Annotated in this window: 51 protein-coding genes and 1 pseudogene (2 of these 52 cut by a window edge); 11 read left to right on the top strand and 41 right to left on the bottom strand. The window is 40.5% G+C overall.

The window, feature by feature from the left end; genetic code table 11:
• The 5 genes from ACINWC141_RS02345 to abaR all read right to left on the bottom strand — a co-directional run.
• Positions 1 to 1,866, bottom strand: the 5' portion of a protein-coding gene (locus ACINWC141_RS02345; protein WP_009387484.1) for a non-ribosomal peptide synthetase. The gene continues 2,094 nt to the left of window position 1, outside the view; only the first 1,866 of its 3,960 coding nucleotides appear in the window; its start codon is at positions 1,864 to 1,866; its stop codon lies off the left edge, out of view.
• Positions 1,863 to 2,123: an acyl carrier protein gene (locus tag ACINWC141_RS02340; protein ID WP_001030690.1), complete on the bottom strand. Its 261-nt coding sequence runs from the start codon at positions 2,121 to 2,123 to the stop codon at positions 1,863 to 1,865. The genes ACINWC141_RS02345 and ACINWC141_RS02340 overlap by 4 nt, the downstream gene beginning before the upstream one ends.
• Positions 2,120 to 3,895, bottom strand: a complete 1,776-nt coding sequence (locus ACINWC141_RS02335) for an acyl-CoA dehydrogenase family protein (RefSeq protein WP_081399993.1) — start codon at positions 3,893 to 3,895, stop codon at positions 2,120 to 2,122. Before ACINWC141_RS02335 ends, ACINWC141_RS02340 begins: the two co-directional genes overlap by 4 nt.
• Positions 3,896 to 3,945: 50 nt before the next feature.
• Entirely contained in the window at positions 3,946 to 5,835 is a 1,890-nt protein-coding gene (locus ACINWC141_RS02330) for a fatty acyl-AMP ligase (protein ID WP_009387397.1), read from the bottom strand.
• A 598-nt stretch (positions 5,836 to 6,433) separates the two neighbouring features.
• A complete protein-coding gene (gene abaR / locus ACINWC141_RS02325) occupies positions 6,434 to 7,150 on the bottom strand; it encodes a LuxR family transcriptional regulator AbaR (RefSeq protein ID WP_009387458.1) in 717 nt (238 codons plus the stop codon).
• A gap of 758 nt (positions 7,151 to 7,908) precedes the next feature.
• On the opposite strand from abaR, the gene ACINWC141_RS02320 reads away from it, so the two are divergent.
• Positions 7,909 to 8,325: a DUF4902 domain-containing protein gene (locus ACINWC141_RS02320; protein WP_081399987.1), complete on the top strand. Its 417-nt coding sequence runs from the start codon at positions 7,909 to 7,911 to the stop codon at positions 8,323 to 8,325.
• A 63-nt stretch (positions 8,326 to 8,388) separates the two neighbouring features.
• Positions 8,389 to 8,955, top strand: coding sequence for an acyl-homoserine-lactone synthase AbaI (gene abaI / locus ACINWC141_RS02315; protein ID WP_081399986.1), 567 nt, complete (start codon positions 8,389 to 8,391; stop codon positions 8,953 to 8,955).
• Between the two features lie 90 nt (positions 8,956 to 9,045).
• Here the strand turns inward: abaI and ACINWC141_RS02310 are convergent, their stop codons facing one another.
• From ACINWC141_RS02310 to ACINWC141_RS02280, 7 genes are all read right to left on the bottom strand, one after another.
• The gene (locus tag ACINWC141_RS02310; RefSeq protein ID WP_009387422.1) at positions 9,046 to 10,398 is read right to left on the bottom strand and encodes an MFS transporter; all 1,353 of its coding nucleotides are present in this window, start codon (positions 10,396 to 10,398) and stop codon (positions 9,046 to 9,048) included.
• Between the two features lie 120 nt (positions 10,399 to 10,518).
• Complete coding sequence (locus tag ACINWC141_RS02305; protein ID WP_009387443.1) at positions 10,519 to 11,544, bottom strand: enoyl-CoA hydratase/isomerase family protein; 1,026 nt, start codon at positions 11,542 to 11,544, stop codon at positions 10,519 to 10,521.
• A 12-nt stretch (positions 11,545 to 11,556) separates the two neighbouring features.
• Entirely contained in the window at positions 11,557 to 12,330 is a 774-nt protein-coding gene (locus tag ACINWC141_RS02300; RefSeq protein WP_009387396.1) for an enoyl-CoA hydratase, read from the bottom strand.
• Between the two features lie 21 nt (positions 12,331 to 12,351).
• Positions 12,352 to 13,479: an acyl-CoA dehydrogenase family protein gene (locus tag ACINWC141_RS02295; RefSeq protein ID WP_009387437.1), complete on the bottom strand. Its 1,128-nt coding sequence runs from the start codon at positions 13,477 to 13,479 to the stop codon at positions 12,352 to 12,354.
• Positions 13,480 to 13,490: 11 nt separating this feature from the next.
• Positions 13,491 to 15,140: an AMP-binding protein gene (locus tag ACINWC141_RS02290; protein ID WP_034677365.1), complete on the bottom strand. Its 1,650-nt coding sequence runs from the start codon at positions 15,138 to 15,140 to the stop codon at positions 13,491 to 13,493.
• Between the two features lie 76 nt (positions 15,141 to 15,216).
• Positions 15,217 to 16,107 (bottom strand): 3-hydroxyisobutyrate dehydrogenase, encoded by an 891-nt coding sequence (gene mmsB / locus ACINWC141_RS02285; RefSeq protein WP_009387469.1) that lies wholly within the window; start codon positions 16,105 to 16,107, stop codon positions 15,217 to 15,219.
• Positions 16,108 to 16,118: 11 nt separating this feature from the next.
• Positions 16,119 to 17,636: a CoA-acylating methylmalonate-semialdehyde dehydrogenase gene (locus tag ACINWC141_RS02280; RefSeq protein WP_009387407.1), complete on the bottom strand. Its 1,518-nt coding sequence runs from the start codon at positions 17,634 to 17,636 to the stop codon at positions 16,119 to 16,121.
• Between the two features lie 166 nt (positions 17,637 to 17,802).
• On the opposite strand from ACINWC141_RS02280, the gene ACINWC141_RS02275 reads away from it, so the two are divergent.
• Entirely contained in the window at positions 17,803 to 18,684 is an 882-nt protein-coding gene (locus tag ACINWC141_RS02275; protein ID WP_005071920.1) for a LysR family transcriptional regulator, read from the top strand.
• A gap of 57 nt (positions 18,685 to 18,741) precedes the next feature.
• On the opposite strand, the gene ACINWC141_RS02270 is transcribed toward ACINWC141_RS02275, so the two are convergent.
• The 5 genes from ACINWC141_RS02270 to ACINWC141_RS02250 all read right to left on the bottom strand — a co-directional run bounded on the left by ACINWC141_RS02270 (position 18,742) and on the right by ACINWC141_RS02250 (position 24,906).
• Positions 18,742 to 20,175: an amino acid permease gene (locus ACINWC141_RS02270; protein WP_009387486.1), complete on the bottom strand. Its 1,434-nt coding sequence runs from the start codon at positions 20,173 to 20,175 to the stop codon at positions 18,742 to 18,744.
• 370 nt (positions 20,176 to 20,545) lie between these two features.
• On the bottom strand, positions 20,546 to 21,985 hold the full coding sequence (locus tag ACINWC141_RS02265; RefSeq protein WP_009387676.1) for an amino acid permease: 1,440 nt from the start codon (positions 21,983 to 21,985) through the stop codon (positions 20,546 to 20,548).
• Positions 21,986 to 22,146: 161 nt separating this feature from the next.
• Positions 22,147 to 22,506, bottom strand: coding sequence for a RidA family protein (locus tag ACINWC141_RS02260; protein ID WP_009387647.1), 360 nt, complete (start codon positions 22,504 to 22,506; stop codon positions 22,147 to 22,149).
• A gap of 10 nt (positions 22,507 to 22,516) precedes the next feature.
• Complete coding sequence (gene alr, locus ACINWC141_RS02255) at positions 22,517 to 23,620, bottom strand: alanine racemase (RefSeq protein WP_009387404.1); 1,104 nt, start codon at positions 23,618 to 23,620, stop codon at positions 22,517 to 22,519.
• A 20-nt stretch (positions 23,621 to 23,640) separates the two neighbouring features.
• Entirely contained in the window at positions 23,641 to 24,906 is a 1,266-nt protein-coding gene (locus tag ACINWC141_RS02250) for a D-amino acid dehydrogenase (protein WP_009387654.1), read from the bottom strand.
• Between the two features lie 136 nt (positions 24,907 to 25,042).
• On the opposite strand from ACINWC141_RS02250, the gene ACINWC141_RS02245 reads away from it, so the two are divergent.
• The gene (locus tag ACINWC141_RS02245; protein ID WP_009387704.1) at positions 25,043 to 25,510 is read left to right on the top strand and encodes an Lrp/AsnC ligand binding domain-containing protein; all 468 of its coding nucleotides are present in this window, start codon (positions 25,043 to 25,045) and stop codon (positions 25,508 to 25,510) included.
• 40 nt (positions 25,511 to 25,550) lie between these two features.
• Here ACINWC141_RS02245 and ACINWC141_RS02240 read toward each other — a convergent pair whose 3' ends face one another.
• On the bottom strand, positions 25,551 to 26,696 hold the full coding sequence (locus tag ACINWC141_RS02240; protein ID WP_009387446.1) for an acetyltransferase domain-containing protein: 1,146 nt from the start codon (positions 26,694 to 26,696) through the stop codon (positions 25,551 to 25,553).
• A 75-nt stretch (positions 26,697 to 26,771) separates the two neighbouring features.
• Here ACINWC141_RS02240 and ACINWC141_RS02235 point away from each other — a divergent pair, with 75 nt between their 5' ends.
• Positions 26,772 to 28,862, top strand: a complete 2,091-nt coding sequence (locus ACINWC141_RS02235) for a TonB-dependent receptor (protein WP_009387633.1) — start codon at positions 26,772 to 26,774, stop codon at positions 28,860 to 28,862.
• Positions 28,863 to 28,905: 43 nt separating this feature from the next.
• Here the strand turns inward: ACINWC141_RS02235 and ACINWC141_RS02230 are convergent, their stop codons facing one another.
• The 5 genes from ACINWC141_RS02230 to ACINWC141_RS02210 form a co-directional block, all read right to left on the bottom strand.
• Complete coding sequence (locus tag ACINWC141_RS02230; protein WP_009387369.1) at positions 28,906 to 29,283, bottom strand: nuclear transport factor 2 family protein; 378 nt, start codon at positions 29,281 to 29,283, stop codon at positions 28,906 to 28,908.
• Between the two features lie 28 nt (positions 29,284 to 29,311).
• The gene (locus tag ACINWC141_RS02225; protein ID WP_005079563.1) at positions 29,312 to 29,689 is read right to left on the bottom strand and encodes a ribonuclease E inhibitor RraB; all 378 of its coding nucleotides are present in this window, start codon (positions 29,687 to 29,689) and stop codon (positions 29,312 to 29,314) included.
• Positions 29,690 to 29,816: 127 nt separating this feature from the next.
• Complete coding sequence (locus ACINWC141_RS02220; RefSeq protein WP_009387455.1) at positions 29,817 to 30,482, bottom strand: RluA family pseudouridine synthase; 666 nt, start codon at positions 30,480 to 30,482, stop codon at positions 29,817 to 29,819.
• Between the two features lie 111 nt (positions 30,483 to 30,593).
• Positions 30,594 to 31,295, bottom strand: coding sequence for a DUF1003 domain-containing protein (locus ACINWC141_RS02215; protein ID WP_009387361.1), 702 nt, complete (start codon positions 31,293 to 31,295; stop codon positions 30,594 to 30,596).
• 80 nt (positions 31,296 to 31,375) lie between these two features.
• Positions 31,376 to 31,879 carry a DUF2867 domain-containing protein gene (locus ACINWC141_RS02210; protein ID WP_009387624.1) on the bottom strand — a complete coding sequence of 168 codons (504 nt, stop codon included), beginning with the start codon at positions 31,877 to 31,879 and terminating at the stop codon, positions 31,376 to 31,378.
• A 610-nt stretch (positions 31,880 to 32,489) separates the two neighbouring features.
• On the opposite strand from ACINWC141_RS02210, the gene ACINWC141_RS02205 reads away from it, so the two are divergent.
• On the top strand, positions 32,490 to 33,191 hold the full coding sequence (locus tag ACINWC141_RS02205) for an SDR family NAD(P)-dependent oxidoreductase (RefSeq protein WP_009387348.1): 702 nt from the start codon (positions 32,490 to 32,492) through the stop codon (positions 33,189 to 33,191).
• A 137-nt stretch (positions 33,192 to 33,328) separates the two neighbouring features.
• Here ACINWC141_RS02205 and ACINWC141_RS02200 read toward each other — a convergent pair whose 3' ends face one another.
• Genes ACINWC141_RS02200 through ACINWC141_RS02190 form a run of 3 tightly spaced genes read right to left on the bottom strand, consistent with a single transcriptional unit; the run spans position 33,329 to position 37,426 of the window.
• Positions 33,329 to 33,772, bottom strand: a complete 444-nt coding sequence (locus ACINWC141_RS02200) for a hypothetical protein (RefSeq protein ID WP_005079571.1) — start codon at positions 33,770 to 33,772, stop codon at positions 33,329 to 33,331.
• Positions 33,769 to 34,662, bottom strand: a complete 894-nt coding sequence (locus ACINWC141_RS20445; protein WP_009387708.1) for a PGAP1-like domain protein — start codon at positions 34,660 to 34,662, stop codon at positions 33,769 to 33,771. Before ACINWC141_RS20445 ends, ACINWC141_RS02200 begins: the two co-directional genes overlap by 4 nt.
• Positions 34,652 to 37,426 (bottom strand): type VI secretion system Vgr family protein, encoded by a 2,775-nt coding sequence (locus ACINWC141_RS02190; RefSeq protein WP_034677357.1) that lies wholly within the window; start codon positions 37,424 to 37,426, stop codon positions 34,652 to 34,654. The genes ACINWC141_RS20445 and ACINWC141_RS02190 overlap by 11 nt, the downstream gene beginning before the upstream one ends.
• Positions 37,427 to 37,687: 261 nt before the next feature.
• On the opposite strand from ACINWC141_RS02190, the gene ACINWC141_RS02185 reads away from it, so the two are divergent.
• From ACINWC141_RS02185 to ACINWC141_RS02175, 3 genes are all read left to right on the top strand, one after another.
• The gene (locus ACINWC141_RS02185; RefSeq protein ID WP_009387702.1) at positions 37,688 to 38,380 is read left to right on the top strand and encodes a tetratricopeptide repeat protein; all 693 of its coding nucleotides are present in this window, start codon (positions 37,688 to 37,690) and stop codon (positions 38,378 to 38,380) included.
• A gap of 673 nt (positions 38,381 to 39,053) precedes the next feature.
• Positions 39,054 to 39,338 carry a hypothetical protein gene (locus ACINWC141_RS02180; protein ID WP_009387626.1) on the top strand — a complete coding sequence of 95 codons (285 nt, stop codon included), beginning with the start codon at positions 39,054 to 39,056 and terminating at the stop codon, positions 39,336 to 39,338.
• A gap of 221 nt (positions 39,339 to 39,559) precedes the next feature.
• The gene (locus ACINWC141_RS02175; protein WP_009387628.1) at positions 39,560 to 39,901 is read left to right on the top strand and encodes a hypothetical protein; all 342 of its coding nucleotides are present in this window, start codon (positions 39,560 to 39,562) and stop codon (positions 39,899 to 39,901) included.
• Positions 39,902 to 40,161: 260 nt separating this feature from the next.
• Here the strand turns inward: ACINWC141_RS02175 and ACINWC141_RS02170 are convergent, their stop codons facing one another.
• From ACINWC141_RS02170 to ACINWC141_RS02125, 11 genes are all read right to left on the bottom strand, one after another.
• On the bottom strand, positions 40,162 to 40,692 hold the full coding sequence (locus ACINWC141_RS02170) for a hypothetical protein (protein ID WP_009387639.1): 531 nt from the start codon (positions 40,690 to 40,692) through the stop codon (positions 40,162 to 40,164).
• Positions 40,693 to 40,703: 11 nt separating this feature from the next.
• A complete protein-coding gene (locus ACINWC141_RS02165) occupies positions 40,704 to 41,618 on the bottom strand; it encodes a hypothetical protein (protein WP_034677354.1) in 915 nt (304 codons plus the stop codon).
• A 422-nt stretch (positions 41,619 to 42,040) separates the two neighbouring features.
• Complete coding sequence (locus tag ACINWC141_RS02160; RefSeq protein WP_009387499.1) at positions 42,041 to 42,616, bottom strand: DUF4126 domain-containing protein; 576 nt, start codon at positions 42,614 to 42,616, stop codon at positions 42,041 to 42,043.
• 122 nt (positions 42,617 to 42,738) lie between these two features.
• On the bottom strand, positions 42,739 to 42,873 hold the full coding sequence (locus ACINWC141_RS20340; RefSeq protein ID WP_001983336.1) for a zinc ribbon-containing protein: 135 nt from the start codon (positions 42,871 to 42,873) through the stop codon (positions 42,739 to 42,741).
• Between the two features lie 372 nt (positions 42,874 to 43,245).
• On the bottom strand, positions 43,246 to 44,670 hold the full coding sequence (locus tag ACINWC141_RS02155) for a DUF8370 family protein (protein ID WP_009387673.1): 1,425 nt from the start codon (positions 44,668 to 44,670) through the stop codon (positions 43,246 to 43,248).
• Positions 44,671 to 44,797: 127 nt separating this feature from the next.
• Positions 44,798 to 45,250 carry a hypothetical protein gene (locus tag ACINWC141_RS02150; protein WP_034677351.1) on the bottom strand — a complete coding sequence of 151 codons (453 nt, stop codon included), beginning with the start codon at positions 45,248 to 45,250 and terminating at the stop codon, positions 44,798 to 44,800.
• A gap of 38 nt (positions 45,251 to 45,288) precedes the next feature.
• Positions 45,289 to 45,507 (bottom strand): hypothetical protein, encoded by a 219-nt coding sequence (locus ACINWC141_RS02145; RefSeq protein ID WP_034677348.1) that lies wholly within the window; start codon positions 45,505 to 45,507, stop codon positions 45,289 to 45,291.
• A 76-nt stretch (positions 45,508 to 45,583) separates the two neighbouring features.
• Positions 45,584 to 48,190 carry a Fe/S-dependent 2-methylisocitrate dehydratase AcnD gene (acnD, locus tag ACINWC141_RS02140; RefSeq protein ID WP_009387669.1) on the bottom strand — a complete coding sequence of 869 codons (2,607 nt, stop codon included), beginning with the start codon at positions 48,188 to 48,190 and terminating at the stop codon, positions 45,584 to 45,586.
• Complete coding sequence (gene prpC / locus ACINWC141_RS02135) at positions 48,190 to 49,347, bottom strand: bifunctional 2-methylcitrate synthase/citrate synthase (protein ID WP_009387398.1); 1,158 nt, start codon at positions 49,345 to 49,347, stop codon at positions 48,190 to 48,192. Before prpC ends, acnD begins: the two co-directional genes overlap by 1 nt.
• Before the next feature lie 268 nt (positions 49,348 to 49,615).
• Positions 49,616 to 50,500, bottom strand: coding sequence for a methylisocitrate lyase (gene prpB / locus ACINWC141_RS02130; protein WP_005071840.1), 885 nt, complete (start codon positions 50,498 to 50,500; stop codon positions 49,616 to 49,618).
• The gene (locus ACINWC141_RS02125) at positions 50,493 to 51,203 is read right to left on the bottom strand and encodes a GntR family transcriptional regulator (protein ID WP_001153627.1); all 711 of its coding nucleotides are present in this window, start codon (positions 51,201 to 51,203) and stop codon (positions 50,493 to 50,495) included. The genes prpB and ACINWC141_RS02125 overlap by 8 nt, the downstream gene beginning before the upstream one ends.
• Before the next feature lie 45 nt (positions 51,204 to 51,248).
• On the opposite strand from ACINWC141_RS02125, the pseudogene ACINWC141_RS19235 reads away from it, so the two are divergent.
• Positions 51,249 to 51,389, top strand: a pseudogene (locus ACINWC141_RS19235) (hypothetical protein).
• A 329-nt stretch (positions 51,390 to 51,718) separates the two neighbouring features.
• A complete protein-coding gene (locus ACINWC141_RS02120; protein WP_009387414.1) occupies positions 51,719 to 52,933 on the top strand; it encodes an amino acid aminotransferase in 1,215 nt (404 codons plus the stop codon).
• 48 nt (positions 52,934 to 52,981) lie between these two features.
• Here the strand turns inward: ACINWC141_RS02120 and dld are convergent, their stop codons facing one another.
• From dld to lldP, 4 genes are all read right to left on the bottom strand, one after another.
• Positions 52,982 to 54,688, bottom strand: coding sequence for a D-lactate dehydrogenase (gene dld, locus ACINWC141_RS02115; protein WP_009387671.1), 1,707 nt, complete (start codon positions 54,686 to 54,688; stop codon positions 52,982 to 52,984).
• Positions 54,689 to 54,979: 291 nt separating this feature from the next.
• Complete coding sequence (gene lldD / locus ACINWC141_RS02110) at positions 54,980 to 56,125, bottom strand: FMN-dependent L-lactate dehydrogenase LldD (RefSeq protein WP_009387705.1); 1,146 nt, start codon at positions 56,123 to 56,125, stop codon at positions 54,980 to 54,982.
• Positions 56,122 to 56,874 carry a transcriptional regulator LldR gene (lldR, locus tag ACINWC141_RS02105; RefSeq protein ID WP_009387351.1) on the bottom strand — a complete coding sequence of 251 codons (753 nt, stop codon included), beginning with the start codon at positions 56,872 to 56,874 and terminating at the stop codon, positions 56,122 to 56,124. The genes lldD and lldR overlap by 4 nt, the downstream gene beginning before the upstream one ends.
• 19 nt (positions 56,875 to 56,893) lie before the next feature.
• A protein-coding gene (gene lldP, locus ACINWC141_RS02100; protein ID WP_171061949.1) for an L-lactate permease crosses the window boundary here: on the bottom strand, positions 56,894 to 57,671 show its 3' end. 890 nt of this gene lie beyond the right edge of the window; only the last 778 of its 1,668 coding nucleotides appear in the window; the start codon falls outside the window, past its right edge; its stop codon occupies positions 56,894 to 56,896.

Below are 57,671 nucleotides of genomic sequence, written 5' to 3'. Positions count from 1 at the left end.
CACATAAGCAATGTCGCCAAAGGCAAGCGTATCGCGCACCTGTTCAAGTACCACAACACCAGCTTGATTGATATCTAAACGCGGCACAGAAACGTTAAGAGCATCCATTAACTCGGTTTGAGTCAAGATGACTTTAGGTTCGGCATCCTCAATGATGTTCTGTAGACGTTCAGTTGGGAAATTAGGATCCAATGGCACATAAGCTGCCCCTGCCGCCCAGATCCCGAGGATTGCTGCTGGCAATAACGCCGTGCGGTCTAACATTAGACCTACACGATCGCCACGTGTAATACCGTGTGCACGCAAATATTCAGCAATACCAGCAATATGTTGACCTAAGTCATGATAACTAATCGTATGATCGTTTGAGGTTAAAGCATGATTTTCACCACGCTCAACAATCTGCTTTAGAATCATTCCAAGTAGATCATGCTGAGCATAATCAGTCACCTTTCCACGGAGAGCCTCGAACTGAATGCCATCTTTATAATCAGGAGCGATATCTAGCTCAACAATCTTACGTTCAGGATGGGCCACCATCTCTGCGAGTACAGCTTGCAACAATTGCACCATATTCTCGGCAGACTGCGCAGAAAATAGATCAGTGTTGTATTTCAATACGCCAACGAGTTCACCTTGATATTCACCGCCCATTTCCAGCGTAATATCCAACTGTCCTTCTTGCTGGCGAACCGGAAAACTTCCTAACGTCAAATCTTGTCCAACCAAAGTGGCCGGAGTCTGGATTGGTAGGAGTAGTTCTTTAAACTCATCCATACCACCCAGACGTTCCCAGAACATTCCTATCTGAGCCAATGGATTAATACTGCCATCACGCTTTGGTGAGACAGCTTCAACTACTCTAGAAAAGGCAATTTTTTGATGTTTAAGGCTTTGTCTTAATTGTTCCTGAACCTGCTGCGTAAATTGACGTAAAGTCTGATCAGCATCGATGTCCATGTGAATAGCAATCGTGTTGACAAATTGCCCCAATGCATTACGTAAAGAACGTTCAAGTCGACCTGCTACGGGCGTAGCAATCACTAGATTATTTTCATTAGAAAGTTTGTGCAGCAGAACATAAAAGCCAGATAGCACAAGCCCGAACAATGTGATCTCATAATCTTTTGCTAAGTTTACAAGGCCAGATGACACTGACTCAGGCACACGGAAAACCAGTGAACTACCTTTATGATGCTGTACGGCTGGACGAGGATAATCAAGTGGAATGCTATGCACATGTGGTGCATGCTTCAGTGCATTTTTCCAGAAAATTAAGCTCTCATCAGTATCATCAATCACGCTGCTCTGCTGCTTATCGGCATACTGTGCAAATTCGATTCCGTTCACTGCATCCGACTCTGCAACGAGTCCAAAACGTTTGCTAACGTCTCGCAGCAATAGACCAATTGACCAAAAATCCATGAGCGCATGATGAATCACAAATGCGATCACATAATGATTTTGACCGCGTTCATAACAATGAATACGCCATAACGGTGGCTGAGTCAGGTCAAATGGCTGCTTGGTGTCCTGTTCAACCAATTGCGTCAAATCAGAAGCTTCAATATGACGAGCATCAGAAAAGATGATATTCGGATACACGCGATCCCAGATGAGTTGTTCAATCCCCCGATCATTGGCAGGCATACTTACACGTAGCAGCGGATAATCATGCATTACCGCTTCCAGCATCTCCATCGGCTTGTTGCCTAATGGTTGGTTAACCTTCACATCAAAGGCCACCACCATATTGTAGGCACTGCAAGTTGGCTCAAGACGTTGGATGTACCAAATACCAAGCTGTTCTGCAGAAATCGTATGACGAGACAGAACTTCTGGTTCTAGTCGTGCAAGGTTGTTCATGAAGCAACTCCTTGTTGCAACTCAGAAACAAGATATTCAGCCAACGCATTGATTGTTGGGTAATCCCATAATAGTGTTGGCTCAAGTTCTAATTTCGTCAGATCTTCTAAATCCCCAGACACAGACAAAGCAACAATCGAATCAAGACCATAACTGGTAAATTTTTGATCTGGATCAATCGTCTCAGGCTCTACGCGCATCTCTTTAGCGACTAGCGTACGAATGATTGCGCTCCAGTAAGCTTTATCTTTATTCATGGGGTAATCTCCTTTTTAACCGGTTTGGCATCACGCGGTGCCAGTGCAAAATCGATGACAGATAACATGTGATTGGTTGAAATTCGGTCCAGCAGATCTGCCAATGTGCTTTCACGTAGTGACGTCATAGGAGGAGCTGTCTGCCCTTCAGCAGCATTTAGGAAAATGATCAGCCATGCACCATCCTGTAAAGCAGGCCTTAAACCATGGCGGTTAAATACCCAGAAACCCAACACAGCAATACGAGCGAATAGCTCTGCATAACTACGCGCAAGACTAAAGCGCAACGTTTCAAACTCTTTGCTTTGCTCAGAATTTGAGAAGTAATCCTGAATTTTTTGATCCAACGAATGCTGCTCAACCAGAAGTTGGTTTGCTTGTTCACGTAGCGTGGTGAGTGTCTCAGCAGACAACCCTGCTGTGACATCGGCATCATTGAGCATTTCGATGATTGTCCCGAGTGATTCCATCACCAAGTCACCATCGCGGTTGAAAATCTCAAGCTCACGAAAATCAATAGCATCCGTCTTCACCTGTAAGTCATATAACTGGTGATAGCGTGCTTTCGCTTCGGCTTGATTAAGATAGTCAGCTTTTTTGCTACGACCTTTATTGGCAGATTTGAGCTGAAAACTCAGGCTGTCTAGACAGACGGTGCTACTACCGTCAAACACACTAACAATCAGATGGTCTCTGAATGCTTTCTGGTACATTCCATCCGCATATGCATTTCTTAAGAAAAAACGCGACCCAAGCACTGAAGAAGTGATCTTGGCAAGCGACTCTACATATTCAGGCACCAGTACCTTGACGATTGGTGACCATGTACTGAACTGATTGATACAAACGTGTAACCCTCGCGCACCAACAAGTGATAACACCTCCGCTGCTAAAAGGTAGGCATAAGCTGTAGCGAGTTGCTCACGTACCAACGGTATGCTTATTACTTTTTTGTTATATAACTCTCGTTCAATCGCAAACTCGGTTGCGATGCGTAGCATCGTATCGCCAGCACCTAGAGAGAAACTACTGCAATATGCACGTGTTACCTGTAGCGTCTTAAGTCCAAGTTCTAAGCCCTGACCTTCTTCACCGATCAAAGCATCTTTGTGAATTTCAGCGTTGTTAAAGCCAATACCGCTGATATCTAAACCACGCATACCTACTGTTGGAAGACGGTTCAGGCTATACGTTCCTTTAGAAGCCATATGACGCTTATCAAGCCAGAATGCGCTCAAACTACGTGGTCCACGATCGTTCGATGTTTTAGCGATCAGACTTAAAGAGTCTCCTAAAGTGGCGCGGTTGATTGACCATTTTTCGCCATTTAAGATGTATTTACTCTCGGCAGGCTGTGCTGTTACTTCACTAGATAATAGATCGGCACCATGCGCTTTCTCGCTATAAGCTAATGCTGGAGCAGCACCACTTAAAATTCGACTAGCAATATTTTGGCATTGATTCGCATTACCGCCGATCCACACAATCACAGACCAAGCATTCGTGCTATAAGTCGAATTGATGGTTAGATCTCGTCGTGCCAGCACGCGGTGTAGATATAACAACTCTTCACCAATTTCCATGCGACCTCCGAGCTCTGAAGGCACATAAAAACGGTTCATACCCACAGCATTCAGAAAATCAACAGCTCGCTGAGGGTATTGCTCTTTCTCATCGCGCTCGATAGCTGCGGACCAAGAAAAATCATTATTGGTATCATGTACGGAGCCTAAAATTTGCTCCAGACGAGCAGCAGATTGAAACTGCCGCAAATTGGACGTAAGTGACATGGATTTTCACTCAAAGATTTAAAAGATAAGGGTTAAAACAAAGCACTTTTGAGTCGATTAAAAATGAGCGCGCGTACTTCTCGTTCCTTGATCATTGAGTTGAGTAGGTTGGAGCTATAACGAATCAGCTGCCCCCGCTGCTCACGATCACGGATGACTTCTAAGCCGTTTTTGACATAGTTTCGAGCAATCATCGTTCTACGGTTTGGATGGGTTAAACAGACCAGTTGACCGCGTTCGATCTGCTCTTTAATTTTTCTTCTTCTAATTTTGCCGCTCGTGGTCTTATTTATTCGGCCTTGATGCAATAAATAGACACCGTCTACAGGCAATCCAATATCAGCCGCCACTTGTTCTTTAACCTGAGTTCTAATGGTTTCAAAATTAAGTGTCTTATCTAAGGACTTTTTCTTAATCTCAAGTACAACCGTAACCCCTTCAGAATCATCAAAATTTACTGCTGCAACACAGCCTTTACGAACAGCAGGATGTGCCGTTTCAACAGAGCACTCAATGTCTTGAGGGTAATAGTTTTTGCCACGAATGATAATCACATCCTTAAGGCGGCCGGTTATATAGAGGTCTCCGTTTTTGATAAAGCCCATATCACCCGTTCTTAAGTAGTGTACTTGGCTAGGTTGTCCCGCTTCATTAAGGATCGTGGCTTCAAAGGTTTCCTGATTAACTTCCGGCTTTTGCCAGTAACCTGCAGTGACACTCTCGCCTGCTAGCCAGATTTCACCGACTTCATGAGCCGCTACCTCTTTACGGGTATGAGGGTTAACGATACGGCAATCAATATGTTTCGAGATCTTGCCACAGCTCACTACTTGCACGGCTGTCTGATCTTGGCTGGTCTGTACCAAATGGGCATTTAACTGGTCACGATCAAGTGAAATTGCATTGAGTGGGCCAGTTACGCCACTGACTAAGAGCGTCACTTCTGCCAAGCCATAACATGGCAAGAAAGTATCTAGTCGGAGCTTCGATTGTGTATTGAACTTCTCCATGAAGCGTTGCATAACATGGGCCTTGATCGGCTCGGCACCATTAAACAGCACACGCACACGGCTTAAATCAAGCGCTGTAGCTTGCTCATCAGTGATGCGATGCAGACATAATTCATAGGCAAAGTTTGGTCCACCACTAATCGTGACGCCTTTTTCACTAATAAATTGTAGCCATTTAAGAGGTTTTCGAATGAAATCCAACGGCGACATGACATAACAAGTCAGCCCCATATATACGGTTTGCAAAACCGAGCCGATCAACCCCATATCGTGGTAAACAGGCAGCCACGTCAGGCCAACATCTTCTGGTTGTGTACCAAAAGCTTCGGCAATCATGACTTCATTGGCCATAATATTTTTATGAGTGACAATTACGCCTTTAGGCCAGCCTGTTGAGCCTGAGGTATATTGAAGGAAGCAGATATCTTTTTCAGTAATAAGCGGAAAATCCTTTTCCACCAAGTCACGCTGCAATTCGGCATCAACAGCATGTAATATCAAATTTTCATTTTGAGCTTTTAGTGTGATAAGACCTGCTAGCTCAAGAATCTTTTTTGTTGTGAGTACAATCTTAGGCTCACAGTCATTCATAATATTCAAAATATTAGAAAAACCATTACGGTTAAACGGTAAGCTGACTGGTACTGCAATAATTTTAGCTTTCAGACAGGCAAAGAACGATACGATAAAGTCCAACCCAGGTTCGAATAGCAATACGGCACGGTCACCACTGTCTACAATATTCATTAATATTTGGGCTTGATGTTGAACTCGCTCATTCAAATCTGCATATGTCAGAGATTGAATACCACCAGACTGGCGTCCCAAATACTCAAAAGCGATCTTATTTCCATTTAATTTTGCGTGGGATTCCAAAGTTGCAATGATATTATCCGTACACATTACAGCCATAACTTACTCCGATTAATTATAATTAACCTTTAAAATCTGCTAATTCAGAAACGACATTTTTTGCTAGGTTTCTTAATAAAGAATAAATATACTTTTTATTTAAAATATAAATTCACATTATATTTTATGTATGAGTGTTACTTATTACACCTGTAAGTGTTTACAGGTTAGTGATCTCTTATCGAAAATTAAGAAGCTAAATCCTTTATATGAATCATTTTTTGTTCAGTTATATATTTTTAATTTCTTATCATTATTTTAAATTAATGCCTCACCTATTCCTAATTTAGATACTCATAAGCCAAGTCTTTGAAGGTTTTTACTCTTAAACAGTTGCATCATTATTTTTTAACTCTAGAGTAAATATTTTCAAAAAATTTATAAAAAATAATATAAATTAAAAATTAAATTATTATATTTATATAGGTACACATAAAAAATAAATATTTAAGAATACAGCATGAAGATAAATAAAAAGTTTTATTTATTATATTTCTTTAAATTTAAAATATTTAATTAACTTAAATCAATTATATAAATCTTAAAATTATTTATTTCTTTTAATTTTAATATTAAATTTCTGTGTTATTTATACTCTCTACAAAAGCCCTAGCATTACAGCTCGAATAGCTGCTGAAATTTTATTATTTACATTTAACTTTTGCATGGAGTTACTGAGATGGAAATTTACGGTTCTTTCAGTTACCCCAAGAATCTGAGCTATTTCTGCTGACGTTTTGCCTTCGGCAGTCCAACGTAACGCCTCTTTTTCCCTGTTCGTTAAATAAAGATTGAATTTAGCAAACTCTACATCATTTACTATTTTAGCAATGCTGGAATGCACTGTTTGAGTTAACCAGTACATATTCGTATATTGTGCTTTTTGTTCTTTTTCTGATAACTGGTCGTTGGATCTTGCTAGTGTTAGCATTCCTCGGGTCCCAATAAAATCACGGCTTGACTGAGCCCAACCGACATTTAAACCATAAGAACGCGCTTCCTCCCAAAAATCTTTTTCGGTCTGTGTCTTTGCAGATTGACTCGACCAAACAAGAGGTTGAAGTGATACCATACAATGCTGCACGGTGGGATCTATCTTCACATATTGCCGTTCCACATAACGTTTCTGCCATGCTTCTGGATAATTATTCAGCATAATCGTTTTTGGTTCAGCAATAGATAAGGGTGATTGCATACCATAAGCGCAATAGTCAAATCCGAGCCTTGATGCGGTAGATTTAACGATCTCAAACAACTGGTATTCATTCTTTACCACCAAAAATGCTGATAATAAATCCTCTTGCCAACTTTCCATTTGCTCTCATTAGACTCCATTCACAGACTATTTTTTATTCGGTTGCATATTGTGAATCCAAGCAATCAAATTGAAGTGTAGGTCTAATCTTTTACCGTAATTTCAATAAAGTCCTTCAAAAATCTAAAAGATTCTGAAGTTGCTAAATATATTTTCGGCGCCTACTCTTCTATTAGAGCTCTCAATTAAAGACTTTGAATTCATCATCCAATTAACAACACTTTTAAGCCCGGAATAGTTGCAAATTATTCAGATAAACTAGATGTCTGAAAGCTTTCAAGGTTGTTATATTTCATGCGCAGATTATGCTTTAAAAATTAAAATTTACAGGATGCATTTTATTCCAAAATATATATTTTTTTAATTTATAAAGAGGTCGACTACTTAAACTTCATCGCATATTTTTATTAATTTAATTAAATAATATTGTCTATCAATTATTCGATATCTCTAATTTTCTTATTTTTTATATATAAAAACTAAAAATAATTATAATACTTTAAAAACCAATCAATTAAAGTAAAAATCCTCATACTTATAATTAGTATTTGAGTACAAGAAATATTGGTTAACTAATAATCTCCATCGAGGGAGTCTCTTTAAAAAATAATTTTTTACCCCACAACCTCTCTAATAAGAAGAGCTTAAAGATGTGCTAACACATTATAGTTAACCTGTTAAATATAACAGTATTTTATTGGCAAAACTTTATGTTATTTATTCATTAAATCTTAATTTAGGGTACTTAAGCAGGTAGCATGGTTAGCATACCCCCTCATTTCTCTATCTCAACAGATGGTTTTATTCGAATGAACAAAAACCAACTCATGAGTTATCCTCTTCAACACATCATCTCTATCGTTGAATCTAGACATACTGAAGCGTCTCAAATTTTCTATTATGGTTTTACCGAATGGGCAACCTCACAGACTCCAGCATTAAGTACCGGATGGGATTGGGAACTCATTGAGAATAATGGCATCACTACCGTAAAACGAGTGGGGTTACCTCGAAGCAATATCATGATTGTTGATGTATCTGGTATGGATATCGGATTTGATATTAATGAAACATTACTCGAGAAAAAAATAGATACTTTGTTCTGGGAACCATTTATTTATACCCAAATCAATACTTCATTAACCAAGTCTTCATTAAGTCAAACCTTCTCTTAGAAACCTGTAAATTCTTACAGTTACCACCTTTCCAGCTGTTCAGTAAAGTCACTTGAAAAATAAGTGGAAGCACTTTTAATGAATGTTATTGCTGGATTTCAAAACAATTTTTCAGAAGGCCTATATACCAAATTTAAAAGTTACCGCTACAAGGTATTTGTTGAATATTTAGGTTGGGAGTTGAACTGTCCTAATAATGAAGAGCTAGATCAATTTGATAAAATCGACACAGCGTATGTCGTTGCTCAAGATAGAGAATCTAACATTATTGGCTGCGCGAGACTTCTACCGACCATCCAGCCTTATTTACTGGGTGAAATATTCCCTCAATTAATGAATGGAATGCCTATTCCTTGCTCACCAGAAATCTGGGAATTATCAAGATTTTCAGCCGTAGATTTCTCGAACCCGCCGACCTCTGCTAATCAAGCAGTGTCATCCCCAGTCTCTATTGCTATTCTGCAAGAAGCGATCAACTTTGCAAGAAAACAAGGCGCAAAACAACTTATTACGACCTCACCTCTTGGGGTAGAGCGGTTATTACGTGCCGCGGGTTTTCGCGCCCGTCGTGCAGGACCGCCAATGGTCATCAATGGATATGCTATGTTTGCATGCTTGATTGAAGTTTAATTTCTTATTTGGGACTCATACCTATTTTTGGCATGAGTCCCAATTTTTATATAGTCAGGTAGCAATACGATTAAGAAACATTAATACCTATTAATCAATTTTGGTTTTTAAATTTAAATTCGACTTTTTATAATAAGTTTCATCCATTTTAGCACTCCAATCGCGCGGCATAAATGACGTCGATATAATTGCGACTACAGCCATACTTCCAATATAAAACATAATTAGATATGGATTACCCTGCCCGATACTCAACAATTTAGTAGCAATCATTGGTGCCAAACCACCACCTAATACGCCAGCTAACTGTACCGAAATCGAGATTCCACTATAACGAATTTCCGCTGGAAATTGACGTGCAAAAAGCTGAGCTTGCGGCGCATACATAATTGGGAACACAACGCCAATTGCTAAAACAATTGCGGTCCAGACTAACACCGGGTCTTTTGTGTTGAGCATGGTAAAAAATGGATAGCAGTAAAGCGCCAGTATGCATAGGCCAAACATAAACATATTGCGTTGGCCGACTTTATCCGACAAATGTCCGCATAAAGGTGTCATAAATAAAATGACGGCTGCGCCGCAAATGGTAGCAAATAAAATGTCTTGGCGTGGAATTCCAAGTTGTGCGGTGGTATAAGCCAATGTAAATGTTGAGGCAATATAGAACCATGCATTTTCGGCAGCGCGAGCCAAAATAATGGTGATGAGTTGCTTTGGATGATTTTTAAAAACCTGTAAAGCAGGAACTTTGACTTCCTCGGACTGTTGTTTTACTTTTTCGAAATCTGGCGACTCAGGCACTTTTACTCGAATATACCAACCTACTGCCAGTAAAATAATACTGGCAAGAAATGGTAAACGCCAACCCCAGCTAAACAGTGCTTCTTCAGGTAATAACGACACCAGACCCAACGCGATTGAGGCTAGCATTAAGCCACCACCTGTACTAGCTTGAGGTAAACTTCCCCAGAACCCTTTACCGCCTTCGGGAGCATGTTCAACGGCCATAAGTACAGCACCACCCCATTCACCGCCCATTGCCATACCTTGAATGAATCGCAAGACAACCAAGCCAATCGCAGCCCAATATCCAATTGATTCATAAGTCGGTAATAAGCCAATCAGTACGGTTGGGATCCCCATGAGCATCAAGGTCAGTAGCAACATCGATTTACGGCCAATCTTGTCACCAAAATGACCAAAGACTAAGCCGCCTAATGGTCTTCCAATAAATCCAACGGCATAGGTGGCAAATGCAGCAAGCACGCCGGTAAGTGCATCCAGATTTGGGAAAAATAACTTATTAAAAATGAGCGCTGCTGCCGCACCGTAAATAAAAAAGTCATACCATTCAATGGTGGTGCCGACCATGCTAGAGATGCCTGCTAATCGATGTGACGACTTTTTAGTATTTGAACCGTTTCCATGTATTGATTGCATCGTAATATCCTTTTTAGATTTTCTTGTTTTATCTTTTTTATGCTTATGACCAGCCCTGACCATAAGCATTTTCAGGTCTCGCTTTTTCTCCTTAAGCTTTTTATATTTTTGTAATTCGGTTTAGCTCAATTTTTCTAAAATTGGCTCAAATTTCGAATTACGTTCTTGCCACTGTGGTTGTTTGTCTTTATCGACAATGAGAGCGCGGACACCTTCAATAAAGTCACCGTGCTCAAACCAGATATCCTGTAAATCACGTTCAAGCTGCATGCACTGAGGTAAAGAGAGCCCTCGACCTAAATGTTGCAGTTTTAAACTGGTTTGCTTGGCAATAAATGAGCGTTGCTGCAAAATGCTGAGCATCTTGCTTGTCCAAGTCTTTAAGCTTTCATCTTGTTCATTTTCAAGACTTTGCTCGATTTCATCTAAATGCTGATATCCGAAGTGTTTACGGATACCTTCCGCCAATTGTTTTAATTCACTTTCGGCAGGGCGAGTAATAAATCGGGTAATGATGCGTTCAATTCCCTCTTTGCTTAAACTTGGCGCGCCAACGAGAGCATCTTGCAAAGCTTGTAACTGCTCGCTTGGCACATGGTAGTCAATTAAATCGAGGTAAAGCGCATCACTACTGCTGATCTGCTCACCCGTAATGGCCATATAAACACCAATATCATCAAGGCGAGAAAGGAAATGAGTTGCACCAACATCTGGGAAAAAGCCAATCGCTGTTTCAGGCATGGCAAATCTGGATTTTTCACTGCTCACCACAATGTGGCAAGCCTGAGCCAAGCCAAAACCACCACCTAATACATAGCCATCAAGCACAACAATGATTGGCTTTTCATATTCACGCAGTATATTTAGCATTTTATATTCGGCACTAAAGTAGCCTTTGTAATCGGCCGTACCATTTTTATAACTGTCATAGAGATAGCGAATATCTCCACCTGCACAGAAGGCTTTTGGGCTATTTGACTTAATTAACACTGCCTGAACAGCAGCATCATTTCGCCATAGTTCCAATTGGGCACCAATACTTTTAATCATATCTAGCGATAATGCATTGAGATGAGTCACACGGTCTAAGGTAATCATGCCCAACTTACCTTGTTGCTCAATCATTAAGTGATTTTCTGTATTCATTTTATTGATCTCTTATTGATTTTTAAAATTTGCCTTTCGTTTTTCAACAAAAGCCTGCATCCCTTCTTTTTGGTCAAATGTTGCAAATATTGAATGGAACATACGTCTTTCAAAACGCAAGCCTTCAGTAAGGTTTACTTCAAAAGCTCTGTTGATGGTTTCTTTAAGCATCATGTTTGCAGTTAAAGATCTGGCTGCAATTTTTTCAGCGGCTTGCAAGGTTTGTTCAAGTAATTCTTCTTTAGTAAACACACGCGCGACTAAACCACTTTGCTCTGCTTCTACAGCGCCCATTTGACGAGCGGTAAGGCACATTTCCATTGCTTTGGATTTACCAATCGCATGAGTTAAGCGTTGTGTGCCACCAATACCCGGAATCACACCTAAAGTGACTTCGGGTAAACCAAACTTGGCGTTATCAGCACAATAAATAAAGTCACACATCAGCGCCAATTCACAACCACCACCCAATGCATAGCCACTCACCGCTGCAATTAGAGGTTTACGGCGCTGTGCAATACGGTCTGCAAGATGAAAAAAGTCATCAAAATAAATATCAGGAAATGCTAAATCAGCCATTTCTTTAATGTCGGCACCTGCGGCAAAAGCCTTTTCAGAACCTGCCAATACCATGCAGCCAATTTCGCGGTCTTTTTCGAGCTGATCTAATGCCTGATTAATTTCGCTAATTAATTCACTATTTAAGGCATTGAGCGCTTGAGGGCGATTTAATGTAATCAATCCGACCCCATTACGCTTTTCTAATAAAATACTTTGCCACTGCATTATTTATTCCTTATTCTGTTTTTATAGACTACGTGCAATCACTAAACGCTGAATATCACTCGTGCCTTCGTAAATTTGGCAAATACGGGCATCACGATAGATACGTTCAATTGGGAAGTCTCTGAGATAGCCATAGCCACCAAACACTTGTAGTGCACTCGAACACACACGCTCAGTCATTTCTGAAGCAAATAACTTAGCCATTGAAGCTTCATTGAGACATGGTTGTCCTGCTTCTTTTAAACGCGCAGCGTAGTGAACCAGTTGTCTCGCTGCTTCGATTTCTGTTGCCATGCTAGCAAGGCGAAACGCGATGGTTTGATGCTCAAAAATTGGTTTTCCAAAAGTAATACGTTCTTTGGCATAACGAGTTGCTTCTTCGAGTGCTGCACGTGCTAGACCAACTGCTTGTGCAGCAATACCAATACGTCCACCTTCTAAATTGGCGAGAGCTATTTTTAAGCCTTCGCCCTCTTTGCCTAGCATGAGGCTTTTGTGAATGCGTACATCTGTCAGCGCAATTTGGCAGGTATCTGAAGCATGCAGACCCAGTTTTTCTTCAACACGAATCACTTCATAGCCCGGTGTTTCGCGTGGGACTAAAAAGGCACTAATACCTTTTTTGCCCGCGCTCGGATCGGTCACGGCAAACACAATAATGACGCCGGCATTATTACCCGAGGTAATAAACTGCTTTGCACCATTTAAAATGTAATCGTCACCATCTTTCACTGCTCGGGTTTTAATGGCTCCCGCATCTGAGCCAGTATGCGGTTCGGTTAAAGCAAAAGCGCCAATCATTTCACCTTGCGCTAAAGGTTTTAAAAAGCGCTCTTTTTGTTCGTCAGTACCAAATTTTAAAATAGGCACACAGCCAACCGAGTTGTGTACGCTCATGATGGTTGAGGTTGCGCCATCTGCTGCCGCAACTTCTTCGAGGGCTAGTACATAAGCTAAGTTACCCGTGTCTGAACCGCCCCATTGCTCTGAAACAAGCATACCCATAAAACCGAGTTGCCCCATTTGAGCTAAGGTGTCTTTCGGGAAAGTCCCGTCTCGATCCCAATCACTGGCATGAGGCTTAATTTGTTCTTGGGCGAAACTTTTCGCCATATCACGAATGAGTAATTGTTCTTCGGTAAATTGCATTATTATTTCCTTTACCCTGCTTTAGCTTGTTGTTTAGCAATTTCTTGATTACGCAATAAAAAGCGCTGAATTTTGCCACTTGGAGTTTTAGGTAATTCACTCACAAATTCAACTAAACGTGGGTACGCATGTGCAGAAAGTCGTCTTTTAACAAATTGGCTGAGTTGTTCAGCAAGTGCCTCTGACGGTTGAGCATCCGTAGCTAAAATTACAAATGCCTTAACCACTTCGGTACGGTCTGGGTCAGGCACACCAATCACTGCAGCCTCAACCACTGCATCATGTTCAAGCAAAGCACTTTCAACATCGAATGGCCCAATCCGATAGCCCGATGTGGTGATTACATCATCACTGCGCCCTACAAAGCTCATGCTGCCATCAGCATGTAACTCGGCAGTGTCGCCAGTTAAGTAGTAATGACCAACAAATGGTGATTTTCGGCTTTCTTTATAGCCGCCGAACCACATCATTGGAGACTTGCTAATGTCGACTGCTAAAATTCCCGGTGTATCTGGCGGCAGTTCTTCACCTTGTTCATTAACAATCGCAACACGGTAACCCGGGCTTGGGAAACCTGCTGAACCAGCATGAATTTCATGTTTTAAACCATGATGATTACACACCACCATACCCACTTCGGTTTGTCCATAATGGTCATAAATTGGAGCATCAAGCACTTGTTTAAACCAGCGAATGACTTCTGGATTCAGCGGCTCGCCTGCACTGCTCACTACACGGAACTGCCCTTTTAACGGCGTCATTTGTGCTGGATCAGCCGCCATCATCATACGGTAAGCCGTTGGTGCACCTGCCAAGTTGTTAACTTTATAATCTTTCACAATTTGGCATAGGCTATCTGTGCTAAAACCACCTTCATAAAACAAAGTAGCGTGACCCAAGAATAACGGCCCAGTAATCGCATAGTACAGACCATACGCCCAACCCGGATCGGCAATATTCCAAAACGAATCTTCTTCGGTTAAACCAATGGCATCTTGCATATATCGACCAAAGGCAATTAGTGCTTTTAATGGCACTTCCAATGGTTTAGCTGGCCCTGTAGTGCCTGAAGTAAACATGAGCAAGAAAGGATCTTGGATGCTACGCATAACCAAATCACATTGATCAGACTGCGGTTTTACTTCATTCCAAAAGTTAAAATCGCCTGCTTTAAGGGGAGTACCTTGTGCATCGGCCACCGTCACAATTGCAGGGCAATTTTCAATTTCATCAAGCTTGCTACGGTTGCCCGTATCGGTCACCACCAGCTTACTTTGTGCAAGCTGAATACGGTGCTCAATCGCTTTTGGGCCAAATGCAGTAAATAGTGGTTGATAGACAGCACCAATTCGCCAAGCTGCAAAAATAGTCACGATCAATTCGGGTGTTCTTGGTAATAGACCTGAAATACGGTCGCCTGCTTTTACACCTTGTGATTTTAGAAAGTTGGCAAACTGACTTGACCACTCTTTTAATTCACGGAAGGTATATTGCTCTTTTCGTCCGTCTTTTCCTTGCCAATACAGTGCAATTTTGTCGCCATCTGCGTGTCGATCACAGCATTCATAACAAGCATTTAAGGCATCAAGTGAACCTGATAACATCTGTTTTGCAGTGCTTTCCAAATCGAAAGTCTGTGCAGCATTTTGATAATCCATCATATCTTTTCCCTCAGTCCGGATTTGTTGTTATTCACGACAGGGTTTATGTGTTTAAAGCCATCCTTTGGCTTTACCGTTATGCCTCTTGTGGCAGGTATTGCTGAATAATGCTCGAAAAGTCGAGATTGGCATTACCACGCATGCACATTTGCTGATACAGCTGTTGCACCATACCGCCTAATACGACTGGCTGTTTGACTTGGCCTGCCGCTTCTACTGCAAGACCCAAATCTTTTAGCATCAGCTGAGTTGCAAAGCCGTCTTGGTAACCTCGAGATGCTGGGGCATTTTCATTAATATGCGGCCATGGGTTACATACATCCGAACTCCAACAACGACCGCTTGAAGTGTTAATGACGCCTGCCAATGCTTGTGGGTCAATACCTAGCTTCACACCAAGTGCCATACCTTCGGCCACCGCGGCCATTGAAATACCCAAAATCAGGTTATTGCAGATTTTGGCAATTTGACCTGCACCGACATCGCCACAATGAACTATGTTTTTGCCCATGTGGCTAAGCACAGGTTTTACTTCGTAAAAGGTTTGATCATCGGCACCCACCATAAAGGTTAAGGTTCCTGCTTGAGCACCAATGGTTCCACCTGAAACTGGTGCATCACAGATTTTAATATTTTTGCTTTGCGCAACAGCGGCAATGTCTTTAATGGTTTGTGGATCAATGGTACTGCTATCAATGCATAAGCTACCTGATTTTAGCACTTCCAATACACCATTTTCACCCAAGTAAACTTCTTTAACGTGCTTGGCCGCAGGTAGCATGCTAATAACCACATCTGCTTGTTTAGCTGCATCCTGTGGGCTGTCGCAGACCACACCACCTGCCTCGGCAAAGTGCTGGATCGCGACTTCACTAAGGTCATAACCATAAACTTTGATTCCGGCTTTAAGTAGATTATGGGCCATTCTGCCGCCCATATTGCCTAGACCGATAAAGGCGATATTCATCCGTGATCCCCTTAACGTAAACTAATTGTTGTATTTACACCGCCAACTTCATGGCTATCTTCAAACCAACGACTGGTAATAGTTTTAGTTTGAGTGTAGAACTGCACAGCCTGTTTGCCGTATGGTCCCAAATCACCCAGTTTTGAACCTCTTGAACCCGTAAAGCTAAAGAAAGGCACTGGCACAGGAATTGGAATATTGATACCGACTTGACCAATATCAATGAGGTTTTGGAAAGTACGTGCAATCGCACCGCTTTGGGTAAATAGACCTACACCGTTACCAAATGGGTTGGCGTTGATAAGCGTAATCGCTTCATCAAGGGTATCTACACAAATAATTGAAAGAACTGGACCAAAGATTTCTTCTTTATAAATACGCATGTCAGTATTTACGCCACTAAAAATCGTTGCCCCCACGAAGTTACCTGACTCATAACCTTGTACTTGAACATCGCGACCATCGAGTAGCAACTCTGCCCCTTGCTCAACACCGCTATTAATTAAATCAAGCACACGCGCTTTAGCACGTTTTGAAATGATTGGGCCAATGTCAGTATTTGGCTCATGGCCTGCATTTACTTTTAAGGTTTTCGCTTTTTCAACTAACTCTTGAATCCATTGTTTGCTGTCGCCAACCATCACTGCAACCGACAATGCCATACAACGTTGTCCTGCTGCACCAAACGCTGCACCCACTAGAGCATTTAAGGTTTGTTCTTTATTGGCATCTGGCATCACAACCACATGGTTTTTTGCGCCCATCATCGACTGCACGCGTTTACCATGTTGCCCTGCAAGGTTATAAACATGTGTGCCAACTGCAGTTGAGCCTACAAATGAAATCGCTTTAATATCTTTATGGGTACACAAACGGTCAACTACTTCTTTACCGCCATGCACAACGTTCAGCACACCTGCTGGAACACCTGCTTGAATGGCAAGCTCAACCAGCATCATGGTTGATAAAGGGTCTTGTTCTGATGGTTTTAAAACAAAGGTATTGCCGCACACAATTGCCATTGGGAACATCCAAAGTGGAATCATGGCTGGGAAATTAAACGGCGTAATACCCGCACAGACACCCAAAGGTTGCTGCAATGTGTAAGTGTCTACACCGCGTGCAACACCTTCAACATATTCACCCATTTGCAAAGTGCCGACCGAACAGGCATGTTCAACCACTTCTAGACCACGTTGAATATCACCTTCAGCGTCTGCCAAGGTTTTGCCTTGTTCAGTCGTTAGTACTTGCGCAATTTCTTTCATGTTGGCACGGATTAAGTCTTGTAACTTAAGCATGATACGCATACGTGCCTGAATTGGAGTCTGACGCCAAGAAGCAAAAGCATCTTGTGCAGCTTGAATAGCAGCATCGACTTCTTTAACCGTTGCAAATGGTACGCGACCAATCACTTCCTGAGTCGCAGGATTAACAATGTCTTGCCATTCCTGTGTTTCAGATTCGATAAAATTTCCGTTAATGAGTAATTTAGCGGTTTCCAATTCGATTTTTTGGATTGTGTTCATAACCTCTCCGTAGGCCATATTTTTATTGTGTTCAATTATTAGAAAACACCTTTTGATTGTATTTTCTTTATTCCAGTTTCAATTGAGACTAGCAAAGAAAACTTTGACCACCAACGGAAATTCATGCACGATTGTTGTGCAAATATGCACAAGGATGAAAACAAAAATGAAAGTGGATTGGGATCATCTACATTTTTTTCTGGTTTTAGCTCGGACTAAAACCTTGACCAATGCTGCGCGAATTATTGGTGTCGAGCACAGTACGGTGGCTAGACGAATTCAGGCACTAGAACTTGCTTTGGGTACAACGCTGTTTAAGCGTGAAGCGACGGGTTATGAGCTGACACTCGAAGGGATGGCACTGGTTCCTCGAGTTGAGCAAATGGAACAAGCTTTCTTACAAATTGAAAAACCACACCAACCTTTGCAAGGTCGTGTGCGAATTGGCACACCTGAAGGTTTTGGTACTGCGTTTTTAGCTCGGTTATTGGCTGAGTTCTCTATCCAATATCCACTGCTCACCATCGACCTAATTCCAGTGCCGAAAATGATTAAGCTTTCACACCGTGAGGCAGATATTGTGGTGTCAATTGATCGTCCTACGTCTGGCCCTTACATCATTACGCGATTATCAGATTATTGTTTAAAAATTTATGGTAGCAAAAACTATCTGGCCCAAAACCCGCCTATCCGAGCCTTAGAAGATTTAACCCAACATCGCTTTGTGAACTATATTGATGATCTGGTATATAGCCCTGAGTTGTATTGTCTAGAACGTCTACCTTTGAAGCTGAATGCCAACTTCCGTAGCAGCAGTATTTTGGCCCAGCAAATTGCGGTGAGTGCTGGCGCAGGACTTGCGATTTTGCCCAAGTTTTTGGCAGATGATAAACCGGAACTTGAAGAGGTGCTAGAGCAACAAGTTCGCTTTACTCATACCTTCTGGATGCTGACTTTTGTTGATTTACAACATGAACCGCGCATTAAATTGGTTTGGGACTATTTGCGTAAACAAGCCGATAAATATCAGCATTTGTTGGTTGATTAAAGAACCTAAATAAAAAAGCCAATCACGGATGATTGGCTTTTTTGAAATTAGCAATAATTAATCAAAAGTTTCTTGGCCTAGTTTTTTCATGCGTGGTTTATAAAACACATGATAGCTAACACCTAAAACAACCAGCCACAATGGACTCACGTATACCGCTTTTAATGTATCTGGCTCTAGTGCCAAAATCACTAAAGTGAACAAGAAGAATGCAATGACAACATACGCCATCAACACCCCACCCGGCATTTTAAAGGTCGATTTAGCATGTAACTCTGGACTTAACTTACGGTAACGTAAATAGCATGCCATGATCAGAAGCCATACACTAATAAAGAGAATCACACAGAGTGAACTTGCCAAAGTAAATGCTTCCATCGTGTTTGGAACAAAGTACTGAAGCACTGCCCCACCCATAATGAAAATACATGAGAAGATTAAACCATTTGAAGGTACGGCACGTTTTGATAAACGCCCCAATGCACTCGGTGCCTGACCATCTTTCGATAAACCGAACAGCATACGACTGGTTGAAAACACACCGCTGTTCATTGAAGACATCACTGAAGATAGCACCACCAAGTTCATGATGATGGCTGAAATCGGAATACCTGCATTTAAGAACAACTCAACAAATGGACTTTTATCTGCACGAATGTGATCCCAAGGTGTTACTGACATCACCACAAAGAGTGCCAATACATAGAATAAAATAATACGTACAGGAATCGCGTTAATTGCCTTTGGTAGATTTTTCTCTGGATCTTTCGTTTCAGCAGCAGTTGTACCAATCAATTCAACACCAATGAAAGCAAACACGGCAATCTGGAAACCTGCCAAAAATCCGCTTACGCCTTTTGGAAATATGCCGCCATGCGACCACACATTACTTACACTCACAACCTCACCATGCGGAGCTTGAAAATGAGTGAGGAGCATGTAACCACCGACTCCAATCAGGCCAATAATGGCCAAAATCTTAATGAGTGCGAACCAGAATTCAACTTCACCAAATAGCTTAACGGTAAGAAGGTTAAGCCCTAAAATGAATAGTACACAGCCTGAACTAATCATGGCTTGTTGCATGGGTGAGAAACTGGCGCCTTCGGGCAGCCAGAAACTTAAATAGTTAATGACCGCAGATAAATCAGCAATACCGACCAGTACCCAGCCTAACCAATAGGTCCAGCCGATATAGTAGCCAGCCCATGGTCCAATCAAATCATAAGCCATATCGACAAATGATTTGTAATGTAAGTTGGCAAGCAGTAGTTCACCCAATGCACGCATCAGAAAAAAGAACATGCCACCAATTATCATGTAGATAACGAGGATTGAAGGTCCTGCGAGGGAGATGGTTTTGCCCGAGCCCATAAATAAGCCGGTTCCAATTGCACCGCCAATTGCAATCATTTGTAGATGGCGATTATTTAATTTCCGTTGTAAATGATCAGGGGAGCTTGCCTCATCAGAATGATGAACCATTGTCATATTAGAAGTCCTTTTTATATTTTGCTTAACTTAAATCAGCAACCTATAGGGAGAAAAACGAACCGTATATCGTGGGTTGCTGAGTCTATACCTCAGGACAAGATGTTCAAGTATATTTTTTCCTTAATTGATAAATCGTTTGTCCTGATTTTTTTAAGTCACATTATTTATGTACTGCCTTCACGGCAATTTTAATTAATCAATCTGGGGTTCCAGATTAGCCGAAGTGTAGCATGTGATCCTGCTATATGTACTTTTCCAATACCCTCCAAACTGCTCTATTGATCCAAAAATAAACAATATTATTCCGATAAAAAATCTAATAAAAATAAAAAAAGCCAATCATGATTGATTGGCTTTTTAATAAAACTTAATGATCGTTGACGAGTTCACGTCCTAGTTTTTTCATACGTGGTTTATAGAGCACATGATAGGTAACACCTAAAATGACCAGCCATACTGGACTGACATATAGAGCTTTCAATGTATCTGACTCTAATGCCAAGATGACTAAAGTGAAAAGCATGAATGCCAAAACAACATAACTCATCCAAACACCACCTGGCATTTTGAATGTTGATTTTTCATGTAATTCAGGACGTAATTTACGGTAGCGTAAATAGCACACCATGATGAGACTCCAGACACTAATGAATAGAATCACACAAAGTGAACTTGCCAAAGTAAATGCTTCCATCGTGTTTGGAACAAAGTACTGAAGCACCGCTCCGCCCATGATAAAGGTACAAGAGAAAATCAAACCATTTGAAGGTACTGCACGTTTTGATAAGCGTCCAAATGCACCCGGTGCCTGACCGTCTTTTGATAAACCAAACAACATACGGCTGGTTGAAAACACACCGCTGTTCATTGAAGACATGACCGAAGACAGCACCACCAAGTTCATGATGATTGCAGAAACCGGAATACCAGCATTTAAGAATAACTCAACAAACGGACTTTTGTCTGCACGAATATGGTCCCACGGTGTTACTGACATCACAATAAACAGTGCCAACACATAGAACAAAATAATACGTACCGGAATCGCATTAATCGCTTTCGGTAAGTTCTTCTGCGGGTCTTTGGTTTCAGCAGCCGTTGTACCTACAAGTTCAACCCCGACAAAAGCAAATACAGCAATCTGGAATCCTGCCAAGAAGCCTTCTGTACCTTTCGGGAATAAACCACCATGTGACCAAACATTACTGATGCTTGCGACAGCGCCTTGCGGAGCTTGGAAATGGCTGAAAATCATGTAGCCGCCCACTCCGATCAGACCAATAATCGCCAAGATCTTAATGAGAGCAAACCAGAATTCAATTTCACCAAATAGGCGTACTGTTAAGAGGTTAAGACCCATCACAAACAACACACAACCTGCGCTAATCATGGCCTGCTGTATTGGTGAGAAACTTGCGCCATCGGGTAGCCAGAAACCTAAATAGTTAATGACTGCTGAAAGGTCCGCAATACCCACCAGCACCCAACCTAACCAATAAGTCCAGCCCAAATAATAACCAGCCCAAGGACCAATCAGGTCATGAGCCATATCAACAAAAGATTTGTAATGCAGATTTGCAAGGAGCAACTCGCCCATTGCACGCATTAAGAAAAAGAACATTCCTCCAATAATCATATAGATCAAAAGGATTGAAGGACCTGCGAGGGAGATAGTTTTGCCCGAACCCATAAATAGGCCGGTTCCAATTGCACCGCCAATAGCAATCAGTTGTAAATGACGGTTAGACAGTTTTCGTTGCAGATGATCAGGAGAATTTTCTGTATCTGAATGACGAGCCGTTGTCATATTAAAATTCCTTTTTGAATTCCTTTGTTAAGATCAGCAACCTATGGCGAAAATCGAACCGTATGCCATAGGTCACTGAATCTGTTCACCAAAAAAGACTGGTTAAACCGTATCTATCTTCCTTCTGTTAGATACATCATCATTTTTGGAGTAAAAACGAATTACTTTTGTGCTGCCGTCACGGCAATTTCAATTAACCAATCCGGATTTACCAAATCGGCCTGAATTGTGGCACGCGATGGAGCAACACACCCTTTTAACCAGTCAACCCAAATTGCATTTACGGTTGAAAAGTCAGAAAGATTTTTTAAATAGAACTGTGCAGAGAGCAAGCGAGATTTGTCGGTATTGGCTAATGCCAAAAGTTCATCAATCGTTGCAAGAATTTCACGAGTTTGGCCTGCCACGTCTTGCTCGGTATTTTTAGGTACCTGACCTGACAGATAAACCACTTTGTTAAAAACAGTCACGGCACTCATGACTTCGTTAGTTTTAATCTTTTGTATATCTGAATTAGACATTCGGATTTCCTTATACCTGATTAATAAATTGAACACGGGCGGTGACGGCACACATCAGTTCATAGCCCACCGTACCGGATGAAATAGCGACATCATCAATAGGTAAAACGACGCCTGTACTTGATTGGCCCCAGAGCACCACTTCGCTACCAACTTTGGCATTTTCAATGCCCGTTAAATCAACTGCCAACATATCCATGCTGACACGACCAATTGTGCGAGTGCGGACTGAGTCCACTAAAACAGGCGTACCTGTTGGTGAAATACGTTGATAACCATCAGCATAGCCACAAGCGACAATCCCAATCGTCATCGGTTGCTCTGCGACAAAGTTTGAGCCATAACCCACGCTTTCATTCGGCTCTAAATGCTGAACGGAAATAATTTCACTACGTAAGCTCATGGTCGGTTGTAAGCCCCAATCCGCAATACTATGCGTTGGGTAGTCTGGCGAGCTGCCATAAAGCATGATGCCACTACGGGCATAATCTGATCTGAGCTGATCTTGATAGCGCAGAATTGCCGCACTATTACTTACCGATCTTTCACCCGGTAAATCCTTAACAATTTCTTCAAAGGCAGTAATTTGATAATCAATACCCTGCTGCCCGAAACGATCACCATCTGCATCTGAAAAATGCATCATGTGGGTAATCTTGGAGACATTTGGCAAATTATTTAAACGTTCCCAAGCCTGAACATAGTGCTGTGGTTTAAAACCAAGACGGTTCATACCACTATTCATTTTTAGGCAAACATCAAATTGAGCCGGATAAGGATGCTTTTCTACCCACTCAATTTGCGCTTCACTATGAATGGTGAAACTGAGTTGATACTGCACACAATCAAATAAATCTTGAGGAGAGAAAATTCCTTCGAGCAATAAAATTGGACCTGTCCAACCTAAAGCACGAATGCGTTTTGCTTCATCAAGATCAAGTAAGGCAAAGCCATCTGCTGCTTTAAACGCTTCATAAACACGTTCAATTCCGTGTCCATAAGCATTGGCTTTTACAACGGCAAAGACCTTACTGTTTGGCATAGCCTTGCGTACCACCGCCAAGTTATTTTGTAAGGATTGTCGGTGGATCACTGCGGTAATAGGACGAGGCATGATGACTTTCCTAACGTCCGTTATGCAGCATGCGCGTGTGAATAACGCTGAATTGAAAGGCCATCGGTACTGATTTCAGTCTTATGATTCAATACAATGTCACTGATTAATTTTCCTGAACCACATGCCATGGTCCAACCTAAAGTACCGTGACCTGTATTCAAGAACAGATTTTTAAAGCGAGTCGCTCCAATAATTGGAGTGCTGTCTGGTGTCATTGGACGTAGACCTGTCCAGAAAGATGCCTGTGCCATATCACCGCCTGGGAACAAGTCCTGAGTCACCATTTGCAAGGTTGCACGGCGGTCTTCATTCAGACCTAAATTGAAACCGCTTAGCTCTGCCATCCCACCTACGCGAATACGCTGGTCAAAGCGAGTAATCGCAATTTTGTAGGTTTCATCCAGCACTGTAGATTGCGGAGCAAAAGCAGGATCAACAATTGGAATTGTCAACGAGTAACCTTTCACAGGATATACAGGTAGCTGTAGATCAAGTGGTTTCAAGAAATCACGTGAATAGCTACCAAACGCTAGAACATAACGGTCCGCAGTTAAGACCTTACCATTGACCTGAACGCCCTTAATTTCATCGCCTTCAACAATCAATTTTTCTACGTTTTGGTTGAACTGGAAGTTAACACCCAACTCTTTGGCAATTTGAGCTAAAGCATTAGTAAATAAATAACAGTCACCTGTCTCGTCATTTGGTAGGTGTAAACCACCGACCAATTTATCTTGCGCATTTGCCAAAGCTGGTTCTACACGACCAAGCTCGTTGCCATTTAATAATTCGTAGCTTACGCCGCACTCTTCAAGCACGCTAATGTCGCGTTGAACCGCTTCCATTTGTGCTTCTTTGCGGAATAACTGCAAAGTACCCTTCGCGCGGTTTTCGTAGTTAATACCTGTATCTTTTCTTAACTCACGTAAACAATCACGGCTATATTCAGCCACGCGCATCATACGTTCTTTGTTTACAGCATAGCTTTGTGGATTACAGTTTTTCAGCATTTGCGCCATCCACTGTAACTGCCACATACTGCCATCTAAATTAATCGCAAGCGGTGCGTGATGTTGGAACATCCATTTCACAGCTTTAAAAGGGATACCTGGTGCTGCCCAAGGAGTCGAATACCCAGGCGAAATTTGACCTGCATTACCAAAACTTGTTTCTTCAGCAGGACCTGCCTGGCGATCGAGAACAGTAACCTCAGCTCCTTGTTGAGCTAGATAATAGGCACTTGCCACTCCAATAACGCCGCTACCTAAAACAATTACGCGCATTTCCATTCCCTCACGCACACCAGTTTATTTCACTAGTATATTTCTGCTTCAATAGTTTATTTCACTGTTTTTCAGGGTATAATCTAGGTAAATTTATGTTTTTCTCGCGAGAATTTTAAAAAAAGAGGAAATATCTATGCGCCCCTTAGATCGTATAGATCGCATGATTCTGGATATTTTGCAGCGCGAAGGACGAATTGCGATTAGTGAATTGGCATCGAGAGTTAACCTGTCGACCACCCCCTGTTCAGAGCGTGTAAAGCGCCTTGAACGCGATGGCATTATCATAGGTTATTACGCACGGCTAAACCCAGCCTTTGTGGACCGTAACCTTCTCGTCTTTTTAGAAATTAAGTTATCTGCCAAATCAGGCGATGTATTTGACCAAGTGGCCAGAGATTTAGTTGAGATTCCTGAAGTACTCGAATGTCATCTTATTTCAGGCGAATTTGACTACCTCGTAAAAGCGCGTTTAAAAGAAATGAGCGCATACCGCCGCTTATTGGGAGATCTATTAAAGAAACTTCCCGCTTCGGCATCGTCACACAGTTATGTGGTTATGGAAGAAGTCAAAGAAACTTTATATTTAGATGTAAGTAAGTAAAGCGAGCATTATTTAACTCGCTTTACTCACCTTTTAGAAATTAGAAATATTTTAAAATCGAAATATGTTTGTTTTGATGTTTGAATTTCGAGAACCACTTAACCGCTGGATAAAGTACAAAAGACAGTACAATTGTAATTAGCCATAGCATCCACACATGGTTGACCGACAAATAATTCCCGTAGTTAGCTCCCCACACGCTGAGTGCGAACACATACATCAATTTCAGCATATATAAGTGTAATAAATAAAAGAACATCGGCACCGAGCCAAATACCACCAATGGTTTTAAAAATGAGTATTGCTGCATACGCTCAAAAGCAACGAGCACAATCAAGCCAATTCCAACATTTAGCAAAATAAATAATAAAGACGGCGGATACTTAGTGAGGTTAAAAAAGCTCATGAGACTCAGTTGGAATGACTCAAAATGTTGCCAAGGCTGGTCGCCATAGATATTGATAAAACGCAATAAAACAAATAGCCCAATACTTACTAAACCAAGGCTGAGTAAAGCGCGGCCTCTTTGCTTTGCTGAATATTTAGAACTAAACAACTGCCCTAAGGCATAGCCCAGTAAAATCACCCCGATCCAAGGCAAAATGGGATAGCTTGTGCGAAGCTTGATACCCGCAAATTCAATCCAACCACGTTCATGTAAAACGAACCATATATTTTGTAAAACACCTTGTGAGAAGTGCACAGAATCTAGCAGGTTGTGCCCAAAAATAATGACCAACGCTACACCAGCAAGGACTGGTAAAGGTAAACTCACACAGCACGCTAGCACCACCATGCTAATACCAATCGCCCAGATCACTTGTAAATAAATGACTTCAGGCGGAAAAGTTGCCGTCCATGCAAATTTCACCAGCGTGAGCTCTAGTACAATCAAAAATAAGCCACGTTTTAATAAAAAAGCACGTGTTTGCTGTAAGTCTTGTTTTTTTGACTGAAATAAAAAAGCAGAAATACCCGTTAAAAGTACAAAAACTGGAGCGCAAATATGGGCCAATAATCGACTGCCAAATAAAGCCGGTTCTGTTACTGTTACGTCCATTGGATCGGTAACCTGTTTATGTAAATAGAAAGTTTCTCTTACATGGTCGAGCAACATAATGATGATCACCAAACCACGCAATGCATCAATCGACTGTAAACGTTCAATATTCTTTTCTAAAGACATAGCAGTAATCAACAAAATAATGTAACGTTATACTATTACATTTAATTCCTTTTGTCTTTTTATGGCTGATTATTTATGCGACACAAATTAGGATTGTTGTCTTCGTTAGGTCTATCATTTATATCGACACTCACTTGGGGAGAGGAAACGTCAACGGTACTTGAGACCATACGTGTTCAGGCTGAAAGTACCCGAGAAGATGTGAGCCAAAATAGCTCGGCAACTAAATTTACTCACGATGTTTTAGATGTCCCTTTTAACCGTGCTTATCTTTCTAAACAAATAATGGAACAACAAGACGTTCAACGAATTGATGACGCATTAAGCTTAGTGAGCGGGGTTTTTCATCAAAATAGTTTCGGTGGCGGCTTTTGGGATAATTACTCTTTCCGCGGTTTTAGTACCGATCCCAATTTAGGTGCCTCAATGATCCGCAACGGCTTGAGTGTCAACCGAGGGATTAGTGCTCCAAAAGATGTAGTAAATATTGAATCTTTAGAGTTTTTAAAAGGACCAATGGCGGCTTTATATGGTCGCGGCGAAACAGGTGGTTTACTTAACCTCAATAGTAAAAAACCACAATGGGAAAGCGAAAGTAAACTTAACCTACGCGCTAATACCCAAGAACAATATCGAATAAGTCTGGAGCATACTGCCCCTATTAACGATGAACTGGCCTATCGTGTAGCAGTGGCTCACGAAGATAATCAAAGCTTTCGTGATCATGTCAGCAGTGAACGCTGGTTCTTTTCACCACAGCTCACATGGAAAATTTCAGACCAAACGCAACTCGACTTTGACAGTGAATTTACTGAGCATAAAGGTACCTTTGACCGTGGTGTAAGTACAGTCAATCATCAGTTTGTGATGGACCCGAAAACCTTTACAGGTGAGTCTGATGACGGCGATTTGAAAATAAAAGATTATTTTTACCAATTGCGTCTTAGTCACGAATTTAACCCTGACTGGAAACTAAATAGTGCGGTCAGTTATAAAGATGCACAAATGGTCGGCTTTGCGACCGAACCTCGTCGTATGCAAGCCGATGGACGTACTTTAGAGCGTCAACGTCGCTATCGTGATTATACAAGTGAAGATGTGCTGGCTCAGACAGAGTTACTTGGCAAGGTTGATACGTCTTGGGCACGTCATGAAATTTTACTTTCAACTGAACTTGGTCAACTCGACTACAAACAAAACCAACTTCGTCGCAACCACAGCACAGACTCACCAAACACAATTGATATTTACCAACCTGAATATGGCAAATATTTACCAAACTTAGCACCGTTTACCGACACTAAAGAGCGCCAGCGTTACTTTGCGCTTAATGTACAAGACCAGATCTTTTTTAATGATCAGTGGAGTGTGCTATTCGGCAACCGTTTTGATCAGGTCGAACAAGACTTTAAAAATCACCTGACTCAGACTGAAAGCAACCAGACCCTCCATCAAAATAGTCCGCGTTTCGGAGTAAATTTTAAAGCCTCTGAGCAATGGGCTTTTTATAGCAATTATGGCCGCTCATTTGCCATGAATAGTGGCATGAATCGAAATGGTCAGACTTTTGCTCCTGAAAAAGGCGAAAGTTATGAGGTCGGCACCAAATATAAAATAAACGACCAAAGTGTGCTGAGTTTCGCTTTGTTTAAAATGAAAAAACGAAATGTACCCACAACCGACCCAATCGACAGTAACTTCCAAACCGCAGCAGGCGAAGTGAGTAGTAAAGGAATTGAGTTCGACTTAAATAGTCAAATCACTGACCGCTGGTTCGTCAATGCCAACTATAGTTATACCGATGCTCAAATTGAAAAAGACCAAGACTTGGCAAAAGGTGCCCGTCTAAGCAATGTTCCAAAACACCAAGGCTCATTGAGCACCAATTATGAATTTCTACAAGAAGGTCCGAAAAAAGCAGGTGTAGGTGCTAACCTCACCTATGTGGGAGAGCGCAGCGGACATAATCTTGATAATGGCTTTAACTTACCGAGTTATACGTTGGTCAATTTAAATGGCTACTATGCCCCATCTGACCGTTTACGCTATCAGCTCAATGTGAACAACCTGTTTGATAAAACTTACTATGTTTCAAGCTATAGCGATTTATGGGTTCAGCCAGGTGAACCACTAAACACCTCAATTTCGGCACAGTGGAAGTTTTAATTCATACATAAATAAAAAAGCCCGAATTATTTCGGGCTTTTGATTAGAACATACCATTTTCATTGATGAGGGGGTCGGGCTGTACTTGACCAATATCCCAAAACTCAGCAATTTTACCCTTTTCAAAGCGGCAAATATGAACCACGGCCAAGGTGGTTAACCCATTCATTTGCATTTCAAGTTTTGAATGCACAGCAACCAAATCACCCTCTTCAATGACATGTTGAACATCAAAGACTTTGTTGGGAGTTTCAATTGCACTTTCACGCATCCCTTCCTTCAAAGAAGTCGCATCACCCGCATAATAAGGGTTGTGATGCTTAAAGTTCGGCGCAGTGTAATTGCTGTAAGCTTCATCAACTTCACCCGCTGCGGCAAGCTCTAAAAACCGTACTGCAATTTGTTTTTGAGATAAGTTCATGATTATCTCCTACTCTTTATTTTAGACCTTACTGCAACAGGTCATCTTCTTCGTCTTCCTCGAAGACATAGGCCATACAGCCCCACCCATCATATTCGCCCTGAAACTTCTCAGCGATACTGGCAAACCATTGTTCCAAGTCAACAATATCTGAATACTCAGGTTCCATGTTAACGAAAATGGTAATCACCCACTCGTTTGGCTCAACAGAGTCATCTTGAAAAAGTGAAACTTTTTGTTCTTGGTAGAGCAGATAGAGTGCACATTGCTCTGCATTTTTCTGATCATGAAAAGCAATAGAAAATTCAATTTCATGCAACTCGGTTAAATCATCCCCGTCTTCAGCCATTTGCCAAAGTACATTGCCGTTATCGTCATCTGGAAATTGTTCGTAGTCACGAGTCATAAAGTGATCCTTGTTGTTGTCGCAGTATTAATATTATTCAACATCAAGAATACCCGACTTTTATTGCAGTTTGGGTATATATTCAGTTCCCAATTGCATCAAATTAATTCTTTTAATTATATAAATTTTAAAAAGGCACTTGCGACTCAATCACCACATCCGTTCCATTTAATGGATGCTGAAAAGCCAAATATGCAGCATGTAAAGCCATGCGATTTAAGTGAAAACGTTTAGGCTCAGGGTGATATAACTTATCCCCCATAATCGGATGTCCTATATGCATCATGTGGACGCGTAACTGATGCGAACGCCCTGTTACTGGTTCAAGTAACAATCGACTTTGATCGGTTGTTTCATCATAAACCAACGGTTGAAACAACGTTTTAGCATGTTTGCCTAATTCAAAATGTACAATTTGTCTTGGGCGATTTTCCCAGTCGGTAATGAGCGGAACTTCAACGCTTCCCTCTTGTGCGACTTGGCCTTGCACCAAAGCAATATAATGCTTTTTGACTGTTCTGGCCTGAAACATTTTACTTACCGCAACTTCTGCATCACGGTGCTTGGCAAACATAAGTAAGCCTGATGTTGCCATATCTAAACGATGTGTGACCTTAGCTAAAGGGAACTTTTCCAGCACCCGTAAATAAGCACTGTCATGATGCTCAGGTAAACGTCCCATGACCGACAACAAGCCCGCAGGTTTATCAACCACAATTAAATCGTCATCTTCAAATAAAATTGAAAGCGGATCTTGTGGTGGAGCGTAAACAAAGTTGTCGTTTAAAGGCATGGTCGTAGAAACAGCAATGGAGCATGGCGGCAAATCATAAAGAAATTTCGAATCTACCGCAAAGTAATCTATAACGCTCTACTCATGTTCCACGTGAAACTCAGAAAATCTTTATCGTTTTTTATTCATTTCAGCCAAAAGATCGAGCTGAATTTCTTGAATATGCGCAAGTCTTTCCCATTGATGCGACAAAAGATGGTCCATTTTTTCATGCAAATGGCGAATCTCAAGCTCGGCTTTTAAATTAATCTGATAGTCATGTTGAGAACGTAAGCGGTCTTTTGCTTCTTGGCGATTTTGGCTCATCATAATAATAGGCGCTTGAATTGCAGCTAAACATGACAATACTAAATTCAGCAAAATAAAGGGATAAGGGTCGACGGGACGTACTACCATCACGACTGTATTTAGAACAATCCAGCCTATTAAAAATAGAGCAAAACAAATTAAAAACGCCCAACTTCCCCCAAAAGTAGCTATTTTATCTGCTAACTTTTCTCCCAATGTCCAATTCTGATCAAAATCCGACTCTGTATTTCGGCTAATCAGCTCATGGCGTTGCATACTGCCAATCACTTCGTTTTCTAAATTAGAGAGTTCGCCCTTTTCGGAACGTAAAAGTGATTGAACATATTTAACTCGATAATCTGCCAGATCTGCCCGACAAATAAAGCTTGAGTAATTCCAATCTGGATAGTCTTTTAAAATTTCGTCACTAATCACATTACGAATGACTTCACCAGATACTAGATCTTTTAACGGAAAATTTTTCCCACAAACGACGCACTGCCGACACTGATTTTTATTCTCCATATTATTCAGCTCTTTATTATGATATTAAGATTATTATATAAACAATTTTGGCTGATCACATCGTAAATAAAAATAGTGTTCTAACCTAAAATCTGTAAAGTCGCTGGCACTATTTTCCGATGGGCAGGAATTACAGGCGCCATATAGAGTCTTCCAAGCCAATTTTTAATATGCACCACTGTAGTTATGGTGAGTACTTGAGTCTTTTCATTCTTGTATATAGATAACGTCACATTTAAGTGCTTGTCATCATCTCCGATCACTAACTCATTTTCGGTACGCTGCAAAAAAGTAAAAATTCCAATTCGATCGCCTGCCACATATTCATTTTCTTTTTTATTCGAATCAATTTGCTGAAAACTTCCTAAATCTTTAAGTCCAATCTTTGAAGTAATTTTATTACGCATATTCATGCTCCACTCTACCCACTGCGGAGTGTGCTGGAATAGCTTAATAAGTTGCTGAAATACATTTAGGTCGGGCTGACCAAGCAAAATGCTCCACGAGTCGTGGAAGTAGGCATTGTTCAATTGAGATGAGATTTGACTATCGTTAGGTAAAGCAGAAAGATAAGGCTTATTCATAAATTATATTCTTGTAAAGTATCGTTTTTATTATAGAGAATTTTTTAGGGTGTCAAGGGAAAACATCTATGGTTTACTTCAACAATTATAACTTTGTAAGTTAGAACCTTATGCCTATAAACTTTTGATCTATAGCGTCCTAAGCCGAATCGAGACCTTTTGGGTGAGTACACACTAACGTTATACGTTTTGGTGCATGCTACTCTTTTCGATCCCTATCACACCCTTGAGATATAGTTTAGCCAGCACCCCGCGGGATTGTTTTTCTAAGAAAAGCGAAATTTTAATATTTTTGGAAATTTTTACAACATTAAGCCAATTTAAAAGAATTTATTCCCATTTACTTATAATTAGTAATATTTAAATTCCATTTTATTTGTATTTTTCGGTTTATTTTACCAAGCAAAAAATTTGTAAGCCAAATTGGAAGTTCGTTCAACAGCGCATGTTTAGCCGAATAACTCATGTAAAGCTGTCTCCCTAATATCCACTTTTAAGCATTTTTATTCTTTGGGTACTATTCTTAGAGATAACTTTTGCGCTTGAATACATTATAAAAACATATTATAAACTATTTCTAACCAAATAATTGGTTTTTTGGAACTTTATAATGAACAACAATATTATAATTTTTGGTTATGGAACGGGTATTTCCAAAGCCGTAGCACATAAATTTGGTAAAGAAGGCTATAAAATCGGTTTAGTGGCACGAAACGCCCAAAAACTTGAAAAGGCTATTCTAGAGCTTAAAACACAAGGTATTGAAGCTTACGCTTTTGCATGTGATTTAGCGGTTCTTGAAGATATACCAAATCTTATTAATCGTATTAAAGACCGATTAGGAGAGATTAAAAATATTCATTGGAATGCTTTCCATGATATTGAAGGCAATATCTTAGAAACCCCTCCACTAGAGCTTAGTAAAAGCTTTCATATTCGTGTTTCGAGCTATATTGCGACGGTGCAAGCTTGCCTAGGTGATTTAGAAAAGAACCATGGTAGCGTTTTATCGACAAACGGAATTTTTGCTTTCGATGCAGTTGGTATCGACTTGGTTGCCAAAGAATATTCATCCTTAGCAACCACCGTTGCCGCTCAATACAAAGCCACCAACTTGCTTGCTCATAGTCTCGCTGACTCAAATGTTTACGTAAGCCAAGTGATTGTGAATGGCTTTGTTGATGGAACACCGGGCACACAAGATAAGACCTACACAGTACATCCAGAAACCATTGCAGAGCAGTTCTGGTACTTACACCAACATAAACAAGAAACAGTTTCTCTTTGTGGAGAAGCCATTCAAGCGGCTTAAACTATTTCTTATGACAGAAGAAGCGTAATCAATTACGCTTCTCTGATAAATAAATAAACCCGCTTTGGCGGGTTTATTACACTTCTAGTTCTCAACTTAATAAATTATAGATCAAATTTAGCACCAACAAATTGATTTTATTCAAAATTAGCATTCGTCAACTTTGCTTTATTTGATTGATAAGCATCATTTGAGTAATTTTTTCTTAATTCGATTCTGCATTCAGTATCAATTTTTGCTTTTTTAATATCGACTGAACAATCATCATTTTTACATATTTCGACATGTGCCATATATTTATATAATTGATTATTAATTTCTTCTGAATCTAAGTCTACTCCACCTCTTACCATAAACTGATTTTCCAAACAATTTAGCTTAGAAATAGGAAATGCATTTTTTTCAGAAATTTCTTTTAAAGAAGAAGAGCTTGTAACAAAACCTTGGTATGTTTTTTCTCCACTATACATAGATTGGAAATATTTAAATTTTCCAAAATTAATATCGGTAGATTGATAATCTATATTTTTAGAAGTACAACCAAATAATAAAAATATCCATATACATGATAAAAATTTCATTTTACTTGAACCTTTTTTAATTCGGCTTGCAATATTTGCTCTGGTGATTTAGATATACTAGGTATTGTTTCACGCATCATTTTGCTAAACCAAGCGTGACTAAATTTAGTTTCATGAAATGTATTGCTGTGTTCTTTTGGATAACTATCCCATTGCCCTCCAGCATCAGCAATTGCATCATCTGTCGTATAACTCGTAGGGCTAGGATGATACCCTTTCCATTTTGGTTTATAGCCTTCCCATTTCACCGTATTTTTTATATCGGTGACAACATTATTATTTGGTTTACAAAAAACATTTATCCAATTATTTGCAACAGGTTGTGGTGCTAGTAAATAAATTTGGGCTCTTACTGCTGGAGTCGCTAATATATTTGGAGGAGTGGTTTTTGATAATAAGACTCCAACAGGGTCAATAGTAATTAATAAATTGACTGGTACCCCTGCTTTGTTCAGTTCTGTAACTAAACCAGATGAATTCCAGCCACCCAAACTATGACCTATAATATTAATTTGAGTTTGTGGATTTTTCGTATAAACCTCAAGAATATCTTTAAAAGCATTTCTTTTACCTGAAGCTACAGGAATAGTTACTTTTCTATTATTATAAGCCTCCTCATAGCCATAATATTGTTTTAAATTTTTTGTATTTCCCGTATTAAAATTTTTTGCATAATTACCAACAATTTCTGTAGGCCCTAAAGAATCTCCCACACCTGGTAGTTTTACATCTCCATATATAAAAGGATATTTATCAGCAGCCCCACCAATAAATGCTGTAAAACTTTGAGTATAAACTGTAAGTTTAACTGGTACAATCGCTGTCACAGGATTAACCGTTCCCATTGTTGTCCGAACTAAATCAGCATAAGCTTGTGCTTCAATACCCATCGTTTATCACCACATGTATTTTATATTGCTTATTCGGCTCTTCTGTTTCCAACTTAACTAAGCCAGTTCGATCTAACTTACCGCGCTCAATTTCTTTATCATTTTCGTCAAAAATAATATATTCCGTGCCAGGTTTTAGTTTATTTCCTTGTTTATCCATTACATCAAACCATAAACCATATTTTTGTTTTCCTTGTTCGGGTAGATACGGTAATGAACTATTTACACTTCCTCCCCCCATAAATAAATGCTGCCCAGCCTTCACCTCAAATTTGCCACTTGTGGTCATAAAAATACCTGAACCGGTAATTTTGACTTGAGAACCGCCTGCGGTGAGTACAATTTCTTTGGCTGCGGTCGCTTCAATTTTGTCTTCAGTCGAAATCACCTGCACAGCTTTACGGGCAATTAAATCTGCTCCATCGCCTTGTGCTTGTATCTCAACTTTGCCTTTGCCTGCATAGAGTCTTGCCCCTTCTTGCGCTGCAAAAAGGCTAATTTTATTTTGGGCATGTGCAATCAAGTTCTTTTGGGTAGACAGATTAACGCTGTCTCCAGCAGTTTGGTTTATCTGGCCATCTGCGCTTAAGTGAATGTCTTCGTTACTGCTTAGCGCGATGCTATTTGGGCTCGCCAGCAGCATAATCGCTTCTTTAAAGGTTTTAGCTTTTGCGTTGTCTTGCTGCTCAAGTTTTTCAATAAAAGATTTTAGGTTTTCTAAATTTTCTAAAGGGTCAGTTTGCTGATTTTTAGCAACTTCACTGAGTGCCTTGGCATTGTTCAGGCCGCCTTCAATTTGTTGTTTGGCCTCATTTGCATCAAGGTGTACACCTTGGGCTTGGTCCTGTTTGTGGGTACTAACAAGTAAACCACTGCCAGCTCTTACCGCTCCCCACTGGTCTGTTCTGAGTTCAAACCCTTCACCACGGCCATCACTTTCGGCCTTGTCTTTTGGATGGCTTAAGTTACCGAGGTTTAATTGGCTTGCTGCATGGCTACTTTGCAGTTGGGCACTGATTTGCCCTGTGGTGTCATCAAAACGTAGTTGGTTAAAGCCTTTACCGTCGACTTCTTCTGAGCGGATGCCGCTAAGTTTTTTAGTGTCGGGTAACTGGCCTTTCTGGTCGAACTGGGTTGGGTGACGTTCGGCTTCGTGAATGCGCCCTACCACAAACGGACGGTCAATGTTGCCGTCAAAGAAGTCGATAACCACGATCTCATCGACACGTGGCAAGAAGCGTGCGCCATAACCCGCACCTGCCCACGGGGTCAGCACATCGACCCAAGCCGAGTCGTTGTCATTGTCGTTACTTCCCGCACCACCGTCATGACTGTGGTCGTCAGTTCGTGTAAACAAGAAACGGACTTTAATGCGGTCCCACTGGTCAACATGAATACTTTCGCCCTCTAATCCCACCACTTTAGCGCGCTGTGGGTAAGCGGCTGGTCGGTGCTCTAGTGGGTTATATTCAGGGACAGCTTTAATATTGCGACGAACCACGTTCAGCTCAGCAAAGTGGCGTTGCTCTGGGTTTTGGCTGTCGAGTTGAGCTGCCTTGAGTTTGTTTTGTGGTAATAGGCGTTCGATTTGCTGTTGTAATTCTTTCGGTAAATTATTCTGGTTGTAGTAGTGTTTGCTTAAGATCAAGAACTCTTTATCGGCACTGTCATGCTGGTCGAGTTCTGGGTGATCATTCAGTTCAAACCAGTAACCCACCTGTGCATCGCGGACATTACCTGAAACGGTAAATTGTTTAGAACTCAGGTGATGGTAAGCATTGATGTTCTGATTGAACTGTTCAATCTGGCTATTGCCGGAAGCAGTGGCTTGATCTTCGCCTTTTAAGTCCTGCATCCACGCGGGGCTGACATGCCATGCATCTTCAAGGTTCAGGCTTGCATTGTCATAGTGTTCGCTGTGCTTTTGGGTGCCTTGTACGCTGCCGCTACCTTCTTCTTGTTGCAAAGCATCGGCTTGCCAGCGTTGCACATGAACCGAGGTTGGTTGTAAACGACGCTCAGCTTTGACTTGGGTAATGGTATCGAACTGCTCTGTCGCACTGCTGCGTTGATAGCGGATGCTACGGCGTTCAAGTGCCTGATAATTTTGGTTATCATCAATTAAACGTAAGACTTGTGGCTGAATAGAAGCATTTGGGTCAGCGACAAAAAGCTGTGACTCATCGACCAGCCAGTTAATACCCTCGCTACGCCACAAACGGGTTAAAAAGTCATAATCGCTTTCGTTTGACTGCATCACAAATGGACGCACATCGTAGTCTTTGGTTAACCCAGATGTATCGAGTGTTAGGCTTGAGGCAAACAACGGGCTTTTACCTTGCCATTCTTTAAACAGAATTTCGCTAATATCCCGCACGCTTTTGTTCATAAACACGCGGCTATTACGGCGTTTATGCCAGAGTGCTGTTGGGTCTTTTAAGGTGAGGTTATAAATGGTGAGTGAACCGTCGCTTTGCCCTTGGCTGGCTTCGGTAATAATGCCCGTAGTTCTAAAGAACTGGCCTGTATCTGTCACCTGATCGACAGCAACCTGACAGCCAATAAATTGTTTTAATGCAATATGTGCGTTGGTCGATAGGCACAGTAACTCAGCAACGCTGCCCTGATTAAGCGTATGCTCGCCTTCAATGCGTTGCAAGAAGACTTGCTGATTTAAAGACTGATTTGAGAATTGGATATGAACAGCGCGATTTTGTGAAACAAGGCCTAAACGCTCCAATATACTCGACACACTCATCTGCATTTTTATTATCAATCAAACTTATATTTAGGCCGCATTTTAATTAAAAAAAGACTAATCTGTCTATGTATACTCATTTTCAAAATGTAACTAGTCTAAATATGCAGTTTTAGGTTAATTTGTTATTAAATAGGTATTTAAACCGTAAAATCAGATCATTTTAAAGCGCTATAAACCAACCAAATGCATTTAATATTTTTCTTTTATATTCAATTAGATATTGAAGAAAATAACTAGTCAAATTAATAAAATTCAGGATGAGATATGAAAATAAAAAAGTCTGCTTTTTATATATTTACGGTGATTTTCTCACTTCATTCTTCAGCATTTGCTGAACCGAGTGTGGCCGATATTCAATATCGTGCAGAACACGGGCAATCCGTTGCTCAATATCATTTGGGGATGATGCTTTTAAGTGGCGAACAAGGCGTTGTTAAAAACTATGAGCAAGCGTTTAAATGGTTAACTGCGGCTGATCAAAATGGAAGTATGGGGGCAAAATATAGTTTAGGGATGATGTATTACACAGGCACGGGTGTTGAAAAAGATGCCAAGCGCGCTTTTGATTATTTTACTAAGGCTGCGGCCAAGGACCATGTGAAAGCGCAATATAACTTAGGGGTGTTATATGACAGAGGTGAAGGAACTGCGCAAGACTATGGAAAGGCATTTGAATGGTTCAGTCGCGCTGCCAAGCAAGGCTACCCACCCGCAGAATATAATTTAGCTCATCTATATAAAAAAGGTCACGGCGTCTCACAAAGCAATGAGCAGGCACTTAAGTGGTACACCAAAGCGGCTGAGCACAATGAAAGTGATGCTCAGTACAACTTGGCCCAGATGTATTTAAATGGTGAAGGCACGCCGAAAAACCTACAACTGGCGAAGAAATGGTTTCAGCAAGCTGCCGATGCAGGCGATATTGATGCGAAAGAAATGCTTAAAAGTTTAGAATAAGGCAACCATCTCTATAATATTTTATTTATAAGATGATGAATCTCTATTATTAACAATATTACACTTATAACTTATTTTATTATTTATTTTTTCTAATTAAATATAAACATTAATTCCATTATTTTAAAAACACATTTAGTTTTATTATTAAATCAAAAATATTTTAAATATTAAATTGACGTAATTAAAATCACCAATTATTATCTCGTTGCTGGCCTACATTGCCAGACGGTTTTGACAGACCGTAACTCGTAGCGGGTTATAGTACAATCTATAAGTCGTTAGACCCTTGCGTCCCCTTTTCTTTGCGGTAGGACGGGAGGGGGACGCCCCGTGCGTGCTGGTTCTACGAGTCCAGTCTGTCAACCCCCTTTCGTTCTACCACCATAAATTAATTCGCGGTAATCTGGTGGTAGGACTCCATAATTTTAAGGAGTTGACCATGACACTTTTCAAATTTATTTCCTCTCTTATTTAACTATTTTATTTATTTAAAATTTAGGTTTTCTATTACCTAGTTTTTTAAATTTATAAATTAATTTTATTTTAAAAATTTAATTATTTTATTTTCCTATATTTATGGGAGGATTAATTATTCCCTAAAATTATTTTAAACCTTAAAACGAATTATATTTTTATTCAACTCATAGATATAAATCATTATGAGAATAATATGAAAATTTATAAACCTATTTTGGCTTTAAGTTTGGTTCTAGCGAGCTTGGGAATTTCGGGTTGTAACTTACACAGCCAACAGGAGTTTGAAAAAATTTGCCTATCGGGTGGGCACAGCAAAACCAGTTGCGAATGTATTTATCAGCGACTTGAACAAACCTACTCTCCCAAGCTGATGCAGCAGCTAGAACATGTCAGTTTGCAAAGTCCTGTTCTCCCACGGGACTTTGCCCCTACTTTTTTCAGCATCATGCAGCGGTGTGACAAAAGTAGTCTGGGCTAAGTATTTGGCTTAGCTCCTTTATCTCTGTGTTGCAATGGTGTTTTACTTTAAATCAGCGCAAAAGATTAAAGTCTGTTGTGGCACAGAGGCCTAAAGAAGAATATTTTTAAGAAATTTGAACTCTTATAGTTTAGATATTTCTATACTCAGCTCGTTTTAACAATAAAGACATGTTTAATAAGTAGAATTTTTTTATTATTACTTTCATAGAGCTAATAAAAATGAGTTTTTATACAGAACTACAAGTCCGTCATACAGACTTTGACACGATTGATTTATCTACTGAAAAGCAAAAGATCCTAGAAATATTAACGGAGGATTCAATCCACGAAGATGTTTATGGTGCTTTAGTAGATGCCTTTTCTGATGGTCAGGCATCCTTTAATGTCGATCCCGTTTATTGCTTACAACTCATAGAAAAAATTACCGCTCTATTTCCAAATGCAAATTTTGAATGTCGAGGGTTAGGAGAAGAGTATTTCTATACGTGGATCCTCTGTGTTGAAAATGGCCAGATTATTTTTAGCAGCAAGCCTTGGGAAACTGAAAATCCTTTTATATAACGATAACCATACCCATTATTGTACGTTTTAACCTACAAACTTTTAGGGATTTTGCGGATTGGCGACTTCCCGCTTTTTTCCTATGATGAGTTCATACAGGAACAGGATGTTCCAGAACATAAAACAACAATAATAGGTTCATGCATCAGGAACGTGAGATACGACAGGAGTCATATCTAGCAACCAAATACGAAAAAGCCCAACAGGATGTTGGGCTTTTTTTTATATCCAAATATTGGGAAATATTGAGCTTCAAAAATTTATCTATTAACTAATAATGTATGCATTCTTTTTAAGATCATTAAAATATTTAAAAGAATATTTATAAGCATAAAAGCAATAAGAGGTTTTAGAATAAAACCATGAAGAATATAAATATATTTTATTGATGAATATAAGAGACACAGACTAACAAGAGCAATTGAGCAAAATACGGAATAACTAATGTTATAGTATAACTCCTCCAATAATGTCTTTTTCGTAGGGAATAAAGGATCAACACCTTTACCCTTTTCTTCCGCTATCTCTTTTCTGTCTTCTAACTTTTGTTCTTGATCAAAAACCAAAACTAAAACTGATAAAAGCAGTGCGGAAAAGATAGAACCTAAATTGACCAATAAAGAAATGATTTCTTTATTTTGAAGAGGAATAAAAATAATAGCTATAGACAGAATGATAGGAAGTATAATAAAGATGAGCAACTCTAAAAAACCAATTTTATTATTACTGGTTTGACGCAAAGTCCTAAAATGACCAAATACGATGTCACATATATTAATACGGCTACTCATCGTTTACATCCTTAAAGTTTATATAAACTGTTTGTAAGTTCTTGATCTACTTCTTTAAACCATATATCTAAAGCGTTGAGTGTAGGCAATCCTCCAGACAATTCTATATCATCTGGTGCTTCAATCTCACATAATGCTGTTGTCCTTTTACGTCCAACTGTAAATGTTCTACTTTTTCCATCTAAATTAACAACTGTCTTAACTTGCTGACAATCTTCTTCCCATACCTCTACTGCTTTAAACTGATCAGTATTTTTATTTAAAAAATTCTTCAACGTTCCAAAGTTTCCTTTTTTAGGTTTAACAGTTAAAGCTGTTTCAATATCTTCTTTATGTCCAAGTTTAGATATTCTTTCTGATTTATCTTCTATACCTGTAAATTTTGTTAGTTTAATTTCTTTTACCTGAGCATTCTTCCATTTCTCAAAAGATTTATCATCGGTTAAAGAGTTAAATTGTAAATTCAAACCACTTTTAGCTTTCCAATATTTATTTAATATATTAAAAATCAAAGTCTTAGAACTAAATCCTTTATAAACTTGAAATAAAGCTAATCCTTCGTTATACGAGACAGGAATCTTTAAATAAAAATAATAATTTATCAGCTCAGCATTTTTCTCTGTTTTAGCATAATCTACTAATCCAGTTTCAATATTGATAATATCTGATTTTAAACCATAGTTTCCTTGTTGTAGAAAACCTTTAATAGTTCTATCCTTATCATCTGTTACAAGATTTAGAATCCTAAAAATTTTCTTTTCATTTTCTATAATATGAAAACCACTGCCCTGTTCAACAAAAAAATCCTTAAATATTTGATACAAATCAAATCTCCCTCCTATTTTATCTAAAGGAGGATATGCATTATGTAGTCTAAAATAGTCAGGATCATAAGTTCTTATAGTATAAGGAGCTAGTGAGTGCATTTTAAATTTCAAAAATAATGGATTAAATATATTTTTACATACATTTTATATTATTAAAATCTTTTATCCCTACTGAAGCCTAAAAATATATTCATAGATTTTCCAGTTATTTATTAATATGACATAGCCCTACTTTTATAGCGCGTCTAATATACGACAATCAAAATTACCTAAGCCACCACACTAATGTAAGTTTTAACCTACAAACTTCTAAGGATTTTGCGGATTGGCGACATCCTTCTTTTTTCCTAATATGAACTCATACAGGAACAGGATGTTCCAGAACATAAAACAACAATAATAGGTTCATGCACCAGGAACGTGAGATACGACAGGAGTCATATCTAGTACCCAAATACGAAAAAGCCCAACAGGACGTTGGGCTTTTTTTATGCTCATTTAAAAATGATGTTGAAGCTAACCTATAACGGACTATGAACCTGTTCCTGCTTTTTATGGCGGATCCAACGCACCACCCAAATAACCGCTATCAGCACCACTATTGCAACAAGCGCAGGCACTAACATCGCTGAAACCGAAAGTAAGATTGCCCCAATCCACTCTCCTGTCGCAACGACAAAATTACCTAAGCCACCCGTGGTTGCAGTTGAAACACCGCGTGCAGCGACTGTACTCATTTGCACCACACCAGCCGTACCACCGCCCACAATAATCGCTGCCGCCCAACTGGCAAACTGAGACATTTCTCCACTACTCACCGCCATTGTCGCTAATGTACCAGCGATCATCGCCGCAGGGGTTGCGACTGTGTCTAAGGCATTATCCACCCACGGAATATAATAGGCTGCAATTTCACATACCGTTGCCACGCTTAAAGCCAAACACACCGATGGCAGAGCTAACCACTCAAAACCTTTCGATGGCTCAAACCATCCCATCATGGTGGCAATGCTCATGACCAGTAGCGGCACAAACACACGAAAACCGCAGGCTGCGCTTAAACCCACACCAATACATAAACCCAATATTGTTTCCATAACGGTTTCCTTTTCATGCCCATCACGGGTCTTGTTATGTAAGTCTTATTTTTAAACTAACAAAAAGCCCCATCGGGTGACAGGGCTTTTTGTTAAATGCGAACGCAAATATTATTTCATTCTTAACGTTTAAATTGCGTGCAGTAGCATTTTGTGCAAGGTGGTAAAGGGTCGGTATTAATTTCTAAAAACACTCTATGTCCGCACTGAGCACAGAAGTAGAAGCCTGTTCCGGGTTTTTCGCCAGCTGTTACCATGATTACATTCCTATAATCGTATATATATTAAACAGGAATATAACCCACTTAAAGTGAATGTCAATTGTCCATTTCGCCCGATGAAGATGGCATAAATGCAAAAAATGTTATTTGTACGATTTATCTTACAAACTTTTAGGGATTTTGCGGATTGGCTACCCTCTGCTTTTTTTCTAATATGAACTCATACAGGAACAGGATGTTCCGGAACATAAAACAACAATAATAGGTTCATACACCAGGAGCGTGAGATGCGACAGGAGTCATATCTAGCAACCAAATACGAAAAAGCCCGACAGGATGTCGGGCTTTTTTTAATTAGTAAAATTATAGATATTTAATTTATCGATAATTTTATGGATATAGCTACTATTACTCATCCGCAACACTAGCTGATGGCTTAGGTATTGCATTAATATCTATCATTTTTAAATTAGATAATCCGCTATTTTGAGTTAGTTTTAAGAAGTCTTCCCATCGTTGATCTGATATTTCTATATTATGAATAACTAAATAAATGCCTTTTTGAGATTTTTCAGCTCTTTGATAAATGGGTAATTGAGACTCAAATCCCTTTTTAAGTTTACTATTAGAGGTAAGTTTTACTTCAACTAAAACTTTCGTATTGGCTCCATTACTAAATTTAAAATCTACTGGCCCCCTACCTGCATCAGATTCAGGACTAATATCTATATTATTTGCTACACAATAAGCATTAGCTATACCAAAAAATAGAAGTTGTGCAGCTGATTCTGGCTTTTTCTTTCCATCTTTATCGTAAAGTAATTTACACAACTGATTGTCTTCAATTAATACTTTAAAATGTTCACATATTTTCTCTACTATCCCGTAAATATCGTCAAGCGTTGGTTGTTTAGATAATTTTAAGGATAAGGGATACTCTTTTGCATAATTTTTTGAAGCTTCATACCAAACAGTTTCTCCTTTTGGATCATCAAAATAATTATAATATTGTGGTGGTTGATTCCTATAAGCCTCTAAAATTTCTTTTAAAAACTCAGGATCATCGACTATCGCTTTTCTAATATGACCTTTTTGCTCTTTGACTGTTATTTTTTTAAATGAACCTTCTATAACAGAATTCAAATATCTCCGTAATTCATCATTATGTTTACAAATCCAATCGATATCCATAAAACTATCAGCAATTGGGAGATCCCTCAGAAATTCTTTAGGAACAAGAATTACTGGTTTATCATTTAATATATTTTTAGGTAATTTTTTTGCTCCATAGTTCTTAGAAAATTTTAATTCCACTAGAGAAATATTTAATTCTGAACAAATACGTTGGGTATAAGCAATAAGATCATCAATTAATATATTTGAAATTAGATCACTTATTAAATCTGGACCAATACCATCTTGAAATCCACCGATTAATTCAAAAATCATAGGATCATCAGTTCCAGCATCTAAAATTTGTTTTAAATTCCTTAATATTTCTAATTTTTTTATTTTTCCAATTCCACCTCCTCCATCATTATCTTTCCCATATCCAATTGATAATCCATTAATCTCACTTGACTTAAAATTCTTAAACGCCTGATTCCAAAAGATATCATCTTCTTTTTGGCTAGCTTTTAACAATGTTAGAATACTTTCAAAATATTTTTCTATTTTACTACCGGCCGTTTGAAACTCTGGAATTTTTGTATTTTTCACTAACAGAGGATCAATAAATAATCTAGTATCTATACCTAAGATTGGATCTAAGGCACCCAATGCATCATATACTTTGAACTCAATTTTATAAGAATCTGAAAAACTAATTGTCATTTTATTTCCGAATATAAAAAACCCCATCATCAAGATAGAGCTTTTTTTAAACAATATCAATTACGAAAAAACTCGACAGAATGTCGAGTTTTTTTATTTTTCTATTATTAAATATATTGTTAATTTTTTAACAAAATTTAATTCCACTATATTGATTAATAACTGCTACTCCTAAGAAAAATGCTGTGAAAAAGAAGTAATAATTTTGAGAAACAATTTTAAGACCATACTTTCTAAAGTTGAAATATTTATTCTCAATTTCCTCTAGCTTAATTAATTCTCTATTTTTCCTATATTCTGTCATAGTACTTTCTTTAACTTCTTTTTTATACATTAAAATCAATTGCTTAAAAGACTTACCCTTCGAAAGCATCCACGCTTTGGATCTTGAAATATAATAAAAAAAGAATAGGGCTATTCCTATTAGTGCTAATAGCTTTATAAATTTGTACTCATTAGGAATTCCTATCCATCCTATTGTTGCAAGAAATAATCCTATACTATGTTCATTTAGATTTAGGAAATAATTATTTACAGCTAAAGTTAGCTCTTTATTTTTTCTAATAATCTCTCTACTCATTATATTTAACCTAAAAAATTTAAAATCTATGTCATACGTTATTCATACATCTTCTTAGTATATCTCATAATATAAGAATTTAGACCATCGCCATTTCTAGCCAGTTTCTTCATATCTTCAACTCGGCCCGCGCCTGCACTTCTATAACTATAAGTATAAATTTTAAAAGTCCTATCAAACTGCACTCTTATATATGTATCACCAATTTCATATGCGTGAATTCCAGAATCACCGTCTAAATCTAAATATCTTTCCACTATTACGCTCAATAAAAAACCCCATCATTAAGATAGGGCTTTTTTTGAACAATATCAATTATCCTTAACTAAAGTATCAAGCCACTTGGCCTTCTAAAAAGTCTTGTGCAAAACGCTGTAATACACCGCCCGCTTCATATACAGAAACTTCTTCTTCTGTATCTAAACGGCAAGTCACAGGTACTTCAAGAATCTCTTCTTTACCATCCGCTGTGGCACGTTCAATTACTAAAGTTAAAGTCGAACGCGGCGAAATATTACCAATTACGCTATAAAGCTCTGTACCATCTAGCTTTAAAGTCTTACGGTTTACACCCGGTTTAAACTCAAGTGGTAACACGCCCATACCCACCAAGTTAGTACGGTGAATACGCTCAAAACCTTCTGCCACAATCGCTTCAACACCTGCAAGGCGCACACCTTTCGCAGCCCAGTCACGGCTTGACCCCTGACCATAGTCAGCACCCGCGATAATAATTAATGGCTGTTTACGGTTCATGTAGGTTTCAATCGCTTCCCACATACGCATCACTTCGCCTTCTGGCTCTACACGCGCTTTTGAACCTTGCTTAATGGTGCCGTCTGAGCGAACCACCATTTCGTTATACAGTTTCGGGTTGGCAAATGTTGCACGTTGTGCAGTCAAGTGGTCACCACGGTGCGTTGCGTATGAGTTGAAGTCTTCTTCTGGTACGCCCATTTTGTGAAGGTATTCACCCGCAGCCGAGTCCATCAAAATCGCATTTGAAGGTGACAAGTGGTCGGTGGTGATGTTGTCACCCAAAATCGCAAGCGGACGCATGTTCGCCAAAGTACGTGGTGCAGCCAACGCCCCTTCCCAATATGGTGGACGGCGGATGTAAGTACTTTGTGGACGCCAGTCATAAAGCGGACTTTCGGCCTCTACGGTTACACCTAAGTCAAACATTGGAATGTAGACTTTACGGAACTGTTCAGGCTTCACAGCTTCTTTAACTAACGCATCAATTTCAGCGTCAGATGGCCAGATGTCTTTGAGGTAAATCGGGTTACCGTCTTTGTCATGACCCAAAGCATCTTTTTCGATGTCAAAACGAATCGTGCCCGCAATTGCATACGCTACAACAAGCGGTGGAGATGCCAAGAACGCTTGTTTTGCATATGGATGGATACGGCCATCGAAGTTACGGTTACCAGAGAGTACTGCTGTTGCGTACAAATCACGGTCAATAATTTCTTGTTGAATGACTGGATCTAACGCACCCGACATACCATTACACGTCGTACAAGCGTAAGCCACAATACCAAAACCAAGTTGCTCTAAGTCTTTTAGAACACCTGCTTCTTCAAGGTAAAGTGCAGCCGCTTTTGAACCCGGTGCAAATGATGATTTCACCCAAGGTTTACGAACTAAACCTAGCTCATTTGCCTTACGTGCCAACAAACCTGCAGCCACGGTGTTACGTGGGTTAGAAGTGTTGGTACATGAAGTAATGGCAGCAATAATGATTGCCCCATCTGGCATTAAGCCATCTGTACGGTTTTCAACAACACCTGCAATGCCTTTTTCTTTAAGATCGGCAGTTGAAACACGTGCATGTGGGTTTGATGGACCAGCAATGTTACGTGTGACTGTCGATAGGTCAAAACGTAGTACACGTGGGTACTCTGCTTTGGTCATTTCAGATGCCCAAAGGCCGATTTCTTTTGCGTACTGTTCAACCAATGCCACTTGAGCATCTTCACGGCCTGTTAGGCGTAAGTAGTCGATTGTGTTTTGGTCGATGTAGAACATCGCAGCCGTAGCGCCATATTCTGGTGTCATGTTCGAAATGGTTGCACGGTCGCCTACAGACATGCTGTCAGCGCCTTCACCAAAGAACTCAAGGTAAGCACCGACTACGCGCTCTTTACGCAAGAACTCAGTTAAAGCAAGTACGATATCTGTTGCTGTAATGCCTGCTTGACGCTGTCCTACAAACTCAACACCAATAATGTCTGGCAGACGCATCCAAGATGCACGGCCCAACATTACGTTTTCAGCTTCTAAGCCACCAACCCCCACAGAAATTACGCCCAAAGCGTCTGTATGTGGCGTGTGTGAGTCTGTACCTACGCAAGTGTCTGGGAATGCCACGCCATCACGCGCCTGAATCACCGGAGACATTTTCTCTAGGTTAATCTGGTGCATAATGCCGTTCCCCGCAGGGATTACATCGACATTTTTAAATGCTGTTTTAGTCCACTCAATAAAGTGGAAACGGTCTTCGTTACGGCGGTCTTCAACAGCACGGTTTTTTGCAAAAGCGTCTGGGTCAGCACCGCCATATTCCACTGCTAAAGAGTGGTCGACAATCAGCTGAGTCGGCACAACTGGGTTGACTTTAGATGGGTCACCGCCTTTATCAGCAATCGCATCACGTAAACCTGCAAGGTCAACCAATGCAGTTTGACCCAAGATGTCATGACACACCACGCGCGCAGGATACCAAGGAAAGTCCAAGTCCTGACGGCGTTCAATTAACTGCGTTAAATAGGCAGTTAAGTTCTCGGCATCGGCACGGCGTACCAATTGCTCTGCGAGTACTTTAGAGGTGTAAGGCAATTTTTCGTATGCGCCTGGCTGAATATCTTCAACGGCTTGACGCACGTCGTAATATTCAAGCTGGGTTCCTGCCAGCGGTTTACGGTATTTTGTGTTCATTAACCACGCTCCGCCAATGGTTTAAATTCGAGGTTTTCAGGGCCTGTGTAGTTCGCGCTTGGACGAATGATTTTGCCGTCTTGGCGTTGTTCAATCACGTGCGCTGACCAACCTGCTGTACGTGCAATTACGAACAATGGTGTGAACATGGCAGTTGGAACACCCATTAAGTGATAGCTCACTGCACTGAACCAGTCGAGGTTCGGGAACATGTTTTTCACTTCTTTCATCACTGCTTCTAAACGCTCAGCAATGAGGTACATTTTGGTGTTCTCTTGTGCATCTGCTAAGTCATGCGCAACTTTCTTGATCACTTCGTTACGTGGGTCAGAAACTGTATATACAGGGTGACCAAAACCAATCACGACTTCTTTATTTTCAACACGTTTGCGAATGTCTGCTTCTGCTTCGTCTGCGTTGTCGTAACGTTGTTGAATGACGAATGCAACTTCGTTTGCACCACCGTGTTTAGGTCCACGAAGCGCACCAATACCGCCTGTAATTGCCGAGTACATGTCAGAGCCTGTACCTGCAACCACACGTGATGTAAATGTAGAAGCGTTAAACTCGTGCTCAGCATACAAAATAAGCGATGTATGCATTGCTTGAATCCATTCTTCAGATGGTTTTTCGCCATGAAGTAAATGTAAGAAATGCGCTGCAATTGAGTCGTCATCAGTTTCAACTTCAATACGACGACCGTTGTTGCTGAAGTGGTACCAATAAAGCAGCATTGAGCCTAGGCTTGCCATTAATTTGTCAGCAATGTCTTTTGCGCCAGCTTCATTATGGTCTTCGTGTTCTGGCGTTAAACAACCTAGCACTGAAACACCTGTACGCATCACATCCATTGGGTGTGCAGACGGTGGTAATTGTTCAAGTGCAGTTTTAAGTGCTGCTGGTAAGCCACGAAGTGCTTTTAATTTTGCTTTATACGCTTTGAGTTCAGCTTTGTTTGGTAATTTGCCATGTACGAGCAAGTGGGCAACTTCTTCAAACTGGCTACCTGCTGCAAGGTCAAGAATGTCATAGCCACGATAGTGCAAGTCGTTACCGCTACGTCCTACGGTACAAAGTGCTGTGTTGCCTGCAACTTGTCCGCTAAGTGCAACTGATTTTTTTGGTTTGAAGCCTGTTGTTGTTTCATTTGAGCTCATAAGATTTTCCTTTCCTATCTATCTGAATTTATTTATTAAGCACGACAGAGTCGTACCATTTTCACTTCTTATTTCAGGATTAACCTTCGGTTCGACCTACTTTTGTTTTGGCAAAAGTAGGAAAACCATTGTCATCTGCAAAACTCGTCCACAACCATCGAATATCCTATCTATCGCAGAACCAATTTTAAAAAATATGGTCCTGCCTCAAACAGTTGCAGATGACGCCTCCGAGTATCAGATTCCAATTAATCAACTTTTTAATTTATTACTTCTTTTTAGCAAATGCGTTGTCTAAGTAGTCTTCAAACGCATAGTAGTTAATGCGTTCATATAATTCTTTACGCGTTTGCATAATATCAATCACGTTCTTTTGCGTGCCTTCTTTACGCAAGGTTTCATACACAGTTTCGGCTGCCTTGTTCATGGCACGGAAAGCAGAAAGCGGATAAAGCGCAAGGCTTACATCGGCAGATGCTAACTCTTCGGTAGTAAACAGTGGCGTAGAACCGAACTCTGTGATGTTTGCCAAAATTGGTGCACCAGTCTTCTGAGCAAATTGCTTGTACATATCAAGCTCAGTAATTGCTTCAGGGAATAACATGTCTGCACCCGCTTCAATGTAGGCACCCGCACGGTCAATTGCAGCTTGTAAACCATCTACTGCCAATGCATCGGTACGCGCCATAATCACGAAGCTGTCATCACCACGCGCATCGACCGCAGCTTTAATACGGTCAACCATTTCTTCTTGAGTCACAATGGCTTTGTTTGGACGGTGACCACAACGTTTTGCGCCCACTTGGTCTTCAATGTGCATTGCCGCAGCACCAAACTTGATAAGTGCTTTTGTAGTTCGGGCAATGTTAAATGCAGAAGCACCAAAGCCTGTGTCAGCATCGACTAATAATGGAAGATCACATACATCGGTAATACGGCGTACGTCTGTCAACACATCATCAAGGTTACTGATTCCCAAATCAGGTAAGCCTAAAGAACCAGCTGCTACACCACCACCTGATAAGTAAATCGCTTTATAACCTGCACGTTTTGCCAAAAGTGCATGATTGGCATTGATGGTTCCCACCACTTGTAATGGCTTTTCTTGGGCTACGGCATCGCGAAATAGCTGACCTGCGGATTGTTTAGCCATTGTTATGTTCTCCTTGTGCTTGTAGCAGTGTTTGCTCAATAATTTTGTAAGAAGCATTGATATGTCGATGCATGAGCAGCTCGGCAAGTTCACCATCGCCTTCTGCAATTGCATCTAAAATACGGATATGTTCGTCCCAAGCTTTGCTCGGTCGATCGGGTGTGTTTGAAAACTGAATTCGGTACATACGGATGAGGTGATAAAGCTCATCACATAGCATTTTTTCTAGGGTTTTATTGCCACTACTTTTGATAATGCAGTAGTGAAAATCGTCCTGCCCTTCTTGCAAGTAATATCCTTTACCTGCTTTAAAGTTTTCATCTTCAGCATGCATACGCAAAACATCACGTAGCGCCAAGATTTGCTTTTTATCAATATGCTGTGCCGCAAGTTTGCAAGCTAAACCTTCTAAAGACGCTCGAATCTGGTAAAGCTCTTTAAACTGTTGCAGTGAGAGCGAAACCACGCGCGCGCCCACATGAGCTGTGCGCTCAACCAAACGTTGCCCTTCAAGGCGATGAATCGCTTCACGCAATGGCCCACGGCTAATGCCATAAGTGCGTGCCAGTTCAGGCTCGGAAATCTTGCTACCTGCCGGAATTTGACCCAAAACAATCGCCGTCTGTATTTGTTTAAATACATTCTCGGTCAGTGTTCTTCCCTGACTTTGTAGTGGCTCTGGTGCGAAGGTCAAATCTTGCATATTGTCGACAATTTTTAATCAATTATGGCTTTTATAGCGGTATGAATGAAAAAAATCAAGGTGATTGTTGACACTTTACAGAACGCATCAGGTCAATTTTTATAGTATGACCTGTTATCTCACCTTATATTTACAGCATTACACCACTTACTAATTAATATATATAAAACAATTATTTACGGTTAATTTACCTATAGATTTATGGCACTTTTTTAGTTACTTTTCGACCGCTAATCTTTTGTTTCAAACTTTAGTCTACAACCAATGTATTACAGCAAGATTGTAGACAATCTGCTTGAATGAAAGCATGAGTTATAAATTAGTATCTATTTACCGTAATTTCTTTTAAATCTTTTTATCATTTTCATCCAGAAAATATCGATATTAGTGAAATTATCAGGTGCTTCACGGTAGCTTTATTGATACATTATTGAGCATCGACATAGTTGTGGCGTATTTTTCGAGACAGAAAAAACCCAGTACTATGCATATTGTTGAATGAAAGGACTTTTTTGATGTTTCAACATATCCCCCCATACGCAGGCGATCCAATCCTCTCTTTAATGGAACAGTTCAATGCTGATACTCGTTCTGGAAAAGTAAACTTGAGTATTGGTCTTTATTATAACGAAGACAGTATTGTTCCTCAGTTAGAGACCATTATTGAAGCGCAAAAGCGTATCGAGCCTAAAAACGGTAAAACCAAACTTTATTTGCCAATGGAAGGCTTCAAACCTTACCGTGAAGCAATTCAAGCACTTTTATTTGGTGCAAACAGCCCGGCAGTTAAAGCTGGACGTGCTGTAACCATCCAAACACTTGGTGGTTCAGGAGCATTAAAAGTTGGTGCGGATTTCTTAAAAGCTTATTTCCCAAATTCGGACGTTTGGGTAAGCCAACCAACTTGGGATAACCACGTTGCGATTTTCAATGGCGCTGGCATCAAAACTCATTTCTACCCATATTTCGACAACGAAACACGTGGTGTAGATTTTGACGGTATGCTTTCTACACTTAAAACTTTGCCTGAGCAAAGCATTGTGTTGTTGCACCCATGCTGCCATAACCCAACGGGTGCTGACTTAAACCCAGCGCAATGGGACCAAGTAATTGCAGTATTAAAAGACCGTAACCTTATTCCATTCCTAGACATCGCTTACCAAGGTTTTGGTGACGGCATGGAAGAAGATGCGTATGCAATCCGTGCTTTAGACCAAGCGGGCCTCAACTTCATTGTGAGCAACTCGTTCTCTAAAATCTTCTCTTTATATGGCGAGCGCGTTGGCGGCTTAACTTTCGTATGTGATGATGCAGAAGCTGCTCAGTGCACATTTGGTCAGTTAAAAGCGACTGTACGCCGTATTTACTCTAGCCCTCCTACAACAGGCGCTTGGTTAGTTGATGAAGTGTTAAATGACGCTGAACTTAACCAACAATGGCAAGGTGAAGTAAAAGAGATGCGTGAGCGTATTATTAAAATGCGTAGCATCTTGAAAGATGAACTTACTAAAGCATTACCAGACCGTGACTTTAGCTACCTTGTAAACCAAAAAGGTATGTTCAGCTACACAGGTTTAACTGCTGAGCAAGTTGATATCTTGCGTGAAGAATATGCAATCTACTTAGTACGTAGTGGCCGTATTTGTGTAGCAGGTTTAAACATGAACAATGTTTACACTGTTGCAAAAGCGATGGCTGAAGTGCTTGCTAAATCAGTAGAAGCAGCATAAGTCATCTATTAAAAAAGGCGCTTCGGCGCCTTTTTTTATGTCTCGATATTACGATTTAGCCTTGCCCCAATATTTCAGTTTTGAGGTATGTCCAATACCCACATTAAAGCTGTTGGTTGGGTCGAGTTTTTGGTAGAAATTGGCTAAGGCAGGTTTAGCAATGTAGAGATGCCCGACATTATGCTCTGCTGGATATTCAGCACGGCGCGCGTCCAACAACTTCCACATTTGATGTTCCATTTCTAATGGGTCATTGCCCTTTTTAAGAATATAGTCTTGATGGAACACATGACAAAAGAAATGCCCATAATAGAGTTTATGGATGATTTTCTTTTCCATCTCGTTTGGCAATTGCTCTACCCACTCACGGTCATTACGGCGTAACGCAATATCAAGCGCGACAATATCTTCAACTTCACTACGGTGCGTATCACGATAACGAATTGCCGCCCCCGCAATCGCAAAGCGGTGCAAGAACGCCTTTCGGCCTTCTTCTTCGCTACACACGAAATAGCTACCTGACGGATGCACTGCAAAATATTCTTTTAAAAACTGCTCGGTCTGTGCTTTTGAATTATTTTCGACACGTAAAACTAAATGGTGCTCATAACGATCTCGATATTCGGTCATACGCTTCGGCAAATGACTCGGTAAAAAGAAGGTGATCGCTTGTAAAATATGGTCTGTTAGGCCTTTAATTTTAAATCTTTCTAAAAAGCCATCGACTTTATCTTTCATCGCAAAAGCTTTTGGAACATTGGCTGTACCAAATTTCTCAATAAATAAGAATGTGTCTTTTCCGTACTTTTCACCAATCAGGTAAGCATCTCGGTGAATATATTCGCCTGCAATCGGTAGACTTGGCAGTGAGGTCAGTAAATAACGGCGAATCGCTGTTAAATCATCAGCATCATTAGTACCAATATAAAAGACATTACTTTCTACTTTTTCATAAGTATCAAGGCGTACCGCAAACACACAGACTTTACCTGCCGAACCCGAAGCCTCAAACAAACGTGACGGGTCTGCATTAAAACGAGCAGGCGTATCTTCATCAACTTGGGTCACATCGTGGGCATAGCGATGGTCAGACGCCTGTTTTTCGCTGTCATCTAAAATATCTACGGCTTGATATTGCTGCTTCTCTAAACGAGTCAAAATTTCTTCAGGAGTCGAACCTAAATTCACCCCTAAATGATTCACCAGCTCTAATTGACCAGTAGAGTTCACCTGAGCATATAACGCCAGTTCGGTATACGCAGGACCACGGCGCACCAAGGCACCGCCAGAGTTATTACACACACCGCCAAGTACCGATGCCCCAATACAAGATGAACCAATCACTGAATGCGGTTCACGGTCATAACCCTTTAAAATTTGCTCTAAATTATCTAAGGTCGCACCCGGTAAACAAATGACTTGCTTACCATCGTGAATGACTTGAATACCCTTTAATCGGCGTGTACTCATCACCAAAACAGGACGGTCATAATCATCGCCATAAGGGGTTGAACCACCAGTGAGGCCGGTGTTGGCCGCCTGCATAATCACAATACAGTTTGCCTCAATTGCAGCTTGGAGCACCTGCCATTGCTCTAGTAATGTACCCGGCACCACCACAGCAAGTACTTTCCCCTCCCCAAAACGACGTCCTTGACGGTACTGACGCGTGCTTTGGTCATCGGTCAAAACATAAGAACGCCCTACAATATTTTGTAAGCGTTCGATCACTGCTTTAGGAGAAAATGTTTGCATGATAGTTTCCTTTTGGTCATCTATTTATCAAATTAGACCAACACGACGGTCTCTTACCGTTTGTAATTTATAATTTAATTAGCCCATTCTCTAATGTGAATCAGCCCTATATTTACTATCGTGGTTGGCGGCAGGGATGCCGCCGTTTCGATGCGGTAGCAAGGACGTACCGTCATCGAAACTAAAGTTTTTGGTTACTTTTTTAAAAAGTAACGTCAATTAGCTACTTCTATTGAACTTTTTCCGATACGATTCCGTCGTGCCAATATCATCAAAGTTAATACGAAAATATTAGAGCTTCATCGCCTGTACTAAACAATCCGCATTAATATCTGAAATCGACTTAGCACCTGTGAGCGTCATCGCAACACGCATTTCTTTATCAATCAAATCAAGCAAGTTTGAAACTCCTTGCCCACCTGCTGCTGCCAAGGCATAAACAAATGCACGGCCAAGTAAAACCGTATCGGCACCGAGCGCCAACATACGCACCACATCTAGACCATTACGAATGCCTGAGTCAGCCAAAATCACCAAATCACCTTTGACGGCATCAGCAATTGCAGGCAATGCACGAGCAGACGACATCACGCCATCTAACTGACGACCACCATGATTCGACACCACAATGCCATCTGCACCAAAACGTACAGCATCTTTGGCATCTTCAGGATCTAAAATGCCCTTAATCACCATTGGGCCATCCCAAAATTCACGAATCCACTCAAGGTCTTTCCATGAAATGGATGGGTCGAAGTTCGAACCTAACCAACCAATATAGTCTTCAAGCCCAGTCGGTTTACCTAAATATTTAGAGATATTGCCCAAGTCGTGCGGACGACCCATTAAGCCGACATTCCACGACCAATGTGGATGGAACATAGACTGCATATAACGGCGCATCGCAGCATTTGGTCCACTCATACCCGAATGAGCATCACGGTAGCGCGCACCCGGCACAGGCATATCTACGGTAAATACCAGTGTTGAGCAGCCTGCTGCTTTTGCACGTTCCAAAGCATTACGCATAAAACCACGGTCGCGTAGCACATAAAGCTGGAACCACATAGGACGGTTAATTGCAGGTGCAACTTCTTCAATCGGACACACTGAAACCGTTGAAAGCGTAAATGGAATACCTTTTTTATCGGCTGCCATCGCGGCCTGCACTTCACCACGACGTGCATACATACCTGTTAAACCCACAGGTGCCAATGCAACTGGCATCGACAGCGTTTCATTAAACAGTTTTGTCTCTAAACTTAACGCTGACATGTCGTTGAGCACACGTTGACGCAATGCAATTTCTGACAAATCTTGTACGTTACGCTTTAAGGTATATTCCGAATACGCTCCACCATCAATGTAGTGAAATAAAAATGGAGGTAAGCGACGTTGTGCCGCAGCACGATAATCATTGCCAGAAGATATAATCATTTTGAATCAACTCTATTTAAACGATTTGCACGTTTCTGGCGAGCTTCGTCTTCATCCAGAGAACGCACATGATTAATCACAAATTCAATATGACCGCAGACAGCTTGGCGTGCGGCCTCGGGATCTTTACGATCAATAGCATCCATCACCTGAAAATGCTGCTCACTCAGCAAGTCACCATTTACGGGGTCGTTATAAACTTTCTTACGTCCTAACAAGACGTTATATTGCAGCAAATCAAACAGGCTACGCATCATTTGAATCAGCACTACATTGTGTGATGCTTCAGCAATCGCCAAGTGGAACTCAGCATCTGCCACCGCGGCCTGAGCTGAGTCACCCGCATTTTGGTGACGACTAATTTCATTGAAAAAATGACGGATTTTGGCGCGATCTTCAGGCGTTGAACGTAATGCGGCATACCATGCCGTGCCGCCCTCAAGCAATAACCGCGCCTCTTGCACATCAAAACGGTACAGCGGATCTTCTTCAATCAGGTTACTAATCGGGTTCACAATCAGTTGCTGTGGCCACTGTTCAGGTAACTGCTGAATATAAGTCCCATCGCCGCGGCGACTAATCAGTACACCTTGACTATTGAGCTGTTGAATTGCTTCACGCAAAGACGGACGAGAAACCCCTAAGCTAGTTGCAAGCTGGCGCTCGGCAGGCAAACGATCACCTTTTTTCATGTGACGTTCTTCAATTAATGCCTGCAATTTCATGACCACTTGATCGGAGATTCTCATCGCGTTTCCTTCACTGGAGTTATGGAATCATCCACGGCACCAGATAAGCCTGAACCGTAATAATGATGCCAACAAAGACAGTGAATATGATGCTATGTTTTACCGTGAAACGGAACAAGTCAGACTCTTTTCCAACTAAGCCTACTGCGGCACACGCAATGGCAATTGATTGCGGAGAAATCATCTTCCCTGTTACGCCACCACTGGTATTAGCAGCGACCAATAACACTTCTGGAATACCAATCTGCTGAGCTGTGGTCGCCTGTAATGCCGAGAACAAAGCATTTGAAGACGTGTCTGAACCCGTAAGGAACACACCAAGCCAACCCAAAAACGGTGAGAAGAAAGTAAACGCATGACCCGTATGCGATAGAGCCAAAGCCAAAGTTGCAGATAAACCTGAATAGTTCGCAATAAAAGCAAAAGCCAACACCATACCAATTGAATAAATCGGTGTTTTTAGCTCATTGAGTGTTTCACCAAAGGTTGTAACTGCCTCACTTGCTTTCATTTTTAAGAAAATAGCAGTGATGATTGCGGCAATAAAAATTGCAGTACCTGTTGCAGAGAACCAGTCAAATTTATAAATCGCTTCGTATGGCTTCATCTCTGCCACAATTGGTGGCATTTTTTCGACCAGTTTATGCAAGTACGGCACTTCAAGTTTAAAAATCCAGTGCTCAAGAGCACCATCTTTTGCAAATAATGCTTTAAATGGCTTAACACTCCAGATGGTCACCATGACTGTTAAGATGGCAAATGGAGACCATGCCTTCACAATTTTGCCAATGCTATAA

This window comes from Acinetobacter sp. WC-141 (assembly GCF_000313935.1).
Classification (GTDB): domain Bacteria; phylum Pseudomonadota; class Gammaproteobacteria; order Pseudomonadales; family Moraxellaceae; genus Acinetobacter.
Note: the sequence above shows the minus strand (reverse complement) of the source record. Positions and strands in the feature narration are given on the sequence as shown.

Coding starts and splice junctions, on each gene's coding strand:
- ACINWC141_RS02340 (WP_001030690.1), bottom strand. CDS start 2,123: ATGAATAAAGATAAAGCTTACTGGAGCGCAATCATTCGTACGCTAGTC.
- ACINWC141_RS02330 (WP_009387397.1), bottom strand. CDS start 5,835: ATGGCTGTAATGTGTACGGATAATATCATTGCAACTTTGGAATCCCAC.
- abaR (WP_009387458.1), bottom strand. CDS start 7,150: ATGGAAAGTTGGCAAGAGGATTTATTATCAGCATTTTTGGTGGTAAAG.
- ACINWC141_RS02320 (WP_081399987.1), top strand. CDS start 7,909: ATGGTTAGCATACCCCCTCATTTCTCTATCTCAACAGATGGTTTTATT.
- ACINWC141_RS02310 (WP_009387422.1), bottom strand. CDS start 10,398: ATGCAATCAATACATGGAAACGGTTCAAATACTAAAAAGTCGTCACAT.
- ACINWC141_RS02305 (WP_009387443.1), bottom strand. CDS start 11,544: ATGAATACAGAAAATCACTTAATGATTGAGCAACAAGGTAAGTTGGGC.
- ACINWC141_RS02300 (WP_009387396.1), bottom strand. CDS start 12,330: ATGCAGTGGCAAAGTATTTTATTAGAAAAGCGTAATGGGGTCGGATTG.
- ACINWC141_RS02295 (WP_009387437.1), bottom strand. CDS start 13,479: ATGCAATTTACCGAAGAACAATTACTCATTCGTGATATGGCGAAAAGT.
- ACINWC141_RS02290 (WP_034677365.1), bottom strand. CDS start 15,140: ATGATGGATTATCAAAATGCTGCACAGACTTTCGATTTGGAAAGCACT.
- mmsB (WP_009387469.1), bottom strand. CDS start 16,107: ATGAATATCGCCTTTATCGGTCTAGGCAATATGGGCGGCAGAATGGCC.
- ACINWC141_RS02280 (WP_009387407.1), bottom strand. CDS start 17,636: ATGAACACAATCCAAAAAATCGAATTGGAAACCGCTAAATTACTCATT.
- ACINWC141_RS02275 (WP_005071920.1), top strand. CDS start 17,803: ATGAAAGTGGATTGGGATCATCTACATTTTTTTCTGGTTTTAGCTCGG.
- ACINWC141_RS02270 (WP_009387486.1), bottom strand. CDS start 20,175: ATGACAATGGTTCATCATTCTGATGAGGCAAGCTCCCCTGATCATTTA.
- ACINWC141_RS02265 (WP_009387676.1), bottom strand. CDS start 21,985: ATGACAACGGCTCGTCATTCAGATACAGAAAATTCTCCTGATCATCTG.
- ACINWC141_RS02260 (WP_009387647.1), bottom strand. CDS start 22,506: ATGTCTAATTCAGATATACAAAAGATTAAAACTAACGAAGTCATGAGT.
- alr (WP_009387404.1), bottom strand. CDS start 23,620: ATGCCTCGTCCTATTACCGCAGTGATCCACCGACAATCCTTACAAAAT.
- ACINWC141_RS02250 (WP_009387654.1), bottom strand. CDS start 24,906: ATGCGCGTAATTGTTTTAGGTAGCGGCGTTATTGGAGTGGCAAGTGCC.
- ACINWC141_RS02245 (WP_009387704.1), top strand. CDS start 25,043: ATGCGCCCCTTAGATCGTATAGATCGCATGATTCTGGATATTTTGCAG.
- ACINWC141_RS02240 (WP_009387446.1), bottom strand. CDS start 26,696: ATGTCTTTAGAAAAGAATATTGAACGTTTACAGTCGATTGATGCATTG.
- ACINWC141_RS02235 (WP_009387633.1), top strand. CDS start 26,772: ATGCGACACAAATTAGGATTGTTGTCTTCGTTAGGTCTATCATTTATA.
- ACINWC141_RS02230 (WP_009387369.1), bottom strand. CDS start 29,283: ATGAACTTATCTCAAAAACAAATTGCAGTACGGTTTTTAGAGCTTGCC.
- ACINWC141_RS02225 (WP_005079563.1), bottom strand. CDS start 29,689: ATGACTCGTGACTACGAACAATTTCCAGATGACGATAACGGCAATGTA.
- ACINWC141_RS02220 (WP_009387455.1), bottom strand. CDS start 30,482: ATGCCTTTAAACGACAACTTTGTTTACGCTCCACCACAAGATCCGCTT.
- ACINWC141_RS02215 (WP_009387361.1), bottom strand. CDS start 31,295: ATGGAGAATAAAAATCAGTGTCGGCAGTGCGTCGTTTGTGGGAAAAAT.
- ACINWC141_RS02210 (WP_009387624.1), bottom strand. CDS start 31,879: ATGAATAAGCCTTATCTTTCTGCTTTACCTAACGATAGTCAAATCTCA.
- ACINWC141_RS02205 (WP_009387348.1), top strand. CDS start 32,490: ATGAACAACAATATTATAATTTTTGGTTATGGAACGGGTATTTCCAAA.
- ACINWC141_RS02200 (WP_005079571.1), bottom strand. CDS start 33,772: ATGAAATTTTTATCATGTATATGGATATTTTTATTATTTGGTTGTACT.
- ACINWC141_RS20445 (WP_009387708.1), bottom strand. CDS start 34,662: ATGGGTATTGAAGCACAAGCTTATGCTGATTTAGTTCGGACAACAATG.
- ACINWC141_RS02190 (WP_034677357.1), bottom strand. CDS start 37,426: ATGCAGATGAGTGTGTCGAGTATATTGGAGCGTTTAGGCCTTGTTTCA.
- ACINWC141_RS02185 (WP_009387702.1), top strand. CDS start 37,688: ATGAAAATAAAAAAGTCTGCTTTTTATATATTTACGGTGATTTTCTCA.
- ACINWC141_RS02180 (WP_009387626.1), top strand. CDS start 39,054: ATGAAAATTTATAAACCTATTTTGGCTTTAAGTTTGGTTCTAGCGAGC.
- ACINWC141_RS02175 (WP_009387628.1), top strand. CDS start 39,560: ATGAGTTTTTATACAGAACTACAAGTCCGTCATACAGACTTTGACACG.
- ACINWC141_RS02170 (WP_009387639.1), bottom strand. CDS start 40,692: ATGAGTAGCCGTATTAATATATGTGACATCGTATTTGGTCATTTTAGG.
- ACINWC141_RS02165 (WP_034677354.1), bottom strand. CDS start 41,618: ATGCACTCACTAGCTCCTTATACTATAAGAACTTATGATCCTGACTAT.
- ACINWC141_RS02160 (WP_009387499.1), bottom strand. CDS start 42,616: ATGGAAACAATATTGGGTTTATGTATTGGTGTGGGTTTAAGCGCAGCC.
- ACINWC141_RS20340 (WP_001983336.1), bottom strand. CDS start 42,873: ATGGTAACAGCTGGCGAAAAACCCGGAACAGGCTTCTACTTCTGTGCT.
- ACINWC141_RS02155 (WP_009387673.1), bottom strand. CDS start 44,670: ATGACAATTAGTTTTTCAGATTCTTATAAAATTGAGTTCAAAGTATAT.
- ACINWC141_RS02150 (WP_034677351.1), bottom strand. CDS start 45,250: ATGAGTAGAGAGATTATTAGAAAAAATAAAGAGCTAACTTTAGCTGTA.
- acnD (WP_009387669.1), bottom strand. CDS start 48,190: ATGAACACAAAATACCGTAAACCGCTGGCAGGAACCCAGCTTGAATAT.
- prpC (WP_009387398.1), bottom strand. CDS start 49,347: ATGAGCTCAAATGAAACAACAACAGGCTTCAAACCAAAAAAATCAGTT.
- prpB (WP_005071840.1), bottom strand. CDS start 50,500: ATGGCTAAACAATCCGCAGGTCAGCTATTTCGCGATGCCGTAGCCCAA.
- ACINWC141_RS02125 (WP_001153627.1), bottom strand. CDS start 51,203: ATGCAAGATTTGACCTTCGCACCAGAGCCACTACAAAGTCAGGGAAGA.
- ACINWC141_RS02120 (WP_009387414.1), top strand. CDS start 51,719: ATGTTTCAACATATCCCCCCATACGCAGGCGATCCAATCCTCTCTTTA.
- dld (WP_009387671.1), bottom strand. CDS start 54,688: ATGCAAACATTTTCTCCTAAAGCAGTGATCGAACGCTTACAAAATATT.
- lldD (WP_009387705.1), bottom strand. CDS start 56,125: ATGATTATATCTTCTGGCAATGATTATCGTGCTGCGGCACAACGTCGC.
- lldR (WP_009387351.1), bottom strand. CDS start 56,874: ATGAGAATCTCCGATCAAGTGGTCATGAAATTGCAGGCATTAATTGAA.